Source organism: Candidatus Pelagibacter communis (genome assembly GCF_001179845.1).
Lineage (GTDB): Bacteria > Pseudomonadota > Alphaproteobacteria > Pelagibacterales > Pelagibacteraceae > Pelagibacter > Pelagibacter ubique_Q.
Genome location: NZ_CVSB01000029.1, coordinates 57,672 through 115,342, shown reverse-complemented (window position 1 = coordinate 115,342; position 57,671 = coordinate 57,672). Strand labels below are relative to the sequence as shown.

The window sequence follows — 57,671 nt, the reverse complement described above, 5'->3', positions numbered from 1 at the left end:
AAAAATTAAAAGAGACCTATTATCGATTTTTTTAGATATTTTTTTTTCTTTTTTTAATTCATCATCATAAATTAAAGCAAATCCAGTATTACTATACTTTTGATCACTAATATAAACTAAGTTTTTATTATTTTGATCAAATTGATTACATGCAGATAAAAAAAGTATAGAAATAATTAATATTAGTTTTTTAAAGTTCATTTTTAAATTTATCTTTTAATGTACAAACGGCTAAAGCAAATCGCAATGACCTATTCCATTTTAATATTATCTCATAGTTATCAAATACAATATAAGCTGGATTTAAAGTTTCGGCATCAGGTATGATATCTTTATCTGGAGTTATAATAGCTACCTTTAAAGAGTTGTACTTATTATCTATTTGATCATTATTTTTAATAAATTTTCTAAAATATTTTAACTTTTTTTTATCATGAAGTTTTTTTGCGGAAATATTTAAATATTTACTTGGTATATTATCTGATAAATCAATTCTATAAAAACAAGGATTTTCACTTTTCCAGCCTATTTGATTTAAATAATTAGATGCAGAAGCATAAGCATCATTATTATTTTTTAAATCTATATATCCGTTGCCATCATGGTCAATAGCATAATTTTTCATTGTTGATGGCATAAATTGAAAAAAACCAAAAGCACCTGCCCAAGACCCATATAACGTTTTATAATCTATTTGATCATTTTCTATTAATCGCAAAAGTATTAATAATTCATTTGTAAAAAATTCTGATCTTCTTTTATCAAAACTTAAAGTTGCCAAAGATGATAAAATATCCATTTTACCAACATACGTTCCAAAATTAGTTTCTATTCCCATCAGGGCTAATAGTAACTCTCTCTCTATGTTAAATTCGTTTTCAACAGTATTTATTAATTTTGAATTTTTTTCATAGAATTTTTTTCCTAAAGAGACTTTTTTTAGAGATGTTCTTTTTGAAATATAAGTTTTAGTATCCTCATAAAATTCAGGTTGATACCTATCGTATTTTATCACATCTGATAAAAATTTAGTATCAGACATAACTGTATCAAACGTTTTTTCTGAAATATTGTTTTCTAAAGCTATTTTTTTGAAATTTAATTTCCAATTTTCAAATTCTTTATTGATATCAGCAAATGAGAAATTAATAGAAATAAAAATAAAAAATAAAAAAAAATTAATTAGTTTCATGCAAGTCCTTCAAATATATAATTACAGCAATCCAAATAAAAATAAAACTAACTAATTTTGTTATTGAAAAAGGCTCGTTGTAATAAAAATAACCCAATAAAAACTGAAAAGTAGGAGTTATATAAAATATCATGCCTGTCGGTCCTAAACCACAGAGTTCAACTCCCCTAACATATAAAAATAAAGGTATAACGGTCATAGGTCCAGCAAGATAAATAAATAGCATCATCGAAGGATCAGATAATTGAAAATCATTATAACCTTTGCTTGCTATCAAATAAAAAGCCAACAGTGCAAATGGTAATATAAATAAACTCTCTATAAGAAGACCTACATCAGTATCAACATTAATTTTTTTTCTAACTAAATTGTAAAACCCCCAACTTAAAGCAACAATTAAACCAACCCAAGGCAATGATTTAATACTTACAATAATTAAAAAAAGGATGGATAGAATAACCAACAAGATTGAAAAGACTCTTTTTTTATTTAGTTTCTCTTTAAAAAAAAGATAACCAAGCATTACGCTTAAAATGGGCATAATAAAATATCCAAAACTTGCATCTATAATTCTATTTGTTGCTATAGCATATATCCATACACCCCAATTTATAAAAATTAAAAAACCTGAAATAAATAAATAAAATAATTTTGATTTATTTTTTACAATTTGAAAAAAAATATTCCATTTAGAGAAAAAAAAAGTAGTCAGAATTAAAGTAAACGCTGTCCATAAACATCTATGAACTACTAATTCAATATGCCCAATATAAGCAATATATTTAAAATAAATTACACCAAAAAACCCCCACCAAAAAGATCCAAACCCAGCCAGTAATAAGCCTTTATTAAATTCTTTATTCATAGGAAACCATGATGCTTGTAATTAATAAGTTTATTAGACTATTTTAAGGTTGAATTAAATAATTATAATTATAAAACCTTGCTCACGGAGAGATGGCTGAGCGGTTGAAAGCACCGGTCTTGAAAACCGGCAAAGGGGCAACTCTTTCCTGGGTTCGAATCCCAGTCTCTCCGCCATCATTTTTTTGTATACTCAAAATTTTTATATAAAAAATTAATGTTGTTATTTTCAAATTCAAAATCGGTTTTAAAACCATTGTAAAAATTATACAAATTAGTGTCATCAATATTCAGTAGTTTTTCTAAATCAAGAAGATCATTTTCATTTAAATTATCTATATATTTTTTTGTAAATGCACCCAAAAGATTATCCATTTCTTTTGTGCCTCTATAATTAGATCGGTAAATAATTTTTTTTTTTAATTCATCTATGTTGATCATAATAATTGGAATATATTAGTAGTTAATGAATAATAAAACAAATTATGAATATTTATTGTCAGATTTAAGTTCTTTAAAAGGTGTAGGAACTAAAACAAAAAATTTATTAAAGAAGAAAAATATTAATAATTTATTTGATTTACTATGGAAACTTCCAAAATCTTATACAGACAGAAGTTTGTCATCAAAAATAAAAGAATTAAAAATAGGTGAGATACAAACAGTAACTATAATTCCTCAAAAGTATAACTTTCCACGTATAAGGAAATTACCAAATAGAGTTTTATGTAGTGATGAAACTGGTGAAATAGATTGTATTTTTTTTAATAGTTATGAGGGATACATAAAAAAGATACTTCCATTAGGAAAAGAAATTACTGTTAGTGGTAAAATAGGTCATTTCAGGAATAAATACCAAATTACAAATCCAAAATATGTTTCTGAGGATTCCTCTTTAATCAAGCAAACTCATAATAAATATTCATTAACTGAGGGTATTTCTGAAAAAATATATAATAAAATCTTAAATCAAATAATCAATAATTTACCAGTTTTTAATGAATGGCACTCTAAAAGTATTTTATCTAAATTTAACAATATAAGTTGGAATAGCTCAATTAAAGAACTGCACAAACCTGAAAATATTGGAAATTATAAATCAAATTTCTATCAAAGACTTGCTTTTGATGAAATATTTTCAACATTTCTTGTTAATTCTGAAATAAGAAAAAAAATAAGAAAAATTAAAAAAAAAAATAAAGTTATTAATTTTAATAAACAAAATTCTATAATTGATAAATTAAATTTTTCTCTTACCGATGATCAGCAAAAATCACTTAACGAAATAAACAAAGACTTAAGTTCACCAAATAAAATGTTTAGACTTTTACAAGGAGACGTTGGTAGTGGAAAAACAATAGTGTCTCTTTTAGCAGCAATAAATACAATAAATTCTGGTTTCCAGGTTGCTTTTATGGCTCCTACGGAAATTCTAGCAAGACAACATTTTACTCTAGCAAAAAAATTATTTCCTAAAAATATAAATATAGCTCTTATTTCTGGAAAATCAGAATACAAGGTAAAAAAAGAAATACTTCAAAGATTAGAAAATAATAAAATTGATATTATTTTTGGTACACACGCTATTTTTCAAAAAAAAGTAATTTTCAAAAAATTAGGATTAATAATTATAGATGAACAACATAAGTTTGGAGTGAATCAGAGAAAAAAATTGTCGGACAAAGGTGGATCAAATTGTGATGTATTATTAATGACAGCAACACCTATACCAAGAACTTTAACAATGACAATTTATGGTGATATGGATATTTCAATAATTAGAGAAAAACCTAAAAATAGAAAACCAATTAAAACATATAGTAAATTAGAGGTGAAAATTGAAGATGTTTTAAAATTTATAAAAAAAGAAATTAACTTAGGAAATCAAATTTTTTGGGTTTGTCCTTTAATTGAAGAATCTAAAAAATTGGATCACTCATCAGCTGTAAAAAAGTATGAATATTTAGAAAGCAAGTTTCCAAATCAAGTTTGTTTGCTTCATGGAAAAACTGATGTAGATGAAAAAAATGAAATTCTAAACAATTTTTTAAATAATAAATTTAAGATTTTGGTTTCTACTACGATTATTGAGGTTGGAATAGATTTTCCAAATGCAAATACGATTATAATTGAAAATGCTAACAAATTTGGTTTATCTCAACTTCATCAATTGAGAGGTAGAGTTGGTCGTGGAGATAAAGACTCTACATGCATATTAATGTTTAAATCCAATCTAAGCGAAAACGCAAAAAAAAGAATAAAAATTTTAAAAGATACTAATGATGGTTTTTTAATATCTGAAGAAGATATGAAATTACGAGGGTTTGGGGATATTTTGGGATTTAAACAAAGTGGTGTAAAAAATTTTAAGTTAGCTGATCCAATTCAGAATAGTGATCTTTTCTTATTAGCTGAAAAAGAAATGAGAAGAATAGAAAAATCAAATGAAGATATAAGTAAATTCAAACCTTTGATAAAATTGTACGATAGAGCTGATATAATAAACGATATAGCTTAGTTTTTCTTTTGAGATGTTCCTGCAGACACAATAAACTTAGAAGCCTCTTCAAAAGACATATTTAAATATATTACATCCTCAACTGGAAACATAAGTAAAAAGCCGCTTGTAGGATTTGGCGTTGTTGGTACAAAAACATTAATTAATTTTTTATTTGTTTTTTCTGACATTTCCCCTTTGTTTTCTTTTGTTGCAAAACCTACTGCCCAAACACCTCTTCTAGGATACTCAATTAAAACTACACTTTTTTTACCATCATCTTTTTTTGAAAATGTCTCAGTCATTTGAACCACTGCAGAATAAACAGTTCTCAAAAAAGGAATTCGTTTAAATAAATCATCAATTAGTTTTAAAATTCGTCTACCAAAAAATGATAAAGACAGGCCACCAACGATAGTAATAAGTAAAATTGAAATTACAATTTCAACACCAGGTATATTGAAAGGTAAATAACTATTTGGATTAATATTTTTTGGAATTAAGTTTGAAGATATTCCAATTAAAATTTTAGTTAAATATAAAGTAAAACCTATCGGTATTAAAACAACAACACCAGTAATAAAATAGTTTCTTAATGTTAATGAAATAGATTTTTTTTTTGATTTTTTTGACATAAGATTAACTGTAACTAGCGTAAATTACAAAAACAATACAAACAATAAATAAAACTATTAATATTTTATTATTTAGATTCATCTGATAAAATTAATAGCAATTTTATTTAGAAATGGATAGAAGAAAATTTTTATCATATGTTGGTTGTAGTTGTTGTGGGTTAATACTACCTTCATGTACTACAGCTCCTATCACAGACAGAAAGCAATTAAAAATAATTCCTGAATCAAGATTAAATTCTCAAGCTGCTCAAATATATGAAAAAATTAAAGAAAAAGAAAAAATGAGTGATGATTTTGAAACTTTAGAAAAAATAAAAGAAATTGGTAGTAAAATGGAAAATTCAATAGACAAATATTTTACTAGTATTAACGTAGAAAATCCTACCTCAAATTTTAAATGGGAGTATATTTTAATTGAAAAAAAGACTAGGAATGCATGGTGTATGCCTGGAGGAAAAATTGCGATTTATACTGGAATTTTAGAAGCTACAAAAAATACAGATGGTTTAGCTGCAGTAATGGGTCATGAAATTGCTCACGCAGTAGCAAAACATTCTGTTGAGAGAGCAAGTCGTGGTGCGTTGATTAATACTGGAACCCAATTATTTGATATTTTTAGTGGAGGAAAATTATCTCAAGTCAATAAAGTAACAGGTATGAATACTGTTGGTATGCTATCTCAGATTGGCTTAATGAATCCATTTAGCAGAAAACAAGAAAGTGAAGCTGATTATTTAGGTATGATTTTTTCATCTCTTTCAGGTTATGATATTAGAGAAACAGTTCAGCTATGGGAAAGGATGAAAAAACTTAACAAAGGAAAAGAACCAGCTGAATTTATGAGCACTCATCCATCATCAGAAAATAGAATAAAAAATTTACAAAATTGGATGAATGAAATAATTATAAAGTATCCACCTATTAAAATAACTTAAATAAGTTAATTTAATATGGTGAGCCGTGATGGACTCGAACCATCGACCCATTCCTTAAAAGGGAATTGCTCTACCAACTGAGCTAACGGCCCACAAAATTGATTCATTTTTTCTAAATGAATATTGTGTGTATACAGATAAATTTTTATTTTTCAATTCGTTGTATGTAAAAGTTTTCATTAATTAAGCTTGTTAAATTAAGGAATTTGACTTGATTATATACACAAAATGGCACACTTATTTTAACTACAACTTATCTATGTATTTATTGTGAAATTCATCAAATGTACCAGTATTTATATTTTTTCTTATTTGAAACATCAATTCTTGATAAAAATTAATGTTGTGAAGTGTTAATAACATTGAAGCTAATATTTCATTAGTGTTAAACAGATGATTTAGATAATTTTTAGAATATTTGTTTAAATTAAGATTTTCACAATAAGGATCAAGTGGTGTATTATCATTTTGATACTTATTATTTTTAATATTTACCCTTCCATTCCATGTAAAAGCTAAACCCGTTCGCCCAGATCTAGTAGGTAAAACACAATCAAACATATCAATACCTCTTTTTACAGCTCCCAGAATGTCTGATGGCGTACCAACACCCATTAGATAGTGTGGTTTTTCATTAGGTAAAGATTCTTTGATATCATCTAAGACATTGAACATTTCATTTTGTGTTTCTCCTACTGCTAATCCACCAATAGCATAACCATCAAAACCAATTTTAATTAATTCTTCAAGTGATTTAAGTCTTAAATCTTTAAATAAACCTCCTTGAACAATTCCAAATAAAGCTTTATGTGGATTGTTACCAAATGCTATTTTTGATCTTTCTGCCCAGTAAAGTGATAAATTCATCGATTTTTTTATAACATTATAATCATTAGTTTTCTTTGGGCATTCATCCATAATCATTACAATATCAGAGTTTAAACCTAACTGTATTCTTATACTTTCTTCCGGACTTAGATAAAATTTTTTTCCATCAACATGAGAGTTAAATATAGCCCCCTTCTCTCTATCAATTTTATTTAATTTTGATAAAGACATAACTTGAAAACCACCAGAGTCAGTTAATATAGGTAAATCACAGTTCATAAAATTATGAAGTCCACCTGCAGATTGAATTCTTTCAACACCTGGGCGTATCATTAAGTGGTAAGTATTTGAAAGTATGATTTCGGAGCCTGTTTTTTTTATATCATCTATTGTACAAGCCTTTACTGTGGCTTGAGTTCCAACAGGCATAAAGGCAGGTGTTTGTATATTTCCACGATGTGTCTCAATTAAACCACACCTAGCAAATTTATCTTTTTTTAAAACGTTAAAGGCAAATTTTTTTAATGCCATTAAAAAATTTATTGGGATTTGAAACTAATAATCTTATCTGGATCAGTTACAGCACCGTTATTGTTTTGATCACCTCTTTTTATTTTATCTACAAATTCCATACCCTCGACTACTTTTCCAAATACTGTGTATTGTCGATCTAAAAAAGGAGCTGGCTGAAAGCAAATAAAAAATTGACTATTTGCACTATTTGGATCTTGAGCTCGTGCCATTGATAAAGTTCCTCTATCATGTGGTAGACTATTGAATTCTTGCTCTAAGTCAGGAAAATCTGATCCACCCATTCCAGCTCTTCTAAGATCAAAATCTTTAGATTCTGAATTTCCAAATTTCACATCACCTGTTTGAGCCATAAATCCATCAATAACTCTGTGAAAAACAACATTATCGTATTTACCGCTATTTGCTAATTCCTTAATTCTTTTAACATGATTTGGAGCAACATCATCAAACAATTCAATTTTAACGTCACCATCTTTTAATTTTAATATCATTATATTCTCCTCAGCTATTGATTGGTTGGTAATAAAAAAAAACAAAATAAGTATTCTAATAAAAATTTTATTCATATTTCTCTTTTAAAGACTTGATTGTACTTTTGGTAGTAAATTTTTTAATATCACCTTTTAATTTAACAATCTCTTTTACAAATCTAGATGAAATAATTTGATTTTCTACATCAGACATTAAAAAAATTGTTTCAATATTTTGGTTCAATTTTCTGTTCATACCAGCTAATTGAAATTCATATTCAAAATCAGATACAGCTCTTAATCCTCTTAAAATAATGTTTGATTTATATTTTTTACATAAATCAGTGGTTAAAGAGCCAAATGATACTACTTTTATTTTTTTCCTATTTAACTTTAGATCTTTAAATAAAGCTTTGTTTACTATTTCTATTCTTTCTTCAGAACTAAATAGATAATTTTTGTTACTTTCATCTGAGACACCTACTACTATTTTATCAAATAATTTTAATGATTTTTTTATTACATCAATATGTCCGAAGGTAATTGGATCAAATGTTCCTGGATAAATTGCAATTTTACTCATTAAATTAAATTATCATCAATTTTAATAGCTGAAACAACTTTTTCTTCTCCTGATAACTTAATTATTCTAACTCCCTGTGTATTTCTTCCTGCAGTTCTAATTTCTTTAACAGCTACTCTAATAACCCTTCCTTTATTTGTAGAAATTAAAATTTCGTCACCCTCAAAAACTGGAAATGATGAAGTAATATTTCCATTTCTTGGTGAATTTACTATTCCTATAATTCCTTTACCACCTCTGTTAGTAACTCTGTAATCTGAATGAGAAGTCTTTTTTCCATAACCGTTTTCACTTATTGATAAAACAAATTTCTCTTTTGCTATTAATTCAGATTTTTTGTCTTTTGATTTTTTTTCGTTTTTATTAATTTTATCATTATCGATAACCGACAAAGATACTATTTGATCATTTGGTGCTAACTCTATTCCCTTAATTCCTTTAGAAGATCTACCTTTAAAAACTCTTAACTTTTTGGCTTCAAATCTAATACATTTTCCAAATTTTGTGCTTAAAATTACATCTTGATCATCTTTGCAAATTTTAACACCTACAATTTTATCATTGTTATCTAATTTCATAGCAATTTTTCCAGATGCATTAATTAATGAAAAGTCTTCTAAACTATTTTTTCTCACTTTGCCTTGAGCAGTAGCAAATATAATTTGATAATTTTTTAAATCGGTTTCATCTTCCGGCATTGGCATAATTGAGCTTATTGCTTGGTGACTCTTCAAAGGTAAAATATTAAATAAAGACTTACCTTTAGATGATGATGAACCCTCTGGGATTTTCCATGCTTTGATCTTGTAAACTAAACCCTCAGTAGAAAAGAAGAGTACTGAAGTATGAGTATTTACGGATAATGTTTGAACAACCGAGTCTTGATCTCTAGTTGTTATGCCTGATTTTCCCTTACCACCTCTTTTTTGTTTTTTTACTCCATCTAAAAAACCTCTTTTTATGTATCCTTGTAATGTAACTGTAATTATTACTGATTGTTTTTGGATAGTTTCTTCAATATCATAATTTAAAACAGCATCTATAATTTTAGTTCTTCTTGGAATAGCAAATTTCTCTTTAATATTTTTTAACTCTTCACTGATTACTTTTAAAAGCTCTTTTTTGGATGAAATAATCTTTTTATATTTAGTGATTAGTTCAGCTAGTTTTTTAATTTCAACTTCGATTTCATTTATTCCTAATGCAGTTAATTTTTGAAGTCTTAATTCTAAAATGGCTAAAACTTGTGATTCAGATAAAGAATAAAGATTTTTGCCTTTTTTTCCTTCTACTAAAGAAATTAATTTTTGTGACTTATTTATTTTCCATTTGTTTTTTAAAATTGATACTTTAGCTTCATCTGGTGTTTTAGATGATCGAATAATTTTTATTATTTTATCCAAATTTTCAACTGAAACTGATAATCCTATTAGTATATGAGCGCGTTCCTCTGCTTTTTGAAGATCAAATTTAGTTTTCTTAATAATTACATCTTCTCTAAAAGTTAAAAAATTTGATAAAAAATCTTTTAAAGTACAAGTTTGAGGTTTTCCCTCAACAATAGCCAAAGTATTAAATCCAAAAGAACTTTCGATTTGAGTATTTTTATATAATTGTCTCTTTATAGTCTCTGGCTCTACACCATTTCTTAAATCTATTGCTACCCTAATACCTTCTCTGTTAGATTCGTCTCTAATATCTCTTATTCCTTCAATCTTTTTTTCTCTTACTAATTGAGCAATCCTTTCGTTTAAAACAGATTTGTTAACTTGATAAGGTATAGAAGTTATTACAAGTCTTTCACGTCCATTTTTTTGTTGTTCAATTGAGATTTCACCTCTAATCTTAAATGATCCTCTTCCATTGTTATATCCTTGTTTAATTATATCTTTACCTATAATTACACCACCAGTTGGAAAATCTGGACCAGGTATATGTTTCATTAATTCTTTAATTTTAATATCTTTGTTATCTATTAAGGCCAATGTACCATCTATAATTTCACCTAAATTATGTGGAGGTATACTTGTTGCCATACCAACTGCGATACCACCAGCTCCATTTACTAATAGATTTGGAAACTGTGCTGGTAAAACACTTGGTTCTTTCTCTGTTTCGTCATAATTACTTTTAAAAGTAATTGTATTTTTTTCAATATCGTCAATTAAATATTGAGAAACTTTTGATAAACGAGTTTCGGTATATCTCATTGCTGCTGCTGGATCACCATCTATAGAACCAAAATTTCCTTGACCTTGAATTAACGGTAAGCTCATCGAGAAATCTTGCACCATTCTAACTAAAGCATCATAAACAGACTGATCACCATGAGGGTGATATTTACCAATAACATCTCCAACTATTCTTGCAGATTTTCTAAATTGTTTAGACCAATCGTATCCACCTTTGTACATTGCATATAAAATTCTTCTATGAACAGGTTTTAAACCATCTCTTACATCAGGAAGTGCACGACTTACAATTACACTCATTGCATAAGAAAGATATGATGAGCTCATCTCATCATGCATTGAGATTAATTTTATATTTTTATCTTTAAACTCTTCAGTATTTTTCATAGAAACTAAAATGGAATTTCATCATCCATATCTGACACTTGTGAAGAATCCTCAATATTATTTTGTTGAGTTGTGTCATTTTGAATTCCACCACCAGAATTACTCCCTCCCAACATTGTGAGTGAAGAATTATATCCTTGTATAACTATTTCAGTTGAGTATTTGTCTTGTCCAGATTGTTCATCTTTCCATTTTCTTGTAGCAAGTTGTCCCTCAACATAAACTTGAGCACCTTTTTTTAAGTATTGTTGAACAACATTTACTAAACCCTCATTAAATACAACCACTCGGTGCCATTCAGTTTTTTCTTTTCTTTCGCCTGTATTTTTATCTTTCCAGGATTGACTTGTTGCAAGGCTTAGTCTGGCTACACTTTTGCCATTTACCATTTGCTTAATTTCAGGATCTGCGCCTAAACGACCAATTAATAATACTTTATTTAAACTTCCAGCCATAATATTTAATATTTGTTAAATTAGTTAATTAGATTTATATCACAATTCTTCTGAATATTAATTTTATTAACTCAAAGCAACTAAAATTATGATGAAAAAGATAGTTATTAAGGGCGCTAAAGAACATAATTTGAAGAATGTTACTGTAGAGATTCCAAAAGACAAATTTGTGGTCATAACGGGTCTATCAGGGTCAGGAAAATCATCTTTAGCTTTTGATACTATCTACGCTGAAGGTCAAAGAAGGTATGTAGAGAGTTTATCTGCCTATGCACGTCAATTTTTAGATAAAATGAAAAAACCAAATGTTGATTTAATTGAAGGATTAAGTCCTGCTATTGCAATAGAACAAAAAAATACATCAAAAAACCCAAGATCTACTGTTGCAACTGTAACTGAAATTTATGATTACATGAGAGTATTATATGCTAGAGCAGGTATCCCCTACTCACCATTTACAGGCAAACCAATAACCTCTCAAACAATTACACAAATAGTTGATTTAGTTAAAAAATTACCAAAAAAATCAACAATATATATTTACGCCCCAGTAGTGAGAGGTCGTAAAGGTGAATATAAAAAAGATATTTTAAGCTACAAGAGAAGAGGATTTAGAAAAATTAAAATTGATAATGTTTTATATGATATTGAAAAATCACCTAATCTAGATAAAAAACTTAAACACGATATTTCAGTCTTAGTCGATAGAATAGTTTTAAATTCAAAACTTGGAAATAGATTGGCAGAAAGCATTGAAACAGCTGTAAATTTAGCAAACGGTTTAGTTTTTGTAGAATATGAAGATGAAACGCTTCCTCAAAAATTCAGAAAAATAGAAAAATTAATTTACTCTACTAAATTCGCTTGCCCTGAGAGTGGTTTTACAATTGAGGAAATTGAGCCAAGACTTTTTTCTTTTAACAGCCCCTATGGAGCTTGTGAAGAATGTGAGGGAATTGGAATGAAATTAAATGTTGATCCAAATTTAGTTGTTCCTGATGAAAGAAAAAGTTTAGCAGATGGAGCAATTGAACCGTGGTCAAAATCAACCACATTATATTATGCTCAAACTTTATCATCTTTAGCAAAACATTATGGTTTCTCTTTAGATGAAAAATGGAAAAAATTACCCAAAAAAATTAAAGATATTATCCTTTATGGTTCAGATGAAGATGAAATTAAATTTAATTATGATGATGGTTACGAAAAATATTCTTATAAAAAAACCTTCGAAGGTGTAATTAATAATCTTGAAAGAAGATTTTTAGAGTCTGATAGCGAATGGAAAAGAGAAGCGATAGCTGAATATCAATCTGATACTGCATGTGAAGCATGTAATGGTGATAGATTAAAAGAAGAAGCGTTATGTGTAAAAATTGACGATCTTAATATTAGTGAAGTAACAAAAAAATCTATTTTGGATGCAGCAGAATGGTTTAAAAATTTAGAAAATAATCTCGATAAGAGACAATTTAAAATAGCAGAACATGTTTTAAAAGAAATCAATGAAAGATTAAATTTTCTTCTAAACGTTGGTTTAGATTATTTAACATTATCTAGAGAATCTGGAACTTTATCAGGTGGTGAAGCTCAAAGAATAAGATTAGCTTCACAAATTGGATCTGGTTTAACAGGTGTATTATATGTTTTGGATGAACCTTCAATTGGACTACATCAAAAAGATAATGTTAAGCTTATTAATGCATTAAAAAGATTACGAGATCTTGGCAATACAGTCATTGTTGTTGAGCATGATACCGAGACAATGGAAAATGCAGATCATATTATTGATCTTGGTCCTGAAGCCGGAAGTAATGGTGGTGAGATAACAGCTCAAGGATCATATGAAGAAATTAAAAAAGATAAAAATAGCATTACTGGACAGTATCTTGCTAATAAAAAAACAATTGAAATTCCAAAATCACGACGTTTAGCTAAAAATGGAAGGTTTGTAGAAATCAATGGTGCAAGTGGAAATAATTTAAATAATGTTAATCTTAAAATTCCAACTGGAACATTTACTTGTGTTACTGGTGTCTCAGGTAGTGGTAAATCTACTCTAATATTACAAACCCTATTTCATGCCTTAAATTTAACTTTAAATAATAAAGCAAGAAAAGCACCCAAATCATTTAAAGGTTATAAAGGTGTAGAATTGATAGATAAAATAATTGATATTGACCAGTCTCCTATTGGTAGAACACCAAGATCAAATCCAGCAACATATACAGGAGCCTTCGGGCCTATTAGAGATTGGTTTACAAGCCTGCCAGAGTCTAAAACAAGAGGGTATAAACCAGGAAGATTTTCTTTTAATGTTAAAGGAGGTAGATGTGAAGCTTGTGAGGGTGATGGTGTAATCACATATGAAATGCATTTTTTACCTGATGTTTATATTCAGTGTGATGAATGTAAGGGTACCAGGTACAATAGAGAAACCTTAGAAATTAAATTTAAAGGTAAAAGTATTGCTGATGTTTTGGATATGTCAGTTGATGAAGGATGTGAGTATTTTGAAAATATATCTAATATAAAAACAAAATTATTAACTCTTAAAAAAGTTGGATTAGGCTATATAAAAATTGGTCAGCAAGCAACTACATTATCAGGAGGTGAAGCACAACGAATTAAGCTTGCAAAAGAACTTTCAAAAAGATCTACGGGAAGAACGATGTATATCTTAGATGAACCAACCACAGGTTTACATCAACATGATATTAAAAAACTTTTAGAGATACTTCATACATTTGTAAAACTTGGGAATACAGTAGTTGTCATTGAACATAATCTTGATGTTATTAAAACAGCCGACTACATTGTGGATATGGGGCCTGAAGGTGGTGTAAAGGGTGGTAATATTGTCGCCGAAGGAAAACCTGAAGAAGTATGCAAAGTTAAAGAGAGTTATACTGGTCAATTTTTAAAACCTCTTTTAGCTTAAATTTAACAACTTAAAAATATTCAAAAATTAGTGTATAATTAATGAGAATCATGAGCAGTTTATTGTCTTCATTATCAAAAACAGTCCACGCATCACTTGCGTTAGCAATTATTTTGTTTTTAGGATTATTTTATTTAAACAATGGAATTGCTTTTGATACGCTATTCTGGAGCTGGTTGTTTAGATACATTCATGTAATTGTTGCAATTATGTGGATTGGGTTACTTTGGTATTTCAATTTTGTTCAAATTCCAAATATGGGAAAAATCCCAGATGAACAAAAACCAGCTATTGGTAAGGTAATAGCACCAGCTGCATTATTTTACTTTAGATGGGCTGCTGCATTAACTGTTCTTTCAGGTTTAATTCTCGCTCTTCTTAATGGATATCTTCATGATGCAATGACTTTAAGTATTGGTTCAGGTGTTCCAAAACATACTGCAATTGGAATTGGAATGTGGCTTGGAATTATAATGGCATTTAATGTGTGGTTTGTGATTTGGCCAAATCAAAAAAGAGCTTTAGGTATAGTTGAGAGTGATCCAGAAACAAAAGCTAAGTCAGCCAAAACTGCAATGCTATTTTCAAGAACAAATACTTTATTATCATTGCCTATGCTGCTTTCAATGGTGGCTGCACAAAATATATTTTAATTTATTTTTGATCGTCTTCTCTAAGAACAGTTTTTTGAGAAACACTGAGTCTAACTAAAACAGTATTAGCTATATAAATAGAAGAATAAGTTCCAAAAACTACACCAAGTATCATTGCTAATGAAAAACCTTTTAATATTTCTCCACCAAAAAAATAAATTGCTAATAAAGCAAGTAATGTAGTTGCTGAAGTTATTATAGTTCTTGATAACGTTTCATTAATTGAAATGTTTGTTAATTCAAAAATTTTTATATCTGAATATTTTCTTAAATTTTCACGCACACGGTCAAAAATAACAACTGTATCATTCATCGAATATCCAACTATTGTTAACACTGCTGCTATAATTGATAAGTTTATTTCTAAACTAAATAGTGAAAAAACTCCTAAAGTTACAATAACATCATGAAACAAAGCCAAAATAGCACCCAAACTAAACTGCCATTCAAATCTTATCCAAATATAAATTAACATTAATGCTAAAGACAAAGATATTGCTATAACTCCAGATTTTAGTAATTCAGCACTTACCTTTGGACCAACATTCTCTACCCTTCTAAAATCATAGTTATTTCCAAAAGATTTATCTAAATTAGTCTTAATTTCTTCAATAACATTTTTTTTATTATCTTTATTTTCAAATTTTACTAAAAAATCTGTATCATTACCAAATTTCTTCACTGAGACATCTCCTAAATCCATTTGATTAAATCTATCTCTTAATGAACTTACATTTATTTTAGAATCTGAGGCTCTTAATTCAATTAAAGTACCGCCTTTAAAATCTATACCAAAGTTGAGTCCTTTAAAAATTAACAATAATAATGAAACAATAATTAAAATTGATGAGAGTAAATTAAAGTGATTATAATATTTGTTAAAAGCAATCATTAGATTAATTTTTCCTTATCTTTATTTCTTGATACGTAAATACTAGTGAACAATCTTGCAATGAAATAGACTGAAAATAGTGTTGTAAATATTCCAACTCCTAAAGTTACAGCAAAACCTTTCACTGGACCTGAGCCCATGAAAAATAAAATAATTGCAGCTAATAATGTAGTAATATTAGCATCTAAAATCGCTGTTCTGGATTTAGTATAACCACCATCAAAAGCCAAAATATTATTAGTCTCGTCTTTTAGCTCTTCTTTAATCCTCTCAAAAATTAGAACATTTGCATCAACTGCCATACCAACGGTTAAAATAATTCCTGCTATACCAGGTAATGTTAAAGTAGCTTCAAATAAAGTTAAAATACCTAAAAGAATAAACAAATTAACTATTAGTGTTACATTGGTAATTAATCCAAAAATTTTATATTTTAAGAACATAAAAATTATCACCAACATAAAACCTATTGCCAAAGCAATCATTCCTGCATTAATTGAATCTTGTCCAAGATCTGGTCCAACTGTTCTTTCTTCAATTATTTCTAATGGTGCTGGTAATGCTCCAGATCTTAATAATAAAGCTAGATCGGTTGCTGTTTGAAAAGTGAAACCACCACTTATCTGACCAGATCCGCTTGCAATTGTGTCTCTAACTACAGGTGCGCTAATAATTTTACCATCTAAAACAATTGCTAATTGCTTTCCAATACCGGTTGATGTTGCCTTACCAAACCTTTTTGCACCTACTCTATCTAAAGAGAATGAAACAATTGTTTGGTTAGCTTGAGTGTCCATTCTTGGTTGAGCATCAAGTAAGTTTTCACCGCTTATTATAATTCTTTTACTAACTGTGGCTTCTTCTAGACCATTTTCAAATTTTAACTTTTCAACTCCAAAACGATCATTTTCGTCATTTGTTACAAATCGAAAAGTAAGGTTTGCAGTTTTACCAAGTAATGATTTTATTCTCATTGGATCATCTAATCCAGGAAGCTCTACTAAAATTCGATTGTTTCCTCTTTTAAGTATGTTTGGCTCATTGGTTCCAACCTCATCTACTCTCCTTCTAACTATTTCTATAGCTTGATCTTGAGAAGAAGTTTTAAGTTTAATTAAACCTTGTCTTGAAAAATTAACTTTTAAATTTAACCCTGTATCTTCAATTTCTAACTGATGTGATTTAAATCTTGGGTAATAAGGGTTAAGGTCGCTATCTTCGTCCTGAAAAACATCTAAAACAGATTGCTTATCTTTATCTATTACATTAAAAAAAATATTCTGATTATCTATTTTAATATTGTTGATTTTAATATTTTTTTCTTTGAAGTAATTTCTAATTGTTGTTGTTAGGTTTTGTAATTTTTGTTCAATTACAGGTTCATTATCAATTTCAAGTAATAGATATGATCCACCTTGAAGGTCTAATCCTAGATTAATTTTTTTATCAAAATAATTATCATCAAATTTAAAAAGATTTGATGAAGCAATTAAAATAAATAAAACTGAAAAAAAAGTTATAAATAAAATTCTTAACTTAGAGAAATAAAGCACTTAACTAAAAATAATTATTTTTTAACTTCTTGAGTATTTGTATTAACAAGACTTTGAATACCAGTTGATTTAACTATCTCAACCTTAACGTTTTCAGCAATTTCTACTTCAACTTTATCATTGTCTATAAGTCTCTCCACAGTACCTGTAATTCCACCAGAAGTAACAACCTTGTCACCTCTCTTAAGGCTTTCAACCATTGCTTTGTGCTCTTTAACTTTTTTTTGCTGTGGTCTGATTAAGAAAAAATAAAAAATAACAAAAATTAAAATTAACGGTATAAATTGTCCTATTCCTGAGCCTTCCATAAATCTCCTTATAAATTATGTGAATACTTATACTATCTATCTTATTAAAACAACTTTATTTAGCTGAAATCAATTCCAAATTATTCATATACGGTCGCAGCACCTTAGGAACAACAATTGAACCATCTTTTTGTTGGTAGTTTTCTAAAACAGCAATTAAAGTTCTACCCACAGCTAAACCGCTTCCATTTAGCGTTCCAACAAAAACAGTTTCTTTGTTTTTATTTTTATATCTTGATTTCATTCTTTGTGCCTGGAATGTTGAACAAGAAGAGCATGATGAAATTTCACGATACTTATTTTCTGACGGTAACCAAACTTCAATATCATAAGTTTTTTCTGCACTGAAACCCATATCCCCAGAGCACAAAATTATTTTTCTATAAGGTAACTCTAACTTATCCAGAATATCAGTTGCACAGTTCGTCATTCGCTCTAATTCTTCAAGACAATTTTCTTTTTCTACAATACTAACCATCTCAACTTTATAAAATTGATGTTGTCTAATCATTCCTTTAGTATCTTTTCCATAACTACCAGCTTCTTTTCTAAAACAAGGTGTTGAGGCAACAAATCTCATTGGTAAATCTTTTTGGTCTACAATTTTATCTTTAACAATGTTTGTTAAAATTACTTCAGCGGTTGGAATTAAAAATTTTCTATCAGATCCTTCATCAAATTTTATTTCAAATTGATCGTTTTCAAATTTTGGTAATTGGCCTGTTCCATACATTGTATTATCAGATGCAATCAATGGAGGTGAAATCTCTTGATAACCATTTTGAACAATATGAGTATCTAGCATAAAGTTAGATAATGCTCTTTCCAATAATGCTAAATCTTTTTTAACAAATACAAATCTTGATCCAGTTGTTTTCGTTGCAAGATCAAAATCAAGCATGCCTAAATTTTCACCAAGTTCGTAATGAGATTTGGGTTTAAAATCAAATTCAGGAACTTTCCCTGCTTTTAAAACTTCCACATTGTCATTTTCATCTTTTCCATTTGGAACATCCTGATGAGGTATATTTGGTATACTTGATAAAATATTATCTAATTCAATTTTAGTATTTTTTTGTTGGTCAGCGATCTTTTCTAATTCAGTAGATATTTTTTTAGATTTTTTGAATAAACTTTCATCTTTAGATTTTGAAATATCTTTTTTTTCTTTTTCTAAATTTTCTTTCTTTTGAATTAAATCTCTATTTAATTCATCAAGCTTTTTTAAATTATTAAAATCAATTTTAACTGAACGCTTTTCAAGATCTTTTTCAAATTTTGAATAATCTTTTCTAATTTCTTTTAAATTATGCATCAGTCTTTTCTAAATTTTTGTTTTCTATAAATTTTACTGAAAATATTGATAATTCATATAAAATTAATAATGGAATTGCTAAACCTATTTGAGTAATTGGATCTGGTGGTGTAAGTAATGCAGCTGCAGCAAATATAATTACTACTACGTACTTTCTTCTTTCTTTTAAAAATTGACTGTCAACAACACCTATTCTTGCCAATAAACTTAAGACTATGGGTAGTTGGAAACTTATTCCAAATGCAAAAATTAACTTCATAACAAGTGACAAGTATTCATTTACTTTAGCTTCTAATTGAATTGGTAGACTTGTAGACATCCCTGTACTTTCAAATGATAAAAAGAATTTAATAGCTAGTGGCATTATCAAATAATAAACAAGCATACCTCCTAAAAAGAAAAGGATTGGTGTTAGTACAAGATATGGAAGAATTGCAACTTTTTCATGTTTATATAATCCTGGTGCAATAAATTTCCATATTTGCATCAGAATAAATGGACAGGTCACGAAAAAAGCTGTGAAAAAGGATACCTTAATATACGTTAAAAAAGTTTCTTGTAAGGCTGTAAAAATAAGTCTTCTATCAGATCCATCATCTTTTACAGCTTGAGCAAATGGATCAACTAAAAAGCCGTATATGTGTTCTGAAAAAACGTAACAAATAACAAAAAAGATTATTAGAAATATAAAACTATGTATTAATCTTTTTCTTAGTTCTGTTAGATGGCTAACAAATCCACCTTCATTTTCATCATTGCTCATCTTTTTTTGTTTCTTTTTTTATTTCATTATCAATTTTTTCTTCATCAATTTCTAAATTTGAAACTTCATTTTGAATATTGCTAACATATCTTTTTGCAGTCCCTATCCAAGAACCTGCTTTCTTTAACATAATTGGAAAATCTTTAGGACCAAGAACAACAATTGCAATACCAACTACAATTAATATCTCAAACCAACCAATAGTAGGCATGTGATTTAATCTTTGTTTTCTGAGTCTTTGTTTTCGTCGGATATATTTTTTGGCTCTGTATCGTCAGTAACATCTGACGCCATTCCTTTTTTGAAACTTTTAATCCCCTTAGCTACATCGCCCATTAGACTAGAGATTTTACCTCGTCCAAATAATAAGACTACTAATATAACTACGATTGCTATTTGCCAAATTCCTATACTCATAAAAAAATTATAACCTTTTTATGCTTAATTTAAAAGTTACTTTTTTGTTAATCTTTCTCTTCTGTATCAAGAGTACTGTTTAACATCTCATCAATATTAGAATAAATATCCTCTTTTTTTTCTTCTTGTTTTTCTTTGTAGAATTTTCCAGTTCCAAAAATTGCATTATCGACACTAGAACTGTCAATTAATCCAGCAGCACCTAATTCATCAATTGTTGGTAAATCAGATAATTTTTGAAGATTGAAATGACTTAAAAATTCATCGGTTGTAACATACTGAATTGGTCTGCCTGGTACATCTTTACGACCTCCTGGTTTCACCCAGTTGAGTTCCATCAATATTTCAAGAGTATTCGTTCCAAATGCAACACCTCTAATCTCCTCAATCTCAGCTCTAGTAACAGGTTGGTGATAAACGATTATGGCTAAAGTTTCTACAGCAGCTCTAGAAAGTTTCTTTTCAACTGTTTTTTCTTGTGACATGATATTAGACAAGTTAGGAGAAGTTCTAAAAGACCACTTATCTTTTATACAAACTAAATTAATACCACGTTGAGAGTATTCTTGTTGTAACTTCTCTAAGGATTTTGCAACACTACCCTTTTTAGTAATTTTGCTTTCAATTGTATCAATATCTAATGGTTCTGCAGCAGCAAAAATAACTGCTTCAATTTCTTTTTCTAAGTCAGTTAACTTAGATGGAAATTTAACAATATTATCTTTTGTAATCTTTTCTTTTTTAATCATTATTTTCCTTTACATAAATATCATCAAATAATTTATCTTGTTTCATAGTTAAATTTCCTTCTTTAACTAATTCTAACGATCCAGCAAATATACCTGCTTTACCCGTACGTTTATATTTTGAATTACTTTTAAAATTTTGAGGAATTAAATCGTCTAATTTCTTCCAATCAATTAATTTACCAAAAAATTCTCTTATTGTTTTAATTCCATCTTCTGTAGTAAATACAGGCAATTTAGGAATATTCATTTTTTGAAAGTCCTTAGTCATAATAATTGTTGAATATGACTTAAGAAGCTCAAATAAACTTAAATTATATTCTGTGCTATAAATAGATCTTATATTTCCTTTCATTCCTCTTGATCGAATTTCTCTTCCTAATCTTTTTCTTTTTAACATTTGTTCAGAAAGCAATCTTATCAATTCGAGTTTTTTAAGTTGTAATTTTAATTTTTCAGCAACTTCTTGAACTTTAAATTCTTCGTCTGGTGTTCCTGGAAGTAATAATTTAGATTTTAAATAAGCTAACCAGGTTGCCATTAATAAATATTCTGACGCAATTTCTAAATTTAAATCTTTTTCTTTTGTAATATAATCGTGAAACTGATCTGCTAACTTTGTAATTGATATCTCTTCAAGATCTACCTTTTGAGCTTTGGCTAAATCTAAAAGGACATCTAGAGGGCCATTATAATTATTAATATCAACATTAAATAATGCAGAATCAGAAATAGTCATGCTCAGATATTAACTTAAAATTTTATAAAATAGAGATGTTTTTTTTATAATAAAATTACTTACCTTTGGTGAATTGTCGCCAACCACCTTCATTTCAGACAATTTGCCATTACAATGAAGAGCAAGATTACAACCTGCACTAAACGTTTTAATGGTATTAGTTTTTAAATCATCTTTTAAACTTTTCATTGATAAATCATCTGAAATTAAAATGTTTTTAAAGCCTATTTTTTTTCTAATTAAATTTATAATTTTTTTAGAGTGTGTAGCTGTATTTAACTTATCAATGCTTCGATATATTACATGCGCTGTCATTGCAAAATAGCTTTGTTTTTTCTTGAATGGAAAAAAATCATTTTTATTCAAATAATTTAACTTTTTAATAACTACAGGTGTAAATTTATGACTATCTACCTTAGCTAATCCATGCCCCGGTATGTGTTTCATCACAGTTCCAATGGAATTTTCATGAAAATAATCAATACAAATATCTCCAATTTTAGAGATATTTTTTTTATTTTTTGAAAAAGATCTATTACCAATAATGTTGCTAGATCCTTTAACTCTAAGATCTAAAACAGGAACGGTATTTATGTTAACACCGATTGATTTAAGTAAATACGAAGTTTTATCGATAAATAATTTATAAATAATATTAAATTTTTTCTTATCTTTTGTGAATAAATTACCAAAATATTCAGAAGTCAAATTATCAAATGAAATAATTTTACCTAATCGATTTACTCGTCCTCCTTCTTGATCAATTAATATTGGGTATTTTTTGTCTTTAAATATCTTTTTTATTTTATCAGTTAATTTTTTGGTTTGTTCAATTGAACTTATGTTTCTTGAAAATAAAATTACTCCCCATGGTCTATATTTCTTTAAAAAAGTAATCTCTTTGTTTGATAATTTTGATGATTTTAAACCAACAATAAAAGCTCTTCTATTCTTAATCATTCTCTAAAAGTTTCCAAAAATTAAACTTTTTCTTCTTTTTTTTGTTTGTTTGCTTAACGTATTCTATTACATTTTGTGTGTCGTTTTCCAAAACAGGTAAATTTTTTGAGTATAATTTAATTTTTTCATCGTTATTTTTATAAGATCTGTATGATTTCTTTTTATTTTCATCTGAAAAATAATATCTACCAGTTAAAAAAATAAATAAAGCAATTACAACAATAAAGATTAAATACTTAATTTCTTTTAGCATTACATTTTATCTGGCGTATCTACACCAACTATATCCATTCCTGATTTTACAACGTTAGATATTGCTTTTAAAAAAATTAATTTATCTGGTGAAACAGTTTTTTGATCATTAATAAATCTTTTTTCTGGATTTTGTTTACCAAGATTCCAATACGAATGAAATTCTGAGGCAAGATCATATAAATAAACAGGTATTCTATGTGGTTCTAATTTTGAACTAGCTGCATCAATACATTTGGGCCATTCTGAAATCTTTTTTAAAATTTTGATCTCATCATTTGAGTATTCGAAACTATAATCATCTAATTCAATTTTTGAATTTAAATCTTTATCAATATGTCTAAAGACAGATGAAATTCTAGCATAACAATATTGAACGTAATATAACGGATTATCTTTAGATTTTTCTTTTACAGCATCAAAATCAAAATCTAATTCTACATCACTACTTCTGTTGAGCATGATAAACCTAGTTGCATCTTTTCCAACTTCCTCAATTAAATCATCAACCGTAATGTAGTCGCCTTTTCTTTTAGACATCTTAAATGGTTTGTTATCTTTAATTAATTTTACAAGCTGACTAATTTTACAAATCAATTTATCTTTTTTTCCTGATAAAGCTTCAACTGACGATGAAATTCTTTTGATGTAACCAGCATGATCTGCGCCAAGAATATTTATTAAATAATCAAATTTACGATCTACTTTATTTTTATGATAAGCAACATCACTTGCAAAATAAGTCCATGTTCCATCTGACTTTTGTAATGCTCTATCTTTATCGTCACCAAAATCGGTAGATTTAAAAAGTAACTGTTCTCTTTCTACCCAGTTTTTGTCATCTTCTCCAGCTGGAGCTTTAATTTTTCCTTTGTATACAAATTTATTCTTTTCTAAAAATTTTATTACACTCTCTACTTCGTTATTTGAAACAATACTTTTTTCACTAACAAAATTATCGTGGTTAATTCCTAAACTCTTAAGGTTCTTTTTAATTAAAAGTAGCGCCTGTTCTATAGACAAAGCTGTTAACTTCTCACTTATTTGCTCATAATCATCAAAATTTAGATCTGAATTATCCGAAACTATATTTTTTGCAAAATCAACAAGGTAATCTCCTGGATACAAATCAGGATTATCTTGAGGAAATGTTTTGTTAAATTTTAATTCCCTAATTCTAAAGTATACAGATTTTGTAAAATTTATAATCTGGTTACCATAATCATTTACATAATACTCTTTAGTAACCTTGTGTTTATTAAATATTAATACATTAGATATGACGTCACCTAAAATAGCTCCTCTACAATGACCAACATGCAATGGTCCGGTAGGATTAGCTGATACAAATTCAACTAAATAATTATTTTTTTTCTCTTTTTCATTAATTCCAAATTTTTCAGCGTTATCAATTATTTCTTTAATAAAGTTTGACCAAAAAGATGGCTTAAATTTAATATTTATGAAACCAGGTTTAGCAACAGATATATTTTCTATTTGATCGTCACTATTTTTTATTTCAGGTGAAAGTTTTTCTGCTAATTGTATTGGAGAAATTTTGTTTAGTTTCGATAAAACCATTGCAACATTAGTTGAAATATCACAATCAAATTTTGGGGGTGGTATTTCCGCATTAATACCATTGAAACTTTCTGGAACGATAAGTTGATTTTTTTTACTAAGTTCAACAATAATAGATTTAATTTTATCTAAATATAATTCAAAAATATTCATTTATTATCGTTATAAAGGTTAATTGCGTATCTATCTGTCATACCAGATATAAAATCTGAAATAGCTCTATATTTGTCTTTAGTCAATTGCTCTTTAGAAAGAAATTTTCTTGGATTTGATTTAATTATTTTAAATAATTTCTTAATTATCATTTTACCTCTTTTATTCTTATTAAGCACCGATTTATTGTCATACATTCTACGTCTTAAAAATGATCGGATTTCTTGTTCTGAATTTTCAATTTTATCAGAAAAAGAAACTATTAATTGATTTGATTTTGATACATCTTTTAATGACTTAATTTTAAATTTTTTAATATTTTTTTCAGTATTACTTAGTAAATCTCTAATCATAATATCTATTGAATCTCTGATGATTTGATAAATAGCAATTTTATAATTTTTTTTATTAATTTTATTTTTATATTTTTGATAAATATTTTTGAAAAAATCTAATTCAACTAATTCCTCAAGTTTAAATAGGTTTGCTTTAATTCCATCCTGAATGTCATGATTATTATAGGCAATATCATCTGATATTGCTGATATTTGAGCTTCTAGTGATGGGTAGGTATTAAAATTAATTTTATTTTTGAAAACTTTTAAACCAATTAATTTATTTATCATGCTTAAATCATCTGCTGGTCCATTATGTTTTAAAAGTCCCTCTAAAGTTTCAAGAGTTAAATTTAATCCTGCAAATTTAAAATATTTATTCTCTAAAAACATTACTATTCTTAGTGTCTGAAGATTGTGATCAAAACCTCCATAGTTTTGCATACATTCATCTAAAGCATCCTCTCCTGCATGGCCAAATGGAGTATGACCTAAATCATGAGCAAGACTTAAGGTTTCAGCTAAATCTTCATTTAATTTTAGATACTTTGCAATTGATCTTGCTATTTGAGCAACTTCAATTGAATGAGTAATCCTGGTTCTAAAATGATCCCCTTCTGTGTTAACAAATACTTGGGTTTTATGCTTTAATCTTCTGAATGATGCGCTGTGTATTATACGATCTCTGTCGCGTTGAAAAGGAGATCTGTATTTTGAATTAGCTTCTTTATTAAGTCTGCCTTTACTTTTAAATACGCCTAACAAAGTGTCTTTTTTCATCCTTTAATTTAAATAATTAAGTATTATATTAGTAATATCAGTGTTCAGACATGATTAAAGAAATTAAATTTACGGATAAAGCGTTAAAACAAATAGATAATTTGTTATCAAAAAAAGACAAAGGATCATTCTTCAGAATCGCTATCAAAGGTGGAGGATGTTCTGGTTTTCAATATGAATTTACATTTGATAAATCAAAACAAGATGATGATTTAAATTATCAAAAAATTTTAATTGATAAAACTTCAGCTGATTTGCTTAAAGGATCTGAGGTTGATTATGTGTCTGAACTTATAGGTGAACAATTCAAAATTTCTAATCCACAAACCAAATCTTCATGTGGTTGTGGAGTGTCTTTCTCACTTTAATGCTCATTTCATCTTGGAATGTAAACTCGGTAAGAGCAAGAATCGAAAATATCAAAAGCTATTTATTAAAATATAAACCTGATATTTTAATGATGCAGGAAATCAAAACTGAAGATGTTAATTTTCCATATGATGATTTTTCATCAATGGACTATGAAAGTCATGTATTTGGTCAAAAAAGTTACAATGGTGTAGCAATTATATCTAAAAATAAATTAAAAAATGTCAAAACAGATTTAATTAAGGATAAGTTAAAACAATCAAGAATAATTTCAGCTGAATTTGAACATAAGAAAAAAAATATACAATTAATAAATATTTATACCCCTAATGGTAATCCTGTAGATACTGAAAAATATGATTATAAAAAAGATTGGTTGAATCAATTAATAAAGCAATTAAAAACTTTATCTAAAAAAAATTCAAATATTATTTTAGCTGGTGATTTCAATATTATCCCTTCAGCAGAAGATGTTTATAATGTTAAAAGTTTCGAAGACGATGCTTTATACAGACTTGAAATAAGAAAAAAATTTAGAGAAATGATTAATCTTGGTTTTAATGACGTCTACAGACATTTTTATGAAGATAAAGAAGGATATACATTTTGGGATTATATGAGAGGTGCATGGCAAAAAAATAATGGTATGAGGATAGATCATTTTTTAGTTTCAAATTCCATAATTGATCAAATTAAAGATATTAATATTAATAAAGATCCACGTGGAAGAGAAAAGCCTTCTGATCACACACCAATTGAGATTAATTTAGCTTAAAGATTTAATTTTATTTACTAATTCTTCGTTAATATTTCTTGGGCCAGTATCCATTCTATTCTTGTGACGTCTTTCTCCAGGTAATCTTACTTCACCCATCGATTTCATTTTTTCAAAAAATTCCTCAGCATGTTTTTGCCAATTAGTACTTGAAGTTTTATCTGGATTAATAGCTAGTATGAATTCACCGCCACTTGGAGGACCACCATCATTATTATCTTTAGCTGCTGTTTCAAAACTAAAATTATCCCCAACTAATGCGCCTGCCATTAATTCTACCATCATTGCAATTGCAGACCCTTTGTAACCACCAAAGGGTAATAAAACTCCACCATCGGCAATTTCCCCTGGATCAGTTGTTTCTTTTCCATCTTTAGTTAATCCTGTTCCAAGTGGAACTTTGTGCCCTTCTCTTTTAGCAACTTGAACTTCTCCCATTGCCATTGAGGCTGTTGCCATATCATAAACAACTGGTGTTTTACCAGGACGTGGCCAAGCAAATGAAATTGGGTTTGTTCCAAATAATGGTTTTATGGCACCAGCAGGTGCTACAGCAGGCTTGTAAGATGTACAAGCAAATGCAACTAAACCATCTTCCGCTAACTTTTCTGTTTCAGGCCACATAGCAGCCATATGATGTGAATTATTTATTGCTAATACCGCAACACCATTTTCTTTTGCAGCTTTTGCTAATTCAGGTAATCCTTTATTTAAAACAACAGGTGCTAAACAATTATTTCCTTCAACTTTGATAACGGATGAAGATATTTTTTTTACTTCTGGTTTTCCTTTTCCATTAATCTTTCCACCTTTAAGACCTGTTACATAAGCTGGCAATCTAAACAAACCATGTGAGACAGAACCATCTCTTTCTGCATTTCTAATTAAATCTGAAAGAATTGATGCAGTTTCATCATCACAACCGTTAGCTAAAAGAGTTTTTTTAGCTAGTTCAAATATTTCGTCTAAAGTTAATGATACAGTGCTCATTATTTTGATTTACATTTCTTACATAAACCAAAAAATTCTAAATTATATTTGCTATATTTCATTCCTGAATTGTCTGAAAAATTAGATAAATATTTAGAAAGTTTTGAATTACTTATTTCTGATATGTTTTCACAACTTTCACAAATTGAAAAAGCTGTAGCTTTAGAAATTTGACAACTAGAATTCTGACAAGCTATAAAAGCATTTCTACTTTCGATTTTATGTATTTTTCCGATTTCAACTAACTTATCTAAAGCTCTATATACTTGTAATGGAGCTTTAATTCCTTTTTTTTGGACATTAAAAAGAATTGCATAAGCCTTCATTGGTTCAGCGGATTTATCAATTAGGTCAAAAATTATTTTTTGATTTTTGGAAAGGTTATGTATTTTTTGCATCTTTAAATTCTTATCAATTAGTTATCAGTTTTTCAATTTAATCGATTGTTTAATATTAAGTAAAGAGAGTATAAATAATACTAAAGCGGCCATGATTATTGAAGGTCCAGAAGATGTGTTAAATTCTAATGAAGAAAATAGCCCTAATAAAACTGATAAAAGACCACCAATAACAGAAAATATAACCATCTTTTGAGGACTGTCTGATATGTTTCTAGCCATTGCAGCTGGTATGATTAACATTCCAGTAATTAATAATAACCCAACCATTTTAATTGATATGGCTATTACAGCAGCCATGAGAATTGTAAATATTGCTTTTGCTCTGTCAGGATTCAACCCTTCGGCTTCAGCTAATTCGTAATTAACTGTAGATGCAAACAATGGTTTCCAAATCAATTTAAGAACTATTAAAATTACTGCTCCACCAGTCCATATAATAAATATGTCATTTGTTGTTACAGCTAAGATATCTCCAAATAAAAGACCCATAATATCAAAACGAATAAAAGTTAGAAATCCAATTACTACTAAACCTACTGCTAAAGAAGAGTGTGCTAAAAGACCAAGTAAAGCGTCCCCTGGTAAATTAGTTTTTTTTTGTAGCTGAATTAATATCAGTGCGATTACAGATGAAATTATAAAGACAGATAGCGCAATATTAAGTTCAAACGAATAAGCCATTGTCACACCTAATAAAGCCGAATGTGATAAAGTATCACCAAAATAAGATAATCTTCTCCAAACAACAAAACATCCAAGTGGTCCTGTTACTAAAGCAACACCAATACCAGCAATTAACGCTCTAACAAAAAAATCATCTAACATATTAATTTTTTTTTATTTGACCTTCATCAGAATGAACGTGGTCATGCTTATGTTCATAAACTGTTAAAATTTGAGAAGCTTGTTCACCAAATAATGTTTTATACTCGTTATTTCTTGCAACATCCATTGGTGTTCCAGAACAACATACGTGTCCATTTAAACAAACAACATGATCTGTTGCAGTCATGACTGTATGTAAATCGTGAGAAATTAACAATATTCCACAATTTAAAGTATCTGAAATTTTTTTAATAAGTTCATATAATGCAATCTCTCCAGTGTAATCGACCCCTTGGACAGGTTCATCTAAGACTAATAATTCAGGTTTTTTTGAAATAGCTCTAGCTATTAAAACTCTCTGAAATTCACCTCCTGATAAATTCCCAAGATTTTTATTTTTAAGATGCATAACACCTGTAAGCGTAAGAGCTTCATCAATTGCTTCATCTTTTATGTCTTCTGTTAAAAGCATAAAATCATATACTCTTAATGGTAGTGTCCAATCAATTGAGATTTTTTGAGGAACATATCCAACTTTGTTGGTATATTTTTCTACAGTTCCTTCTATGTTTTTGTAAATTCCTAATGCAATTTTAGCTGTCGTGCTTTTTCCAGAGCCATTAGGTCCAATAAGGGTAACGATTTTTCCTTTTTCAACAGTTAAAGAAACACCTTCTACTAGCCATTTATCATTCTGTTTAAAACCGGCGTTATTTAATCTTACTAATGTACTATTTTCTAAACTCATAAATTGCTTGACTTATAAATGTTATATTATTACATACTGTTATATTATAACAACCAATTAAATTACTTACTTATGAAAAATATTAAAAAAATACCACTTATATTCTCAATATTATCAATTCTAGCATTCTTTACACCAGCAAACGCTGAAATAAAAGTAGTAGCTTCTATTAAACCAATTCATTCATTAGCTAGTTATTTAATGGATGGTATTGCTAAACCTGATCTCATAGTTGATGGATACGCATCTCCACACGGATTTGCAATGAAACCTTCTCATGCAAAAATGCTCCAAAATGCTGATCTAATATTTTGGGTAGGTGAAGATTTAGAAAATTTTTTAGAAAAACCACTAAGCTCAATTGCAAAAAAAGCAGAAAAAATTGAATTAATAGAAATCAAAGGGTTGCAAGTACTAAAATTTAGAGAAAGAAATATTTTTGACGGACATGATCATGACGATCACGGACATGACGATCATGGTAAAAAAGAAGATGATCATGACGATCACGGACATGACGATCATGGTAAAAAAGAAGATGATCATGACGATCACGGACATGATGATCACGGTAAAAAGGAAGATGATCATGACCATGACGATCATGGTAAAAAAGAAGATGATCACGACCACGATCATGACGATCATGGTAAAAAAGAGGATGATCATGACGACCACGGACATGATGATCATGATGGACATGCACATGGAGAATTTGATCCACACATTTGGTTGGACCCAATTAATGCAAAAGCTATGTTAAATGAAATGGCAGAACATTTAATTGAAAATGATCCTAAAAATGAAGCTAAATATAAAAGTAATTTAGCTAAAGCTTTGCAAGAAATCGATAAACTTACAATTGATGTAATGACAGATTTAAGTAGCAGTGTTTCTTCAATTGTATTCCATGATGCTTATCAATATTTTGAGGAAAGATTTAATGTTAAAGTATTAGGTGCGTTTACTGTAAATACTGATGTTATGCCTGGAGCTGAACAACTTGCTGAAATTAGAGAAATTATCGAGCATGATAAAGTAGCATGTGTATTCTCAGAGCCTCAGTTTAATCCTGATATTATCAATGCAGTTGCAAAAGACATGAAGATTAAAACTGGTGTACTTGATCCACTAGGAGCTACATTAAATCCAGGTAAAAATCTATATTTCAATTTAATTAGAAATATGTCTGCATCCTTCAAAGGTTGTTAATTAAAAATTAGGTTTAATCCGGGAATTTTTATAAATTCTCGGATTAACAAATAATTCTTACTGTTATTTAATCTCACAAAAAACATTGTATTTATTTTAAAGAAGATTTATTTTCTTTCATAATCTGACTTTATGAATGATTTAAATTTATTTAAACAAAATGGCTTTCTTGTTAAAGAAAATTTAATTTCTCAAACAAAGATAAATAAAATTAATAAAATTGTTAATGAAGTAATTTCAAAAGAAAAAAAAAGAAAAAAGGGTAATGGTACAAATGGAACTCAGTCCTATGATAATTACCATTTTGTTTACAATTCAAGTTCTTTAAAAAATAAAGAAATTTTAAGACTTAATAATCCTCAGAACAGACATAAAGTTTTCTATGAATTATCTAGAGATAAAAAGATTATATCTATAGCTAAAAAATTATTAGGTGGAACAGTTAGATTTCATCTAGGTAAATTAAATTTTAAACTACCAAACAAGAAAAAAGGTAGTGAAATTGGATGGCACCAAGATTGGGCTTTTTACCCTCATACAAACGATGATTTAATTACAGTTGGTATATATTTAGATGATTGCTACGAAAAAAATGGGCCGCTTAAAATAATAAAGAATTCACACAAAAAAAAATTGTACAGCCACCACAGCAAAGAAAATTATTTTGTTGGAAAAATAGACACTAAGAAAAATAAAATAGGAACTAAGGATAGTGTTTCCATAACTGGAACGGCTGGAACAGTAGTATTTTTTCATTGTAGATCAATTCATGGGTCTGGGCACAATCAAATGAATAACTCAAGACCCTTAATTTTATTTGGATATAGAGCTTGTGATGCATGGCCACTAATTAATGATGGAAACCCTCATCCTGAAGTTAATTTAGAAAATTATGACAAAAATATTATTGTCGGAAATAAATCAATAAAACCAAGATTGACTAAAGTTCCAACCATAATCCCACTCCCTAAGAAGAAACATTATGTTTCTATCTATGAGCTTCAGAAAAATTAAACTATAAAATTAAAATCTTTCTTTTAGTTAACCTCAATATTTTATAAATAGAACAATTATTTAAAAAAATTTAGAGGGGAAATCATGTTTATTAGAAAATATCTTAAGTGGATAAGTACATTTTTGGTACTAACAGGAATACTTTTAACTAATTTAAATATATATCCATTAAATATATATTTTCATGGATTAGGAGTTATTGGATGGACTATTGCTGGTTTTATTAGCAAAGATAAGGCTATCTTAACTAATTTTGGATTACAAATACCTTTATTTTTAATAGGAATTTATAAAATCATAATTTAATGAAAAATATACTGTTTGTATGTACTGGTAATTCTGCGAGAAGCATCATAGCTGAAAGTATTATTAACAATAAATATTCATTTAAGTTTAAAGCTTACAGTGCTGGTAGTAATCCTACAGGAAAAATTAACGAAAATATCAAATTATATTTAACTAAAATAAAAAATTTTAATCTTGAAAATTATTCTTCAAAAAATTTTGAAATATTTTTAGATAAGAAATTTAATATAGATCATGTAATTACAGTGTGTAATAATGCAAATAACGAGATTTGCCCTATATGGCCAAATAATAACAAAATTATTCATTGGGATATTGAGGATCCTGTATCAAAATTTAAAAATTCCGATGAAAATCAGATAAACGAAATAATTAATGTGACTTACGATAAAATAAATGAAAAAATTAATATTTGGTTAAATAATGAAAATTAAAAAAAACATATTAATTGGTGAATTTTTAGGAAGTTGTTTTCTTGTCATGATTATTGTTGGATCTGGGATCATGGCAGAAAATCTAACTAATGATGATGGCATTAGGCTTTTAGCTAATACAATTGCTACTGGAGCTGGATTATTTGTCTTAATTACAGCCTTTGCTGATATTTCAGGTGCTCATTTTAATCCTTTTGTAAGTCTTGCAATGTTTTTCAGAAAAAAAATTAAAGGTAATCTTTTAAAATATTACATTCCTGCACAAATATCTGGTTGTTTATTAGGAGTAATGTTTGCAAATGTCTTTTTTGAACACAGTCTTTTAGAGTTATCAACTAAAAATAGAGATGGGTTACATATATTTGTTTCTGAAATTGTAGCAACTTTTGGTCTAATATTTATAATTTTTGCAACTCTAAAGGACGGAAAAACAATAGTTGCTATTAGCGTAGCAACATATATTTCCGCGGGCTATTGGTTTACTTCATCAACATCTTTTGCAAATCCAGCTGTATCTTTAGCAAGAACATTTACTGATTCTTTTACAGGAATTAATTATCTTAATACGCCAACATATATTTTAGCTGAGTTTATTGGATTAATTTTAGCAGCGTATATTCTTAGAATTATCTATAAATAACACAACTTCTAAATGTAAAATATATATAATTTTATTTACAAAATTTAGAAATAATATATTTAGGGCGAATCCTCTCCTTGCTTTCCAAAATAATTAAATTCATTTGTAGACTTATCTCAAGCTTGTAATAATGATCAATGAATCTTCGCGTTGATTCTCAAATAAATAAATTTAATCGTAGATTATTTTCTCTTTAATGAATATTTACATTCTTAAGTCATTATTGGACAGAACCGAAAACAATAATATATAGGAGAAAAAATGGATATGACTTTAGTATATACAGTTATAGGGTTTGCCCTTGCTGGATATAGCGTAATCGCTAACGACTCAATTCAAACACTTGGTACCTTTATAGCTTCAAAAAAGAAGTGGTTTAAGTGGTACGTACTAGCTGGATCGGCATCAGCAGTTATGATTTTTGCGTTAGCTTGGGGGTGGTATGCGTATGATGGTGATATTTCTTACGGAAGATTAACTAGAATACCTTATCAAGAGATTCAATGGTATCATGCAGTAGCACCTGCAATACTGTTATTATTAACGAGAATTGGGATACCTGTATCAACAACCTTTTTAGTTCTTTCAGCATTTGCTTCAACTGTTGTGCTTGAAAAAATGCTGTTAAAAAGCGTTGTAGGTTATGGATTAGCAGCAATGGTTGCTTATATAGCCTGGATAGCGGTATCAAAGTTCATTAATGAGAAATTTGATGAAGTAGATAACAAATGGAGAGGATTTTGGAGAAATGCAGTATGGGTTTCTTCAGGTTGGTTATGGTGGGTTTGGTTATCTCACGATGTAGCTAATATTGCTGTATATCTGCCTAGGCAATTAGATTTATCATTACTTTTAATTGTAATGGCCTATTTTACTTCATTATTATTTTATATTTTCTACATTCAAGGTGGACCAATTCAAAAAGTTGTTCTTGAAAAAACGGGAACAAGATATGCAAGATCAGCTACAATTATAAACGTAATTTATGCTGCTGTTTTATTCTACTTCAAAGAGCTCAATGATTTGCCTATGTCTACGACGTGGGTGTTTGTAGGATTGTTATGTGGTAGAGAACTTGCGATATCAACAATGAATAAAGAATATAAATTTAAATATGTCTTCCCTTTGATTGGTAAAGACTTTCTTAAAATGATTTTTGGTTTAAGTGTATCAGTAGGTATCGTATTAGCGATCCACTATATAATTATTCCAAATAATTGGTTTTAAAATATCTGTTTGGGCATATTATTTGAATTAATATGCCCAAATTTATAAAATTTTTCGTTTAAAAATTGAATTTTTCCTTAAAATCATTAAAAGTACTTTTTTTATTTATGAAAAAAAATCAAAAAAAATACGGTTTTACACAAAAAGAATGGAACAACATGAGTCCAATTAGAAAATTGGAGAGAAAACTTGATCGAGTTAATCATATAATGGAACTTATAAGAACTGTTGTCCCTATAATGCTGTTGCTTTTGAATACAATAATTATTCTAAAATTATTTGATTATATTTAAAATAGTTTAATCCCAATCACTCCAATAACTATAAGCACAATAGAGATTATTTTTTTAAGATTGATGGTTTCTTTTAAGAAGAAATATCCAATAAAAATTGAGAAAAAAATACTCGTTTCTCTAAGGGCTGCAACTAGAGGAATTGGAGCCTTTGTGAAACCCCAAACAACAATCACATAGATAATAAAAGATATAGATCCCCCTACCCAAAATATCATTTTAGCATCTTTGAAAACCTTATAAAAAATATCCTCATGTTTATTAAGTTTTAAAATGATAGGAAAAACTAAAGCACTAAATAAAAAGGAAAAACTAATATAAGAAATTGCAGATACACTAATCCTTGCTCCATATCCGTCAATCAATGAATAAAGACCTATAAATGATCCAGTAAGTAATGAGTATTTAATGATCTCAATTTGATTTTGGTTTTTTGAACCAAATAATCCAAGAAACATTATTCCTGCGCAGATTAATAATATTGAAATTAATGTTGCTATTTTGAATATAACACCAAGAAATATTATTGAAATTAATGTAGCCAATAAAGGACCAAAACCTCTGAATATTGGATATACATTAGTATAGTCGCCTACATTATAAGAATTCAACATATACCATTGATAACCTTGATGAGCTAGTACACTGGCTATTATATATGGTAGCGTCTCTCTTCCAGGTAAAGGGAAATATAAAATACAAATTAACGCTAAAGGTACGTGGCCTAAAACAATAGCTAGTACTGCTATAGCTTTATCTGGATGGTGTTTTACCATCGCATTCCAAATGGCATGCATAATAGTTGCTAATAGAATTACAAAAAAGACAGTAGTATCCATTATTTATTGATATCTTAACTACTTACTTTTCCAAGATAATTTACCAGTATCACCCATATAATTATTAAAACAATACCTAATGAACCATAAAAATTTGGTAACTGATTATACTTAATAATTCCAAAAAAAGTTACGGCAGTTATAGTTAAACCTCCATACGTGGCATAAGTAAAACCTACAGGAATTAAATTCATTGCTTTAGATAAACAAAATAAACATAAAACTATCGAAGTTACACAAAAGATTGTTGGGAAAATATTAGTAAATCCATTAGTGGTTTTTAAAAAACCATTAGCAGAAATTCCGAGTATTATTGCTAAAGAAAGATAAATATAACCAGATGAGAAATTCATCCTATTATATTATTTTATTTTAGATCGAATAAAAGCTGAAAAATGATCGATTAAAAAAATTGTTACAAAAATGAGTATTATAATTGCTGATACTCTTTCATATTCAAACATTCTAAATGATGATTGGAGTTCATAGCCTATCCCACCAGCGCCAACGATACCCAACATGGTAGCCATTCTTACATTTCGATCTAAAATGTACAAATTGTTAGCAACAAAAGAAGGTAGAATTTGAGGTATAACACCAAATGAAATAATTTGACTTTTAGTTGCTCCAGATGATTTAAGAGCATCTATCGGTCCTTTATTTATATGCTCAATATCTTCTGCATAAAATTTTGCTAAGAAACCCATTGTATGTAAGCCTAAAGCAAGCACACCTGGCATCGCGCCAAAACCAATAGCAATAACTAAAATCATAGCAATAATAAATTCTGGAATAGCTCTAAAGAATATAACTATAGTTTTGCATACAAGATAAATAAAATAATTAGGGGCTAAATTTCTTGCTGAAAATAATCCAAGTGGAATTGATAAAACAATAGCAATAAAAGTACCCAGAAAAGCTATTTCAATAGTTTCAAACATTGCATAAATTAATTCACTTAAATTACTAAAATCAGGGGGCAACATTCTTGATAAAATATCACCAAAATATTTTGAGGAGTCTGATACTAACTTTATAAAATCTATCTCCAGATCTTTTACGACAAATACTAAAGCAGAACTAAATAAAACTATGAAAATTAAGGTTTTCCATGACCATTGGGGTCTTAAATATTTTTCAAAATTTTTATCTTTATTATTTACTTTTAATTCTAAAATATTCTTATTCATAATTTTAACTATATATTTTCTTCAAGTATGCTTCGTTAATATTAATTGATTTTTCATCAAATGTAATTTTTCCATCGATTAGACCAATTACTCTATCTGAATATTTTTTTGCTAAATCTACTTGGTGAAGATTACATAAAATAGTTGTACCAAATTCTTGATTTATTTGTTTTAATAAAGATAAGATTAAATTGGAAGATTTAGGATCTAGACTTGCAACAGGTTCATCAGCTAATAATAGCAATGGTTTTTTGATGATTGCTCTTGCTATCCCCACTCTTTGTCTTTGTCCTCCAGATAATTCATCAGATCTACTGTAAGATTTTTCAAGTAAACCAACCGTCTCCAATGATTTCAAAGCTTCTATTTTTTGTTTTTTTGAAAATAAATAAAAAAGAGATAAAAATTTATTACTTGAATTTAAAAGACCAGTTAAAACATTATTTATTGCAGAAAGATTATTTACCAAGTTAAACTCTTGAAAAATCATTCCAGTTTTTTTTTGAACTTCTGAAATATTACTATTATCTATTTTTTTATTATCAAAGTAAATTTCTCCTCCACTTGAAGTTTCAAGACCATTAATTGTTCTAAGTAAAGTCGTTTTACCAGAACCACTAGGTCCTAAAATACTTACAAATTCCCCTTTGTTAATTTTTAAATCCACACCTTTTAATGCGGGACTACCATTCTCAAAAGTTTTTTTAAGATTTTGTATTTCAAGCATAATAGTCCTTTGATAATTTAACTTTTATTTTTATTTAATAGTTCAATAACTTCTCTTAAAACATTATAATCTGAATCTTTAACTTCCATATAATGAGACATTTTTCCACCATATCCACCTATCTCTCCATGGTTATGAGCGTCTAAAACAGCCTTTTTTATTTTATCTCTGTCTTCTTTTGGTATCATTTTTGAATAAGCCAATGGTGGTGGTGGAACTCTATCTGATTTATGTATAATCCTTACATCTTCTTCTTTAAAAGTTCCATCTGCTAATCTTGCTTCATAATTTCTAGAACTCATTCCGCAGACATCAGATTGATTATTTATTACAGCAAGTAAGCAAGCATCATGACTACCAGCATAAAAAACATTTTCAAAATGATCTTTATTCTTTGTAGAAAGATTAATCTTACTTAATTCTACTTGTGGAATTAAATCACCGCTAGTAGAACCAATAGTATTTAAGGATAAAACTTTTCCTTTAACATCAGTAAATTTTTTTAATTCACTGTCTTGTTTGACAACAAAATATGTATAATAACCTGCATCTTTTTCGCCAGGCCTAACTCCTGCAGCAAATGCTTCAGCTCCAGCTATCTCAGCAGCCTTAACATAAGTTTTGCCTCCATACCAAGCTATATGAGCTCGACCAGCTCTCATAGCTTCAACAGCTGCATTATAATCAGTCACTTTTATTGTTTCTATATTAAAACCAGTAAGACTCTCAGTAATTGAAATTAATGTTTTATAGTCGCTTTCATCACCTTTTTCACTGGCAGGTACAAAAACCATTTTATAAGTTTTTTCATCTGCTTGAATAGAGAAAGTTAATAATGTTATTAAAATTGAAAATATTATTTTTTTTATCATGTTTGATATCCTATATAGTTAATTTTGTTCGCATACAAGTTAATTAAATATACATAAATAAGCGGATTTCAAGAAGATTTTTGTTAAATTTTTATGAAATTATCTTTTAAATTCAATCAAGGCTTTTCTATAATCTTCTACAGTATCGATTTCTTTCCAGCCTCTTTCTATGATTACGCAATGAACTTTAATACCAATATCGACAAGTTCCTGGATCATATCAGTTAAATAAGCCTTTTGAAAAATTTTTGCTCTTTGGAAAGGTTTATTCCAAAAATGTTTTTTAACTCGATGAAAATTTTGTTTAAATATTTCGCATCCTCTATGATTAAGTTTAATCATACCTATAAATTCACCATGGACTTCCTCTTTGTCAGAGGCAATTTTTCCAATTTTGACTACCTCATTATTAGAATTAAAAATTACATTTTCTGCTTCTGATAATGGGTGATCTTTTCTATCTATATAATAATCTCGCCAATCTATATCAACAATTACAGAAATATCATGATCACTCTCTAATGCTCTTTTTACTACAAAAGGTTCAAATAAAATATCAGAGTATGAAATAATTATATTTCCATTAATAACTTCTTCGCCATAAAAAATTGAGTTTAAAATATTGTTATCTTTATAATCATTATTATCAAAATATTTTATACCTTTGTATTTAATCTTATTTTTTTTGTATCCGCGTATCAGTGATATATCTTCAATTCCGTTTTCTTTATATGAAGACAACTGTCTTTGAAGTAATGTTTTACCTCCAAAATCCAACATACACTTGGGATTGTGTTCTGTGTGACCTTTAAGTCTACTACCAAGACCAGCAGCAACTATCAAACATTTTGTTTTCGATTTATTTATTGTCTCTTCAATTTTTTCAAATTCTGAGGATTTTAATTTGTTATTTTTAGCTGATCGAAGCAGTGAAATAATTTCAGGATTTTTTTCAATGTAATCTAAAATATCGGGTGGTAAAGTTTTTTTTGAAATCCCAGCTAAATCATTTAATAAGTCTAAATCTACTTTTAAAATTAAAGATAATTTTTTTATAATATCATTTTTTGGTGCTGCTCTTTTATTTTTTTCAATATCATTTAAATATGATGCTGCTAAACCAATTTTCTTAGCTAATTCTCTTTGACCAATTTCATTTTTAATTCTCAAGCTTCTAATGTAAGAACCAAATGTTTCATTTAATAATTTTTTTTTCATTTATTTTCAATATAAACTGATAATTTACTTCACTCTACCATAAATATCTTGGTATCTAACTATATCTGTTTCTTTTAGTATCGAACCTACCTGTGCTTCTATAATTTTAACTGGTTTTTTTCCAGGATTATAAATTCTATGAATCGCTGATAGTGGTATAAAAATATGATCATTTGTTTTCTTAAAAAAACTTTTTTTATTTAAGGTTATTTTAGGATTACCATGTGTAACTAACCAATGTTCTGCTCGGTGATGATGTTTTTGTAAACTTAGAATACCTTTTGATTTTACACACAACTCTTTAATTAAAAACTCTTTGCCCTTGAATAGATTTGTATATCTGCCCCATGGACGGTAATACACGTTTTTTTTCTTAATATATTTGTTTTTATTTTTGTCATACATCTTCAGAATTTCTTTCCAACTACCAAGATCTGACCAAGGAATATCTAATTTGATAGCGTTAATTTCTTTGGTTTTTTCTAGAATTGCGTAATCAAAAGATTTAGCAGTCGCTTTTATAAATGAAGCTTTGTTTAGATAATAAGTATTAGACTTATATTTTGCTTTTTTTACTGCATTTAAACAACTTCTATATGTATTTGGCTGATATTTTTTAAAGTTACTTATTATAGAATCTTTTCGAAGATAAAACATTCCTGAATTCCAATAACCTTTTTTCTTTACAATTTGTTTAGCTTTTGGTTCATTTGGTTTTTCAATAAATCTGGTTACTTTATTGATATTACCTTTGATTTTTTTAGTTAAAAAATAACCATATTCGCTAGTTGGAGATTTAGGTTTAATTCCAAAAACAAATATATTTTCTTTATTTAGATTTGATTTATTTTTATTTATTGCCTTATTAAAAATGCTCATTTTTTCAATTAAATGGTCTGCTGTAAAAAACATTAAAGGCTGATTGTCTGGAATATCTTTAATTAAAGCTGTGCTTAATATAGCTGGTGCAGTATTTCTTTTAGCTGGTTCTACAACAATTTTATATTTGTTTATTTTGTTTTTTCTTAAATGCTGTTTTACTTTATTTAAGTATTTCTTATTGGTGCTAATAATTGGAGAGTCGTAAATTGATGCTTTTGTTCTCTCAAGTGTTTTTCCAAGCAAGGTCCAATTACCAAAATCAATAAACTGTTTTGCTTGATGATTTTTAGAATTTGGCCAAAGTCGAGTTCCAGCACCTCCACATAAAATAACTGGACGAATTTTCATTAAATCTCTGAATAATCCTTAACTTCTTTTTTCTTACCTGGGTGTGTTGGTGCGCCTAAATATGCTGGTCCTACTGTTTGTGCATATTTCCATAAAGTACCAGACCCAAAATCCGATTTTCTAGCCTTCCATTTTCTTTTTCTTGCAGCCATTTCTTTTTTAGAAAGTCTTACATTGATCGTTCCTTTTTTCGCATCGATATCAATGATGTCTCCTGTACGTAAAAGACCTATAGGACCCCCTAGAGCAGCCTCAGGGCCCACGTGACCAACACAAAAGCCTCTAGTAGCACCAGAGAACCTACCATCAGTTATAAGGGCTACTTTCTCCCCTTTTCCTTGTCCGTAGATTGCACCTGTTGTCGATAACATTTCTCTCATACCTGGACCTCCCACTGGTCCTTCGTATCTAATTATTATTACATCACCATCATTATATTTTCTGCTTTGAACTGCTTTCATTGCACTTTCCTCGTTATCAAAGCATCTTGCTTTTCCAGTAAATTGTAATTTTCTAAGTCCAGCAACTTTAACGATTGCGCCTTCTGGAGCTAAATTTCCTTTTAGTCCAACCACACCTCCTGTTGTTGATAATGGATTTTTATAAGATCTCATTACTTTTTGTTTTGGATTAAATTTTATACCTTTTAAATTTTCCTTCATAGTTTTTCCAGTCACAGTCATGCAATCACCATGAATATATCCACCTTCATATAAAGTTTTTAATAACATTGGAACACCGCCTGCTAACCACATATCTTTTGCAACATATTTTCCACCAGGTTTTAAATCTGCAAGATAAGGTGTTCTTTTAAAAATTTTAGCAACATCCATTAAATCAAATTTAATTCCTGCTTCATTTGCAATAGCAGGTAAATGTAATCCTGCATTTGTTGATCCACCTGTTGCAGCAACAACTGTTGCAGCATTTTCTAAAGCTTTTCTTGTAACAATATCTCTTGGTTTAATTCCTTTTTTTAAAAGGTTCATAACCATTTTACCGCTAGCTTTTGCGTATTTATCTCTTTCTTCATATGGAGCTGGCGTTCCTGCTGAATAAGGTAATGCTAATCCAATTGCCTCAGATACACATGCCATTGTATTTGCAGTAAATTGTCCACCACAAGCACCTGCACTTGGGCAAGCAACTAATTCTAATTTTCTTAATTCTGCCGCAGACATTTTACCAGATGAATGCTTTCCAACTGCTTCAAATACATCTACCACTGTTACGTCTTTACCTTTGTATCTACCTGGAAGAATTGACCCACCATATATAAATACACTCGGTACATTTAATCTAACCATAGACATCATTAGACCTGGTAAAGATTTATCACATCCTGCAATCCCTACTAATGCATCATAACAATGACCTCTTACAGTAAGTTCGGCAGAATCTGCTATTACTTCTCTAGATATTAATGAAGACTTCATTCCTTCATGACCCATTGCGATACCATCTGTAACAGTAATTGTGCAAAATTCTCTTGGAGTTCCACCATTAGCTCTAACTCCTTTTTTAACTGATTGAGCCTGCCTCATAAGTGCTATGTTACATGGAGCTGCTTCATTCCATGTAGAAACTACCCCAACAAAGGGTTTGGCCACATCTTTTTCAGTTTCACCCATAGCATAATAAAATGATCTATGTGGAGCTCTGTCTGCTCCTAATGATGTATGTCTGCTTGGAAGTTTCTTTTTATTAAATTTAGCCATTATATACCCTTTATTGTTACTGATATTTTCTCAATATCATTCTTAAAATTATTATAATTATTTTTTTCTTGTTCAACAATCTCTTTTGGAGCGCGGTCTATAAAATTTTTATTTTCTAGTCTTTGAGATATTTTTTTCATCTCTTGCTCTAATCTAATTTGTTTATTTGTTAAATTTTCCTTAATTAATTTTAAATCAACATCTTTATCAAAATAAATCTTAAACAAATCGCCAGAAAAAACCATTGTAGCAGCTGGTTTATCTAAATCTTTATCTAGTATGTTATTTATTCTGCATAGTTTTTTTAGAATAATTTCATTTGTATTAATAAAATCTTTTTGATTTTTCTTAATATTGCTAATTGATACATCAATAAATGAACCTGGGCTAACATTTAGCTCATTTTTAAATGATCTAATCCCAGAAATAATGTTAATGATATTATCAACCTGTTCGGTACTGCTATCCTTATTTATTTCACCTGATAACCAATTTTTAAACATCAAATAATCACTACCATCATTATCAAATTTGTTTTTAAGCCAAATTTCTTCAGTAACGAAAGGAATAAAAGGATGCAATAGAATCAAAATTTGTTTGAATACAAAAGATGAAACTTTTTTAACCTCTGCTTTAGCTTTTTCATCTTCTGAAAAAAGTATTGTTTTAGATAATTCTAAATACCAATCACAATACGAATGCCATACAAATTGATAAATATTCTTTGCTGCCTCATCAAATCTATAATCTTTAAGATTTTTTTCTATCTTATTTTTAGTTTCAATAAGTTCTGAATAAACCCATTTGTTAATGTTAACATTTAAACTTGGAACTTTATCTATATCTTTAAAATCACATTCATTAGTGATTAAAAAATTATTTGCATTCCATAATTTATTTAAAAAATTTCTATAACCTTTTACTCTGTCCTCAGAAAGCTTGACGTCTGTACCGGGTGAGGCCATCGATAACAAAGTAAATCTAAGTGCATCTGCACTATATTTTTCAATTAAATCTAAAGGATCGATAACGTTTCCTTTTGATTTAGACATTTTTTGTCCTTTCTCATCTCTAACTAATGCATGGACATAGATATCTTTAAATGGTTCTTTGTTTAAAAATTCTGTTCCAAACATTATCATTCTAGCAACCCAGAAAAAAATAATATCAAAACCTGTTACTAGTACAGAAGTAGGATAAAATTTTTCAACATATTCTTTATTGTCTGGCCAACCTAATGTTGCAAATGGCCAAAGACCAGATGAGAACCATGTATCCAATACATCGGGATCACGAATTAAGTTTTCATCTTGACCATAGTATTTTTTGGCTAATTTTTTTGCCTCTTCTTTATTGTTTGCTACAAAGATTTTTTTATCTGGCCCGTACCATGCAGGTATCTGGTGCCCCCACCAAAGTTGTCTTGAAATACACCATGGTTCTATATTATTCATCCATTGAAAATAAGTTTTTGACCAATTTTCAGGAAAAAAATTTGTTTTTTTTGAATTAACAACTTCTTTGGCTTTAATTGACAGTTTTTCTGCGTCAACAAACCATTGCTCTGTTAAAAATGGTTCAATTATAGAATTAGATCTATCTCCATATGGAACTTTGTTTTTAATATTTTCTTCTTTAACAAAAAATTCTTTATTCTTTAATTCTTTTAAAATTTTCTTTCTTGCTTCAAATCTATCTAGACCAATGTATTCTTTTGGTGCATTTTCGTTAATTTTGCCCGACTCAGTAAATATGTTAATAATCTCAAGATTATTTCTTTGACCAACATTATAGTCATTAAAATCATGTGCTGGAGTGATTTTTAGCGCTCCAGTTCCTTGTTCAGGATCAGCATAATCATCTTCTATAATTAGAATCTTTCTTCCAACTATTGGTATTGTAACAGTTTTCCCAACAAATGATTTAAATCTATCATCTTTTGGATTTACTGCAATCGCAGTATCACCAAGCATTGTTTCAGGTCTTGTAGTTGCAATTGTTATAAATTCATCTGCTCCATCAATTGGGTACTTGATATAATAAATTTTTGAGTTTACTTCTCTTTGATCTACTTCAAGATCAGAAATTGCAGTTTTTAAAACAGTATCCCAGTTGACTAGTTTTTTATCTTTGTAAATTAAATTTTTATTATATAAATCCACAAATACTTTTATTACAGATTTTGATAAGTTTTCATCCATTGTGAACGCATTACGAGACCAATCACAAGAACATCCGAGTTTTTTTAATTGATTAATAATAATATCACCATACTGCTCTTTCCATTCCCATACTTTTTCTATAAATTTTTCTCTACCAATTTCATTTTTGTCTATTTTTTCTGCTGCTAGTTTTCTTTCAACTAAAGCTTGTGTTGCAATACCGGCATGATCTGTTCCAGGCTGCCATAAAGTTTCATAATTATTCATTCGGTGATATCGAACTAACAAATCTTGAATTGAATTATTTAAAGCATGCCCCATATGTAAACTTCCAGTAACATTAGGTGGCGGAATAACTATTGAAAATTTTTTCGAATTTGGTTTTGGTTTAAATAAATTATTTTTTTCCCAATAAGAATAAATCTTATTTTCAACATTAGAATGTAAATATTTATCTGTATCCATGATTGTAATATATATAAATTTATATTTAAGTTGATAATTATTTCTTAACTAATTTCCATAATTCATAAATTATTTTTTTAAAAGTATGTATTAAATTTGTTATTATGGATTTTTTCTTATTTTTATACCTTTTTGTATTATATAAATCTTTATCAGTTGATCTTAATGGTACTTTCCAATTTCCGTAGGCAAATTCCAAATATTCTTCTGGGTTTTGAGGGCAATTAAATTGTCGTCCCATAAAATCAATTTTAGAAAATTTGTTTAAAAATTTAGAAGGTATGGAAAGTTCTCGACGCCAGTAGACATCTCTTAATTTGGAATAATTCCAGGACCAAATTGTATAACCTGTAACATCACCAGGATATTCGCCAACAAAATCTATTTTTGAATCATCTTCCTTTTTATTTATTTTCTTTATTTCAAAACCATTTTCTTTCAACTTGTTTGTGATTAAATCTATATTAGGTAATAACTCATCAGAAAAAACACTAATTTCTATATCCCAATCCCATTTTATAAGATCATTATCTCTTATAGCGCCTAAAAGAATACCAGAATTTAAAAAAAAAATTATTTTTAATTGATCTAAAATATTACAAATTTTTAAAAATTCTTTTTTTCTTACCAACAATTCATCGTAAGTTCTGTCTCTGATTTTTGGATCCATAAAATTCAATTATAATTTAAGATAATTATATCTTTATATTAAATTTTAATTAAAGTCATTTTAGAATTTTAATTTAACAACATTTATAGTAGGTTTGCTAGTCAAATAAAAAAACTTAATTAAAATTTAGTGTTGTATAAATACTTTAAATATTAATATTATTAAACCAAGTGAATAATTTTTTTTACAAAATTAAAAATAGATTGTTTAATTTTTCTAATGAAGCAAAAAAACTTAGAAGACCAACTTACAGTGAATTAATTAAATATCAAAATTTTCAGAGAAAAGATAACAATGTTCTAACCTTAAGTTTTGGTTCTGGAAGAAGTGGTCAAAATTGGTTTTCAAAAATATTTAATAGTCATCCAAATTGGGTAGGCACATGTGAACGATTTGCTGATTACGAAGCCTTTTATAGATACATCTGTTACTATAATTTACCAATTTCTAAAAATGGTTTTATTGATCTCATAGAATTATCCTCAAAAAGAGATATGGTAAAATATCAAAACAGTTTTATCTCTTCACCATATTTTTCTTTCGGTATTGAAGAATTAACAAATAGACTTAAACCAAATTCTATTTTTTTTAATATTAGAAATCCTATTAAGACAGTTGAATCTTTATATAATAAGGGATGGTATCAAAATTTTAATAATCAAAAAGAAATTAGTACACCTTTAATTGATATTACTGATAGTCAATACAGATCATTTTCTAGAATTATTCCAAAAGGTGAATATTTAAAAGAGTGGTTATCCTTAAGTAGAATAGGAAAAATAACTTGGTTTTGGTCTACAGTTAATAAAACAATTTATGACAAATTTAATAATATACAAAATATTGATAAATATTATGTAAAGTTAGAAGATGTTAATCAAAATTATGATATTTACGAAAAACTCTCAAAAAAATTTAATTTTAAAAATAAAATGACTGAGAGTCAGTTTTATAAAGTTTTAGACAAAGCGCCAAATAATGATACTAACTTAAATCATATATATAAAAATTGGAATAATGTTGAAAAAAAAGAATTTGAAAACATTATAAATAGCATCTTTCCACATTTTGATAATATTAGTACAAATATTTGATTTTTAAAAATCAATAACTCAATAATTTAGATTAAAGTAAGTAAATTTTTAGTTGTCATTAACAATTATTAAACAACATATAAATATTGATGTATAAGTGAAAAGTAATTTTTCTTTATTATTAAACTTGTATTAAAAAGAAAGGTTGCTATTAGTAGAACACTTTTACTTATTGATTAAAAGGCAATGTGGCGGAATGGTTACGCAGAGGATTGCAAATCCTTGTATCCCGGTTCGATTCCGGGCATTGCCTCCAAAATAATTCTTGTTTTAGTTCTAAAAAAAAGTAAGTTGTGATTTTTATATTCCTCGGTAGCTCAGTTGGTAGAGCAGTTGACTGTTAATCAATTGGTCGCAGGTTCGAGTCCTGCCCGAGGAGCCAAAAATTATTCCAAAGAATAAATTTTCAAGATGTTATTTTGATTATTTTTAATTATCAAATATTAATGTTTTTAATTTTACTCAATCAAACAGCTTTATAAATTTTTGATCCAGATATTTGTAAAGATTTATTAAATTTTAATTTTTGATCAGCATTAAGTTCAGAATAAATTTTTGTTAAAAAATTATAATTAATGTTAATATGACCTTCTTGTGATTTTTCTAGATTGATTGAATATTCAGAAAAATCCTCAAAAAAATAACTAATAGGAACTTTTAAATAATTTGACAATTGAAGTAATCTAATTGAACTTACTCCATTTGTGCCTTTTTCGTATTTTTGAATTTGTTGAAAAGTTACATTGATTGCTTTTGCTACTTTAGTCTGTGTTAAACCTAAAGCTAGTCTTCTTAGCTTAAGCTTGTTACCTAAGTGTTTATTAAAATTATCTTCCATTAAGACCCCTCTTAATTAAGTTTTATAATCACTATTGAACCTATTTATTTATGTTACTGCAATAAAAAAATTTGTTTTTTTTATAAGAAATTTAAAATAATCAAAATACTGTCAAGTATTAGTTAAATGCAAAATAAACAAATTTAGATTGTGTTATTTTAAAATTATGCCTTAAAAAATATATATTTTTATAATATTTGACTTAAAAATAGCTTGGTTCTATCGCTCTTTGGATTAGCAAAAAACTCTTTCGTATCAGCTTTTTCTACTATCATGCCCTCATCCATAAAGATCATTTTATCTGCTACTTCCTTAGCAAATCCCATCTCATGTGTAACAACTATCATAGTCATGCCTTGGTTTGCTAGATTTACCATTACATCTAGAACTTCCTTAATCATTTCAGGATCCAGAGCTGATGTAGGTTCGTCAAACAACATAATTTTTGGCTCCATACAAAGAGCTCTAGCTATGGCAACCCTTTGTTGTTGGCCACCTGATAGTTGACCTGGAAATTTTTGTGCTTGATCAAGAATTTGAACTCTTTCTAAATGTTTTAAAGCTAATTCTTCAGCTTCTTTTTTTGGCATCTTCTTTACCCAAATTGGTGCAAGTGTACAATTATCAACAATTGATAAATGAGGGAATAAATTAAACTGCTGGAATACCATTCCAACTTCTGCTCTAATTTGTTCAATATTTTTTGTATCTTCCGTTAAAGTGTTTCCATCAACAATAATGTCACCTTGTTGATGTTCTTCTAATCTATTGATACATCTAATTAATGTAGATTTACCTGATCCGGATGGGCCACAAACAACGATTTTTTCTTTTGGTTTAACCTCAAGATTAATATCTTTTAAAACTTGAAAATCACCAAACCATTTATTTACATTTTTTATTTGAATAATACTGTCAGACATAATTTATCGCTCTGTTTTATATTTCTGTTCTAGATTATAGCTATACTTACTCATTGCATAACAAATAATCCAGAAAATTATTGCAGCAAATACATAGCCTTCCATTGCAAAGCCTAACCATTTAGGATTAGTTTTTGCTAAATTTAACATTCCTACTATTTCTAATAGACCAACCACAAATATTAGAGGAGTATCTTTTACTAAAGCCAAAAACGTATTAGCTATACCAGGAATAACAAGTTTTAAGGCTTGAGGCAAAATTACAAATATGTGCATTCGCCAATAACCCATTCCAAGTGATTTTGCAGCCTCATATTGGCCACGTGGTAATGCTTGTAAACCACCTCTAATAACTTCAGCAACATAAGCAGCTTCAAATAATGAAATAGCTATTATGCATCTAACTAATTTATCTATAAAAAAATCTGAAGGTAGAAACATAGGAAACATTACGGCTGACATAAACAATACAGTTATTAATGGAACACCTCTCCAAAATTCTATAAATCCAATTGATATGTATCTAATTAAAGGAAAATCAGATCTTCTACCTAGAGCGAATGCCATTCCAATAGGAAAACAGAAAATTAAACAGAAAAAAGAAATTATAAATGTAAGTGATAATCCGCCCCAAGCTCCAGTTTCAACCCAATTTAATCCATCAAGTTTACCTAGTTCAATTAATTCATCATAAAAAATAAAATATTTAAGAGCTATGTAGAGAGTTATTGGAACAAAAATAAAATAATAAAATTTAAACCTGCCTGGAATAAAGAAACCAATTATTATTGAGATTACTGCTGCTATTATTCCGTAAGAAAAGTCAAAAAATACAGGGCCACCTGATATAAAAAAGAAAATAAATAGAAATGCAATAAATGGATAAATTACAACGTAATATAGTGTTAAATATTTTTTAAATTTTTCTGTAGCAAAATACCCAACAGATCCTAAAAGAGCTAACGCTATAAAAGATAAGTTTATTCTCCATTGCTCAGCATTAGGATACATACCATACATAAATCTTCTAAACCAAACTTTAATATAGGTCCAACAAGCTCCTGTACCTGAACAGACATCTTTACTATCCCCTGCAAAACTTGCATCAATTACAAACCAGCTTAAAATTGGTGGTGTTGCTTTAATTATTATAAAAATAATTAATAAGGATAAAATTGCATTAAAATTATTTGTATTAATATTTTTATTTACTTGATCTAAAAACTTATAACCACTGTGTTCAATTCTTATAAAATGTAGACCTATAAATCCTAATATAATTGGAATTAAAAAACTTAATGATGAAGGTAAAAATCCAGTGATATTTAAACTAAAAAATGAATTAAGAAATACATCAATAACACTAATAAGAAATAAAAATGAACCTAAATATAAAAAGGTATTTAAATTTTCCTTATCTGGTTTTAAAAAATTAATTTTTGACATTTATTTTTCCTTAATCGCAATTTTTTTGTTGTACCAATTCATAAGAATTGAAATTGATATACTTAAACTTAAATAAGTAAGCATTGTTATTGAAACTATCTCGATCGCTTTACCAGTTTGCATAAGTGCTGTACCAGCAAAAACTAATACTAAATCAGGATAAGCTATAGCAGCAGCTAAAGATGAATTTTTAGTTAAATTTAAATATTGGTTTGTTGTTGGTGGAATAATAATTCTTAGTGCTTGAGGCATTACAACTAATTTTAAAACTTGATTGGGATTTAATCCAATAGAGGCAGCAGCTTCTTTTTGACCTTTTCCAACACCTTGTATTCCAGCTCTTACACATTCAGCAATGAAAGTTGCTGTATATAAAGCTAATGATAAAGTTAAAGCTATTAATTCAGGAGGTAAACTTAAGCCTCCTTCATAAATAAATGATGTTGTTGCTAATTGCTTTAATTTAGGTATTTCAAAAGATAAACTTACACCACCTATTAAAAAACTTAATAAAGGCAAAATAAAAATTAAACCTACTGATATCCAAAAAACAGGTAACTGTTTACCTTGTGTTTCTTGAACTTTTCTTGCATGAATTCTAATTACTACTATTGCAATTATTGCTGCAATTATTGAGTATAAAAATACATTAAGATTTTCCCAGATGAATGCTGGAACATATAAACCTTTAATTGTTAAGAAAAAAACACCTAACATTGCATCAGCATCTTGTGGCAAAGGCAAAGCTCTTAAAGCAGCAAAATACCAAAAAAATATTTGTAAAAGCAATGGGATGTTTCTAAAAAATTCTACATAGAAAGCAGCAAATTGATTTATTAAATAATTTGGAGAAAGTCTTGCTACTCCAACTATAACTCCTAAAATTGTTGCAAAAATAATTCCAATTACAGAAACTAAAATAGTATTTAGCAAACCAACAAGGTAAGCTCGGAAATAAGAATGAGATCCATCATATTCTATAAGTGAAAACTGTACATCAAATGAAGATTCTTGGGAAAGAAACCCATATCCGAAATCAATACCTCTATTCTCCATATTGATTTGAGCATTGTATGTAAAAAATCCAAAAACTAATACCACAACTAAAACGGTAATTAATTGGGGAATGATTTTTTGTAATTTTAGGTCCATTTGAACGCTTATAAAAAAAAGGGCTAGAAAAATCTAGCCCTTTTTAATTTGTTAAATATGCAATTATCTTGCAGGTGGTACATAAAGAATTCCACCTTTAGTCCATAATTCATTTGGACCTCTGTCAGGTAAAATTCCAGTGTCAGCTATATTTCTTTTGTAGCTTTCACCATAGTTACCAACTTGCTTGATAATTCTTAAGCTCCACTCATTGTCTAGACCAAAAGCAGCACCTAATTCACCTTCAGCACCAACTAATCTTTTTACAGCTGGGTTGTCTGAAGTTTTCATTGAGTCTGCATTTGCAGAAGTAATTCCGTACTCTTCTGCTTCAATCATAGCATTTAAAGACCATCTAACGATATCTTCCCATACAGAGTCACCTTGTCTTACAACTGGTCCTAAAGGCTCTTTAGAAACAGTTTCAGGTAATACAATGTGATCATCTGGGTTAGACATTTTAGTTCTTTGTGCAGCAAGACCTGATTTATCAGTAGTGTAAGTATCACATCTACCAGCATCATAAGCAGCTACGACTTCATCAGCTTTTTCAAAAGCAACTGGCTCATAAGAAATTCCTTTAGAGTTAAAGAAGTCTCTCATGTTTAACTCAGTTGTTGTACCAATGTTTGTACAAGCTGAGATACCATCTTTGAATTGGCTTGTTGAAGTAATACCAGAACTTTTTCTAACCATGAAACCTTGACCATCGTAGAAGTTTACTCCAACGAAAGTAAGTCCGATATCAGCATCTCTAGAAAGAGTCCAAGTTGTGTTTCTTGATAAGATATCAATCTCACCAGAAGTTAAAGCTGTAAATCTTTCTTTAGCACTTAGTGGTGTAAACTTAACTTTGTTTGCATCACCTAGTACTGCAGCAGCTACCGCTCTACATACATCAACATCAATACCAGTCCAATTTCCTGCAGCATCAGCATTAGAAAACCCTGGAAGACCTTGAGATACTCCACATCTTACAAAACCCTTCTTTTGAGTGTTTTTAAGTGTTTTAGATTTTTTAGCAGCCATAGTTTCTGTTGTAAAAGTAAACAACACTGCAACCATAGCAACTAAAGAAGTTAATTGTTTTAAGTATTTAAACATTATTCTTCCTTTATGTTATTTTTATTTGTTAACAAATAATTCAAAATCACTTTTGAATATTCATAATTTAAACATGTAAGAAAATACTGTTCAAGGAAAATTAACAATAAATTTGAATTCTGTATAAACTAACGTCAAGCCTAATTTTTAAATAATTAATAGGTAAAAAGTAAGAAATGGCGCGCCCTGAAGGATTCGAACCTCCGACCCTCGGTTTAGAAAACCGATGCTCTATCCAGCTGAGCTAAGGGCGCAAAATTTATTGATATATATAATACTAAATTAATTTTTAAAAAGGAATTTTTTAGCAATCAACAATAAAGATAACAGTTCAACCCTTCCGATAATCATAAAAAATATTAGAAGATATTTGGTTAAAAAGTGCAAATTTTGAAAATCAAAGTCAGATAGACCGTAAGCAGACGAATTAACCGTGTTCATCAATGTCAGAACAGCTAATTTAAACGAATATTCAAATTGAATATTAGACAAAGACAATATGATTGTTAAAGAAAAAAGTGAAATAACAAAAATTAATATTGTTAAAAAATATTTATTTATGTCTTTTGTGTCAAAATTAATTTTAGAAAAAACCAATTTATTCATAAATACATTTTTCGGCCGGCTAAAAGAAAGAATTTGATTAATTGAATATTTAGTTAAAGAATATATTTTTAAAAACCTTAAACCTGAACTTGTAGAAAAAAAAGATCCACCAATAATTACAAGTAATATATATATAAAATTTAAGTTAGCTTGATCAATTTCGAGAGAAATACCAATATTAGAAATACTACTTACTAAAGATAAAAAACTGAATGTGAAATTAGCATCATAACTAAAGAAAACAAAAAATATACTTACAACAATAAGAAAGTATAAAAATAAATGTATATCTTCATAAAAAAAATTTAAATTTTTATTTCTTAAAAAAATTAAATTGTATGTAAAAAAAATACTAAAAAAAGAAATTAACATTAAAAAAGAAAATATAATTATTTGAAAATCATTTATTAAAATTGATGAAAGTTCATTCACAGGTAAAAATCCTCCTGAAGAAATTATAGTCATTGCTAAATTCAGTGAATTAAATGATCTAATTCCAAGAATGTTTAGAATAATAAAAATTGAGATAGTTAATCCTGAGTATAATAAAAGAATTTTAATTGATTGTTTTAAAACTTCACTAGAATTAAAAGATAAAAAATTAGTTAAAGATTTTTTTAAACTTTCATCGTAAATATCAATTAAAAAAATAATAGAATATAAAAAATATAAACCACCTATCCATTGTATTGATGATCTCCATAAAATTAAACCTGGATCAATATGTTTAATGTTTTCAAAGACAGTAAAACCTGTTGAGGTAAAGCCCGAGACAGTTTCGAATAAAGAATTTATAAAAGATAGATTATATATGCTTAAATAAAAAGGTATCGATAAGATCAAAGGCATTAAAAAATATCCCAATAGAACGGTTAATATTTTTTCAAATATTGAAGGTTTTTTTTGATCGGTTTTAATTTTGTAAAAAATTATTCCAATCATTGCAGAAATAATTAAGCTAAAATAATATGTGTTTAGATTTAGATATAAATTAAAATAATATGAATAAATAATATTAAAAAAAGAAAAGAAAGATATTAATATAAAAAAAAAACTTAAGTATTTAACTCTAAAAAAAGACATTTAATTAAATAGAACTAATTCTAAATATATTCTCTACTACTGAAATTGAGTCTTTCTTAGCTAAGAAAACAACTTTATCCTCTTTTTGAAAAACAAAATTTGATCTTGGTATAATAACTTTATTTTCCCTTAATACAGCGCCTATTCTTATTTCTTCAGGTAAGTTAGAATTTTTTAATTCTTTATTAATAAGCTCAGAAGTTTCTATAATTTCAGCTTCAATTACTTCATACTCACCATCCATAATTGTATAAGCTGTTTCGATTGTACCTTTATGAATATGTTTTAAAATACTTGATACTGTATTCATTCGTGGATCTATAAGATCATCAATTTTTAAAGAATTTTGTAATAAAGAATAATTTGGCTTATTAATTAAAGCCATTGTTCTTTTGTCATCAATATCTTTTTCATCTTTTGCAAATTTTTCAACAAGAACACTCACCATTAAATTATCCTCATCATCATTTGTTAAAGCAAGAACCGTTTCTGCTTCTTGTAAATTAGCCTCTTCAAGAACCTCTTCATCTAAAGCATCTCCATTAATAACAATCGTATTATTTAATTCACTGGCAAGAAATTCAGCTCTTTCTTTATTTTTTTCAATAATTTTAACTCTTGCAGCATCCAAAGTTTCTTCAATATTTTTAGCTAAATTAAAACCTATGTTACCACCACCTACAATTAAGATATTTTTAGATACTTTTTCATCATGTCCAAAAGCTTCTAAAGTATCTGACATTTGTGATGAGTTAATTATCACATAAATTTTATCATTTTTTCTTAAATCATCATTTTTCTTTGGAATTAAAAATTTTTCATATCTTATTATTCCAATAATGTTTGCATCTAAATTAGGATATTTTTTGGTTAAATCGTTAAGTTTGATGTTAATTAATTTACAATTTTCATTGATTAAAATTTCTAATAATCTAATTTTATTATCAGCAAACGGAACACTATCTAGTGCTCCTGGTGCCTCAAGTTTTCTTTGTATCGATTTAGCGATTTCAATCTCTGGTGAAATAATTACATCTATTGGTAAGTTTTCTTTATTGTAAACTCTTGTAAATTTTGGGTTTAGATAATCTTGAGATCTTATTCTTGCTATTTTTTTTGGAATTTTGAAAATTGAAAAAGCTATTTGACAAATAAGCATATTAATTTCGTCATTTCTAGTGACTGCTATAATCATGTCAGTATCTGTTGCGTTAGCTTTTTCCAGTATAGAAGGATAAGTGCCTTTTCCAACAATAGCCTTGACATCTAGAGCATCGTCAATTTTTTGAATATCTTCACTAGATGGGTCAATAACAGTTATGGAATGACCTTGTTCACTTAGCTGTTTGGCTATAGTAAAACCTACTCTTCCTGCACCACAAATGATTATGTTCATCAATTAATATCTTTCACACCCAACATTTTTAATTTTCGATGAAGTGCAGTTCTATCCATGCCAACAAAATTTGCAGTTTTAGATATGTTTCCATTAAATTTTTTTAATTGAATAGTTAAATACTCTTTTTCAAACTTTTCTCTAGCCTCTTTTAATGGCACTGATAGGCTATTTTCAGTTATTTGATTATCAAAACTTGTATTTTTTAGCGATTCTTTAATTATATTTGATATTTTATCTTTTGAATCAGGTTGAAGAATAGCAATTCTCTCAATTAAATTTCTTAATTCTCTTACATTACCATGCCAATTATGATTTAAAATGTAACCATTGTTTTCATCAATTTCAAGCTCTTTAATATTGTAATTTTCTGATACTTTTTTTGAAAAGTATTTAATCAAAAGTGGAATGTCAGAAATTCTTTGATTTAATGGCTCTATATTTATTTCAAAAACATTAATTCTATGAAACAAATCCTCTCTGAAATTTCCAATCTCTATTTCAGTTTTTAAATTCTTACTAGAAGAACAAATTAATCTAACATCAACATTTACATCATTGGTTCCATTAATTCTTTTAAATTTTTGATCTGTTAAAACTCTTAAAATTTTAGATTGAATGTTTAAAGGAATATCAGAAACTTGTTCTATCAATAAAGTTCCCTTATTAGCTTTTTCTAAAGCACCATAGGATATAGAGCCATTATTTTTTTCTTCTCCAAATAATTCCATTTCGTATTTATTTGAATCCAATAAAGCTCCGTTCAAAACTACAAATGGATTTTTATTTCTTTTTGATAATTTATGAATTTTTCTTGCTATCAATTCTTTTCCAGATCCTGACGGACCATTAATAAATACTCTACTTTCTGTAATGGAGATTTTGTTAATTTGATCAGTTATATTTAAAATATTTTTACTATTCCCAATTAATTCGTAAGATGAAAATAATTTTGTTTCATATTCTTTATTTTGCTTTTTTAGATTATAGTTTTCAACTGCTCTTCTAACAAAATTTAGCAACCGTTCTTGATCAAAAGGTTTTTCAATAAATTCAAAAGCACCCTCATGTAGTGATTTTACTGCCATTTCTATATTTGCATGACCAGATATAATTATAACAGGTATGTCTTTATTTTTTGATTTGATATGAGATAGAAGTTCAATCCCATCATTATCGCCTTTATCTAATTTAACGTCAAGTATAGCAACATCAGGAAGTTTCTTATCTATTTCACCAAGAGCTTGATTATAATTAGCTGCCAAACGAGTTTTGTAACCAGCATCTATAATTAATTCATTAATTATATTTCTGATATCAGAGTTATCATCTACTATTAAAATTTCTTCAGCCATTATTGTTTTAAAAATATAATATTAATTTTTGCACCGTTTTGAATTGGTATAAAGTCTATTTTTCCATTGTGATCATTAATTATTTTATTAACTATTGATAATCCTAAACCGGTTCCATTTTTCTTTGTTGTGAAATACGGATTAAGTATATCTTTAATATTATTTTTTAATTCACTAAAACCAACACCATTATCTTGTATAGATACTATTATGTGGCTATCATCTTTAGTAAGTTCAATAGCAATTTTTTTACTGAAATTGTTGTTGTTTTGAGCTTTTTGATTGATGCTTTCTATAGAATTTTTAATCAAATTTAAAAATACTCTACTCATCTGTTCTTTGTCACTATCTAACATGATTTTATTTAAATCTTTTTTGAAATTAAT

The 57,671-nt window shown here is 28.1% G+C and carries 59 protein-coding genes and 5 tRNA genes (2 of these 64 cut by a window edge); 16 read left to right on the top strand and 48 right to left on the bottom strand.

The window, feature by feature from the left end:
• The 3 genes in view from AMN81_RS02700 to rarD are tightly spaced (each overlapping or abutting the next) and all read right to left on the bottom strand, a layout consistent with a single transcriptional unit that may run on beyond the window.
• Window positions 1-201, bottom strand: partial view of an SPOR domain-containing protein gene (locus AMN81_RS02700; RefSeq protein WP_072090588.1) — the beginning only. It extends 561 nt beyond the left edge of the window; 201 of the gene's 762 nt are visible here — the first part of the coding sequence; its start codon is at window positions 199-201; its stop codon lies beyond the left edge, outside the window.
• The gene (locus tag AMN81_RS02695; protein ID WP_072090587.1) at window positions 191-1,192 is read right to left on the bottom strand and encodes a lytic murein transglycosylase; all 1,002 of its coding nucleotides are present in this window, start codon (window positions 1,190-1,192) and stop codon (window positions 191-193) included. The genes AMN81_RS02700 and AMN81_RS02695 overlap by 11 nt, the downstream gene beginning before the upstream one ends.
• Window positions 1,179-2,057: an EamA family transporter RarD gene (rarD, locus tag AMN81_RS02690; RefSeq protein WP_023853812.1), complete on the bottom strand. Its 879-nt coding sequence runs from the start codon at window positions 2,055-2,057 to the stop codon at window positions 1,179-1,181. The genes AMN81_RS02695 and rarD overlap by 14 nt, the downstream gene beginning before the upstream one ends.
• Before the next feature lie 86 nt (window positions 2,058-2,143).
• Here rarD and AMN81_RS02685 point away from each other — a divergent pair.
• Window positions 2,144-2,233 (top strand) — tRNA-Ser (locus AMN81_RS02685).
• On the opposite strand, the gene AMN81_RS02680 is transcribed toward AMN81_RS02685, so the two are convergent.
• Window positions 2,234-2,497 carry a succinate dehydrogenase assembly factor 2 gene (locus AMN81_RS02680; protein ID WP_256998209.1) on the bottom strand — a complete coding sequence of 88 codons (264 nt, stop codon included), beginning with the start codon at window positions 2,495-2,497 and terminating at the stop codon, window positions 2,234-2,236.
• 25 nt (window positions 2,498-2,522) lie between these two features.
• Here AMN81_RS02680 and recG point away from each other — a divergent pair, with 25 nt between their 5' ends.
• Entirely contained in the window at window positions 2,523-4,574 is a 2,052-nt protein-coding gene (recG, locus tag AMN81_RS02675; RefSeq protein WP_072090586.1) for an ATP-dependent DNA helicase RecG, read from the top strand.
• On the opposite strand, the gene AMN81_RS02670 is transcribed toward recG, so the two are convergent.
• Window positions 4,571-5,188 (bottom strand): DUF502 domain-containing protein, encoded by a 618-nt coding sequence (locus AMN81_RS02670; protein ID WP_072090585.1) that lies wholly within the window; start codon window positions 5,186-5,188, stop codon window positions 4,571-4,573. The genes recG and AMN81_RS02670 overlap by 4 nt on opposite strands.
• A gap of 113 nt (window positions 5,189-5,301) precedes the next feature.
• Here AMN81_RS02670 and AMN81_RS02665 point away from each other — a divergent pair, with 113 nt between their 5' ends.
• Window positions 5,302-6,126: a M48 family metallopeptidase gene (locus AMN81_RS02665; protein ID WP_072090584.1), complete on the top strand. Its 825-nt coding sequence runs from the start codon at window positions 5,302-5,304 to the stop codon at window positions 6,124-6,126.
• 16 nt (window positions 6,127-6,142) lie between these two features.
• Here the strand turns inward: AMN81_RS02665 and AMN81_RS02660 are convergent.
• The 6 genes from AMN81_RS02660 to ssb all read right to left on the bottom strand — a co-directional run bounded on the left by AMN81_RS02660 (window position 6,143) and on the right by ssb (window position 11,575).
• Window positions 6,143-6,218: transfer RNA gene (locus AMN81_RS02660), tRNA-Lys, on the bottom strand.
• Between the two features lie 154 nt (window positions 6,219-6,372).
• Window positions 6,373-7,485: a tRNA guanosine(34) transglycosylase Tgt gene (gene tgt / locus AMN81_RS02655; protein ID WP_072090583.1), complete on the bottom strand. Its 1,113-nt coding sequence runs from the start codon at window positions 7,483-7,485 to the stop codon at window positions 6,373-6,375.
• Window positions 7,486-7,493: 8 nt separating this feature from the next.
• Window positions 7,494-7,979: a peptidylprolyl isomerase gene (locus AMN81_RS02650; protein WP_425304112.1), complete on the bottom strand. Its 486-nt coding sequence runs from the start codon at window positions 7,977-7,979 to the stop codon at window positions 7,494-7,496.
• A gap of 67 nt (window positions 7,980-8,046) precedes the next feature.
• Window positions 8,047-8,541, bottom strand: coding sequence for a pantetheine-phosphate adenylyltransferase (coaD, locus tag AMN81_RS02645; RefSeq protein WP_072090582.1), 495 nt, complete (start codon window positions 8,539-8,541; stop codon window positions 8,047-8,049).
• The gene (gyrA, locus tag AMN81_RS02640) at window positions 8,541-11,120 is read right to left on the bottom strand and encodes a DNA gyrase subunit A (RefSeq protein WP_072090581.1); all 2,580 of its coding nucleotides are present in this window, start codon (window positions 11,118-11,120) and stop codon (window positions 8,541-8,543) included. Before gyrA ends, coaD begins: the two co-directional genes overlap by 1 nt.
• Window positions 11,121-11,125: 5 nt before the next feature.
• Window positions 11,126-11,575: a single-stranded DNA-binding protein gene (gene ssb, locus AMN81_RS02635; RefSeq protein ID WP_072090580.1), complete on the bottom strand. Its 450-nt coding sequence runs from the start codon at window positions 11,573-11,575 to the stop codon at window positions 11,126-11,128.
• A gap of 88 nt (window positions 11,576-11,663) precedes the next feature.
• Between ssb and uvrA the strand changes: the two genes are divergently transcribed.
• Both uvrA and AMN81_RS02625 read left to right on the top strand, forming a co-directional pair.
• Window positions 11,664-14,516 carry an excinuclease ABC subunit UvrA gene (uvrA, locus tag AMN81_RS02630; RefSeq protein WP_072090579.1) on the top strand — a complete coding sequence of 951 codons (2,853 nt, stop codon included), beginning with the start codon at window positions 11,664-11,666 and terminating at the stop codon, window positions 14,514-14,516.
• A gap of 50 nt (window positions 14,517-14,566) precedes the next feature.
• Window positions 14,567-15,169: a urate hydroxylase PuuD gene (locus AMN81_RS02625; protein WP_072090578.1), complete on the top strand. Its 603-nt coding sequence runs from the start codon at window positions 14,567-14,569 to the stop codon at window positions 15,167-15,169.
• A 1-nt stretch (window position 15,170) separates the two neighbouring features.
• Here AMN81_RS02625 and secF read toward each other — a convergent pair whose 3' ends face one another.
• From secF to AMN81_RS02560, 13 genes are read right to left on the bottom strand one after another with little or no spacing between them, the layout of a single operon-like run.
• Complete coding sequence (gene secF / locus AMN81_RS02620) at window positions 15,171-16,061, bottom strand: protein translocase subunit SecF (protein ID WP_072090577.1); 891 nt, start codon at window positions 16,059-16,061, stop codon at window positions 15,171-15,173.
• Window positions 16,061-17,614, bottom strand: coding sequence for a protein translocase subunit SecD (gene secD, locus AMN81_RS02615; protein WP_072090576.1), 1,554 nt, complete (start codon window positions 17,612-17,614; stop codon window positions 16,061-16,063). Before secD ends, secF begins: the two co-directional genes overlap by 1 nt.
• Before the next feature lie 14 nt (window positions 17,615-17,628).
• Complete coding sequence (gene yajC / locus AMN81_RS02610; RefSeq protein WP_023853826.1) at window positions 17,629-17,922, bottom strand: preprotein translocase subunit YajC; 294 nt, start codon at window positions 17,920-17,922, stop codon at window positions 17,629-17,631.
• Window positions 17,923-17,977: 55 nt separating this feature from the next.
• Window positions 17,978-19,237: a serine--tRNA ligase gene (gene serS, locus AMN81_RS02605; RefSeq protein WP_072090575.1), complete on the bottom strand. Its 1,260-nt coding sequence runs from the start codon at window positions 19,235-19,237 to the stop codon at window positions 17,978-17,980.
• The gene (gene tatC / locus AMN81_RS02600) at window positions 19,230-20,000 is read right to left on the bottom strand and encodes a twin-arginine translocase subunit TatC (protein WP_072090574.1); all 771 of its coding nucleotides are present in this window, start codon (window positions 19,998-20,000) and stop codon (window positions 19,230-19,232) included. Before tatC ends, serS begins: the two co-directional genes overlap by 8 nt.
• The gene (tatB, locus tag AMN81_RS02595) at window positions 19,990-20,211 is read right to left on the bottom strand and encodes a Sec-independent protein translocase protein TatB (RefSeq protein WP_023853829.1); all 222 of its coding nucleotides are present in this window, start codon (window positions 20,209-20,211) and stop codon (window positions 19,990-19,992) included. Before tatB ends, tatC begins: the two co-directional genes overlap by 11 nt.
• Window positions 20,212-20,216: 5 nt before the next feature.
• Window positions 20,217-20,417: a twin-arginine translocase TatA/TatE family subunit gene (gene tatA / locus AMN81_RS02590; protein WP_023853830.1), complete on the bottom strand. Its 201-nt coding sequence runs from the start codon at window positions 20,415-20,417 to the stop codon at window positions 20,217-20,219.
• A gap of 47 nt (window positions 20,418-20,464) precedes the next feature.
• Window positions 20,465-21,166 (bottom strand): SMC-Scp complex subunit ScpB, encoded by a 702-nt coding sequence (gene scpB, locus AMN81_RS02585; protein ID WP_072090573.1) that lies wholly within the window; start codon window positions 21,164-21,166, stop codon window positions 20,465-20,467.
• Entirely contained in the window at window positions 21,159-21,902 is a 744-nt protein-coding gene (locus AMN81_RS02580) for a segregation and condensation protein A (RefSeq protein WP_072090572.1), read from the bottom strand. Before AMN81_RS02580 ends, scpB begins: the two co-directional genes overlap by 8 nt.
• Before the next feature lie 9 nt (window positions 21,903-21,911).
• Window positions 21,912-22,862: a glycoside hydrolase family 3 N-terminal domain-containing protein gene (locus AMN81_RS02575; RefSeq protein WP_072090571.1), complete on the bottom strand. Its 951-nt coding sequence runs from the start codon at window positions 22,860-22,862 to the stop codon at window positions 21,912-21,914.
• Window positions 22,855-23,115, bottom strand: coding sequence for a hypothetical protein (locus AMN81_RS02570; protein ID WP_072090570.1), 261 nt, complete (start codon window positions 23,113-23,115; stop codon window positions 22,855-22,857). Before AMN81_RS02570 ends, AMN81_RS02575 begins: the two co-directional genes overlap by 8 nt.
• Window positions 23,115-24,848, bottom strand: a complete 1,734-nt coding sequence (argS, locus tag AMN81_RS02565; RefSeq protein WP_072090569.1) for an arginine--tRNA ligase — start codon at window positions 24,846-24,848, stop codon at window positions 23,115-23,117. The genes AMN81_RS02570 and argS overlap by 1 nt, the downstream gene beginning before the upstream one ends.
• On the bottom strand, window positions 24,845-25,963 hold the full coding sequence (locus tag AMN81_RS02560) for a deoxyguanosinetriphosphate triphosphohydrolase (RefSeq protein WP_072090568.1): 1,119 nt from the start codon (window positions 25,961-25,963) through the stop codon (window positions 24,845-24,847). The genes argS and AMN81_RS02560 overlap by 4 nt, the downstream gene beginning before the upstream one ends.
• A 50-nt stretch (window positions 25,964-26,013) precedes the next feature.
• Between AMN81_RS02560 and AMN81_RS02555 the strand changes: the two genes are divergently transcribed.
• Together AMN81_RS02555 and xth are read left to right on the top strand one after the other, a co-directional pair.
• Window positions 26,014-26,331: a HesB/IscA family protein gene (locus AMN81_RS02555; RefSeq protein ID WP_072090567.1), complete on the top strand. Its 318-nt coding sequence runs from the start codon at window positions 26,014-26,016 to the stop codon at window positions 26,329-26,331.
• Window positions 26,331-27,107 carry an exodeoxyribonuclease III gene (gene xth, locus AMN81_RS02550; protein WP_072090566.1) on the top strand — a complete coding sequence of 259 codons (777 nt, stop codon included), beginning with the start codon at window positions 26,331-26,333 and terminating at the stop codon, window positions 27,105-27,107. Before AMN81_RS02555 ends, xth begins: the two co-directional genes overlap by 1 nt.
• On the opposite strand, the gene AMN81_RS02545 is transcribed toward xth, so the two are convergent.
• From AMN81_RS02545 to AMN81_RS02530, 4 genes are read right to left on the bottom strand one after another with little or no spacing between them, the layout of a single operon-like run.
• Window positions 27,099-28,097, bottom strand: coding sequence for an Ldh family oxidoreductase (locus AMN81_RS02545; RefSeq protein WP_072090565.1), 999 nt, complete (start codon window positions 28,095-28,097; stop codon window positions 27,099-27,101). The genes xth and AMN81_RS02545 overlap by 9 nt on opposite strands.
• Complete coding sequence (locus tag AMN81_RS02540; RefSeq protein ID WP_072090564.1) at window positions 28,097-28,495, bottom strand: Fur family transcriptional regulator; 399 nt, start codon at window positions 28,493-28,495, stop codon at window positions 28,097-28,099. The genes AMN81_RS02545 and AMN81_RS02540 overlap by 1 nt, the downstream gene beginning before the upstream one ends.
• A 24-nt stretch (window positions 28,496-28,519) precedes the next feature.
• A complete protein-coding gene (locus tag AMN81_RS02535; RefSeq protein ID WP_072090563.1) occupies window positions 28,520-29,323 on the bottom strand; it encodes a metal ABC transporter permease in 804 nt (267 codons plus the stop codon).
• Between the two features lies 1 nt (window position 29,324).
• Window positions 29,325-30,071: an ATP-binding cassette domain-containing protein gene (locus AMN81_RS02530; protein ID WP_072090562.1), complete on the bottom strand. Its 747-nt coding sequence runs from the start codon at window positions 30,069-30,071 to the stop codon at window positions 29,325-29,327.
• Window positions 30,072-30,143: 72 nt separating this feature from the next.
• On the opposite strand from AMN81_RS02530, the gene AMN81_RS02525 reads away from it, so the two are divergent.
• From AMN81_RS02525 to AMN81_RS02500, 6 genes are all read left to right on the top strand, one after another.
• A complete protein-coding gene (locus tag AMN81_RS02525) occupies window positions 30,144-31,283 on the top strand; it encodes a zinc ABC transporter substrate-binding protein (protein WP_072090561.1) in 1,140 nt (379 codons plus the stop codon).
• Between the two features lie 132 nt (window positions 31,284-31,415).
• Entirely contained in the window at window positions 31,416-32,297 is an 882-nt protein-coding gene (locus tag AMN81_RS02520) for a phytanoyl-CoA dioxygenase family protein (protein WP_072090560.1), read from the top strand.
• An 84-nt stretch (window positions 32,298-32,381) separates the two neighbouring features.
• Window positions 32,382-32,603, top strand: coding sequence for a DUF6552 family protein (locus AMN81_RS02515; RefSeq protein WP_072090559.1), 222 nt, complete (start codon window positions 32,382-32,384; stop codon window positions 32,601-32,603).
• Entirely contained in the window at window positions 32,603-33,037 is a 435-nt protein-coding gene (locus tag AMN81_RS02510; RefSeq protein ID WP_072090558.1) for an arsenate reductase ArsC, read from the top strand. The genes AMN81_RS02515 and AMN81_RS02510 overlap by 1 nt, the downstream gene beginning before the upstream one ends.
• Window positions 33,027-33,677, top strand: coding sequence for an aquaporin (locus AMN81_RS02505; RefSeq protein ID WP_072090557.1), 651 nt, complete (start codon window positions 33,027-33,029; stop codon window positions 33,675-33,677). The genes AMN81_RS02510 and AMN81_RS02505 overlap by 11 nt, the downstream gene beginning before the upstream one ends.
• 267 nt (window positions 33,678-33,944) lie before the next feature.
• Window positions 33,945-34,904 carry a hypothetical protein gene (locus AMN81_RS02500; protein WP_256998208.1) on the top strand — a complete coding sequence of 320 codons (960 nt, stop codon included), beginning with the start codon at window positions 33,945-33,947 and terminating at the stop codon, window positions 34,902-34,904.
• 289 nt (window positions 34,905-35,193) lie between these two features.
• On the opposite strand, the gene AMN81_RS02490 is transcribed toward AMN81_RS02500, so the two are convergent.
• The 10 genes from AMN81_RS02490 to AMN81_RS02445 form a co-directional block, all read right to left on the bottom strand.
• Window positions 35,194-36,036, bottom strand: coding sequence for an EamA family transporter (locus AMN81_RS02490; protein WP_072090554.1), 843 nt, complete (start codon window positions 36,034-36,036; stop codon window positions 35,194-35,196).
• Window positions 36,037-36,050: 14 nt separating this feature from the next.
• Window positions 36,051-36,389, bottom strand: a complete 339-nt coding sequence (locus AMN81_RS02485) for a DMT family transporter (RefSeq protein WP_072090553.1) — start codon at window positions 36,387-36,389, stop codon at window positions 36,051-36,053.
• Window positions 36,390-36,398: 9 nt separating this feature from the next.
• On the bottom strand, window positions 36,399-37,226 hold the full coding sequence (gene phnE, locus AMN81_RS02480; RefSeq protein WP_023853857.1) for a phosphonate ABC transporter, permease protein PhnE: 828 nt from the start codon (window positions 37,224-37,226) through the stop codon (window positions 36,399-36,401).
• 4 nt (window positions 37,227-37,230) lie between these two features.
• The gene (gene phnC, locus AMN81_RS02475) at window positions 37,231-37,953 is read right to left on the bottom strand and encodes a phosphonate ABC transporter ATP-binding protein (RefSeq protein ID WP_072090552.1); all 723 of its coding nucleotides are present in this window, start codon (window positions 37,951-37,953) and stop codon (window positions 37,231-37,233) included.
• Window positions 37,954-37,970: 17 nt separating this feature from the next.
• Window positions 37,971-38,825 (bottom strand): phosphate/phosphite/phosphonate ABC transporter substrate-binding protein, encoded by an 855-nt coding sequence (gene phnD / locus AMN81_RS02470; RefSeq protein WP_072090551.1) that lies wholly within the window; start codon window positions 38,823-38,825, stop codon window positions 37,971-37,973.
• Between the two features lie 99 nt (window positions 38,826-38,924).
• Window positions 38,925-40,043: a helix-turn-helix domain-containing protein gene (locus AMN81_RS02465; protein ID WP_072090550.1), complete on the bottom strand. Its 1,119-nt coding sequence runs from the start codon at window positions 40,041-40,043 to the stop codon at window positions 38,925-38,927.
• 24 nt (window positions 40,044-40,067) lie between these two features.
• On the bottom strand, window positions 40,068-41,273 hold the full coding sequence (locus AMN81_RS02460; RefSeq protein WP_072090549.1) for a sugar phosphate nucleotidyltransferase: 1,206 nt from the start codon (window positions 41,271-41,273) through the stop codon (window positions 40,068-40,070).
• Window positions 41,273-42,991: a dihydroxy-acid dehydratase gene (gene ilvD, locus AMN81_RS02455; protein WP_072090548.1), complete on the bottom strand. Its 1,719-nt coding sequence runs from the start codon at window positions 42,989-42,991 to the stop codon at window positions 41,273-41,275. The genes AMN81_RS02460 and ilvD overlap by 1 nt, the downstream gene beginning before the upstream one ends.
• Complete coding sequence (locus AMN81_RS02450; protein WP_072090547.1) at window positions 42,991-45,618, bottom strand: valine--tRNA ligase; 2,628 nt, start codon at window positions 45,616-45,618, stop codon at window positions 42,991-42,993. Before AMN81_RS02450 ends, ilvD begins: the two co-directional genes overlap by 1 nt.
• A 37-nt stretch (window positions 45,619-45,655) precedes the next feature.
• Window positions 45,656-46,288, bottom strand: coding sequence for a hypothetical protein (locus AMN81_RS02445; RefSeq protein WP_072090546.1), 633 nt, complete (start codon window positions 46,286-46,288; stop codon window positions 45,656-45,658).
• 170 nt (window positions 46,289-46,458) lie between these two features.
• Here AMN81_RS02445 and AMN81_RS02440 point away from each other — a divergent pair, with 170 nt between their 5' ends.
• From AMN81_RS02440 to AMN81_RS02430, 3 genes are all read left to right on the top strand, one after another.
• Window positions 46,459-47,382: a hypothetical protein gene (locus tag AMN81_RS02440; protein ID WP_072090545.1), complete on the top strand. Its 924-nt coding sequence runs from the start codon at window positions 46,459-46,461 to the stop codon at window positions 47,380-47,382.
• A 182-nt stretch (window positions 47,383-47,564) separates the two neighbouring features.
• Window positions 47,565-47,638, top strand: a tRNA-Cys gene (locus AMN81_RS02435).
• 50 nt (window positions 47,639-47,688) lie between these two features.
• Window positions 47,689-47,764 (top strand) — tRNA-Asn (locus tag AMN81_RS02430).
• A gap of 84 nt (window positions 47,765-47,848) precedes the next feature.
• Here the strand turns inward: AMN81_RS02430 and AMN81_RS02425 are convergent.
• From AMN81_RS02425 to AMN81_RS02380, 10 genes are all read right to left on the bottom strand, one after another.
• Window positions 47,849-48,220, bottom strand: a complete 372-nt coding sequence (locus AMN81_RS02425; RefSeq protein WP_072090544.1) for a helix-turn-helix domain-containing protein — start codon at window positions 48,218-48,220, stop codon at window positions 47,849-47,851.
• A 188-nt stretch (window positions 48,221-48,408) separates the two neighbouring features.
• Window positions 48,409-49,143 carry an amino acid ABC transporter ATP-binding protein gene (locus AMN81_RS02420; protein WP_023853867.1) on the bottom strand — a complete coding sequence of 245 codons (735 nt, stop codon included), beginning with the start codon at window positions 49,141-49,143 and terminating at the stop codon, window positions 48,409-48,411.
• A 3-nt stretch (window positions 49,144-49,146) separates the two neighbouring features.
• On the bottom strand, window positions 49,147-50,589 hold the full coding sequence (locus AMN81_RS02415) for an amino acid ABC transporter permease (protein ID WP_072090543.1): 1,443 nt from the start codon (window positions 50,587-50,589) through the stop codon (window positions 49,147-49,149).
• Window positions 50,590-51,741, bottom strand: a complete 1,152-nt coding sequence (locus tag AMN81_RS02410) for an amino acid ABC transporter permease (RefSeq protein ID WP_023853869.1) — start codon at window positions 51,739-51,741, stop codon at window positions 50,590-50,592.
• A 63-nt stretch (window positions 51,742-51,804) separates the two neighbouring features.
• Entirely contained in the window at window positions 51,805-52,845 is a 1,041-nt protein-coding gene (locus AMN81_RS02405) for an amino acid ABC transporter substrate-binding protein (RefSeq protein WP_023853870.1), read from the bottom strand.
• Between the two features lie 177 nt (window positions 52,846-53,022).
• Window positions 53,023-53,099: transfer RNA gene (locus AMN81_RS02400), tRNA-Arg, on the bottom strand.
• Window positions 53,100-53,127: 28 nt separating this feature from the next.
• Entirely contained in the window at window positions 53,128-54,393 is a 1,266-nt protein-coding gene (locus AMN81_RS02395; RefSeq protein ID WP_256998207.1) for a TrkH family potassium uptake protein, read from the bottom strand.
• A gap of 145 nt (window positions 54,394-54,538) precedes the next feature.
• A complete protein-coding gene (gene trkA, locus AMN81_RS02390; protein ID WP_072090541.1) occupies window positions 54,539-55,930 on the bottom strand; it encodes a Trk system potassium transporter TrkA in 1,392 nt (463 codons plus the stop codon).
• Window positions 55,930-57,285, bottom strand: coding sequence for a sigma-54-dependent transcriptional regulator (locus AMN81_RS02385; RefSeq protein WP_072090540.1), 1,356 nt, complete (start codon window positions 57,283-57,285; stop codon window positions 55,930-55,932). The genes trkA and AMN81_RS02385 overlap by 1 nt, the downstream gene beginning before the upstream one ends.
• Window positions 57,285-57,671, bottom strand: the end of a protein-coding gene (locus AMN81_RS02380) for a sensor histidine kinase NtrY-like (RefSeq protein ID WP_072090539.1). It continues 1,398 nt past the right edge of the window; 387 of the gene's 1,785 nt are visible here — the last part of the coding sequence; the start codon falls outside the window, past its right edge; it ends in the stop codon at window positions 57,285-57,287. The genes AMN81_RS02385 and AMN81_RS02380 overlap by 1 nt, the downstream gene beginning before the upstream one ends.

What these genes read in the sequence shown, in the direction of transcription:
- AMN81_RS02650 (WP_425304112.1), bottom strand. Translation starts at nt 7,979, where the DNA reads ATGATATTAAAATTAAAAGATGGTGACGTTAAAATTGAATTGTTTGAT.
- AMN81_RS02425 (WP_072090544.1), bottom strand. Translation starts at nt 48,220, where the DNA reads ATGGAAGATAATTTTAATAAACACTTAGGTAACAAGCTTAAGCTAAGA.
- coaD (WP_072090582.1), bottom strand. Translation starts at nt 8,541, where the DNA reads ATGAGTAAAATTGCAATTTATCCAGGAACATTTGATCCAATTACCTTC.
- uvrA (WP_072090579.1), top strand. Translation starts at nt 11,664, where the DNA reads ATGATGAAAAAGATAGTTATTAAGGGCGCTAAAGAACATAATTTGAAG.
- AMN81_RS02540 (WP_072090564.1), bottom strand. Translation starts at nt 28,495, where the DNA reads ATGCAAAAAATACATAACCTTTCCAAAAATCAAAAAATAATTTTTGAC.
- AMN81_RS02555 (WP_072090567.1), top strand. Translation starts at nt 26,014, where the DNA reads ATGATTAAAGAAATTAAATTTACGGATAAAGCGTTAAAACAAATAGAT.
- rarD (WP_023853812.1), bottom strand. Translation starts at nt 2,057, where the DNA reads ATGAATAAAGAATTTAATAAAGGCTTATTACTGGCTGGGTTTGGATCT.
- serS (WP_072090575.1), bottom strand. Translation starts at nt 19,237, where the DNA reads ATGCATAATTTAAAAGAAATTAGAAAAGATTATTCAAAATTTGAAAAA.
- xth (WP_072090566.1), top strand. Translation starts at nt 26,331, where the DNA reads ATGCTCATTTCATCTTGGAATGTAAACTCGGTAAGAGCAAGAATCGAA.
- AMN81_RS02450 (WP_072090547.1), bottom strand. Translation starts at nt 45,618, where the DNA reads ATGGATACAGATAAATATTTACATTCTAATGTTGAAAATAAGATTTAT.
- AMN81_RS02665 (WP_072090584.1), top strand. Translation starts at nt 5,302, where the DNA reads ATGGATAGAAGAAAATTTTTATCATATGTTGGTTGTAGTTGTTGTGGG.
- trkA (WP_072090541.1), bottom strand. Translation starts at nt 55,930, where the DNA reads ATGAACATAATCATTTGTGGTGCAGGAAGAGTAGGTTTTACTATAGCC.
- AMN81_RS02460 (WP_072090549.1), bottom strand. Translation starts at nt 41,273, where the DNA reads ATGAAAATTCGTCCAGTTATTTTATGTGGAGGTGCTGGAACTCGACTT.
- yajC (WP_023853826.1), bottom strand. Translation starts at nt 17,922, where the DNA reads ATGGAAGGCTCAGGAATAGGACAATTTATACCGTTAATTTTAATTTTT.
- gyrA (WP_072090581.1), bottom strand. Translation starts at nt 11,120, where the DNA reads ATGAAAAATACTGAAGAGTTTAAAGATAAAAATATAAAATTAATCTCA.
- secF (WP_072090577.1), bottom strand. Translation starts at nt 16,061, where the DNA reads ATGATTGCTTTTAACAAATATTATAATCACTTTAATTTACTCTCATCA.
- phnE (WP_023853857.1), bottom strand. Translation starts at nt 37,226, where the DNA reads ATGAATAAGAATATTTTAGAATTAAAAGTAAATAATAAAGATAAAAAT.
- AMN81_RS02535 (WP_072090563.1), bottom strand. Translation starts at nt 29,323, where the DNA reads ATGTTAGATGATTTTTTTGTTAGAGCGTTAATTGCTGGTATTGGTGTT.
- AMN81_RS02570 (WP_072090570.1), bottom strand. Translation starts at nt 23,115, where the DNA reads ATGCTAAAAGAAATTAAGTATTTAATCTTTATTGTTGTAATTGCTTTA.
- AMN81_RS02575 (WP_072090571.1), bottom strand. Translation starts at nt 22,862, where the DNA reads ATGATTAAGAATAGAAGAGCTTTTATTGTTGGTTTAAAATCATCAAAA.
- AMN81_RS02410 (WP_023853869.1), bottom strand. Translation starts at nt 51,741, where the DNA reads ATGGACCTAAAATTACAAAAAATCATTCCCCAATTAATTACCGTTTTA.
- AMN81_RS02625 (WP_072090578.1), top strand. Translation starts at nt 14,567, where the DNA reads ATGAGCAGTTTATTGTCTTCATTATCAAAAACAGTCCACGCATCACTT.
- phnC (WP_072090552.1), bottom strand. Translation starts at nt 37,953, where the DNA reads ATGCTTGAAATACAAAATCTTAAAAAAACTTTTGAGAATGGTAGTCCC.
- AMN81_RS02500 (WP_256998208.1), top strand. Translation starts at nt 33,945, where the DNA reads ATGACTTTAGTATATACAGTTATAGGGTTTGCCCTTGCTGGATATAGC.
- AMN81_RS02670 (WP_072090585.1), bottom strand. Translation starts at nt 5,188, where the DNA reads ATGTCAAAAAAATCAAAAAAAAAATCTATTTCATTAACATTAAGAAAC.
- AMN81_RS02405 (WP_023853870.1), bottom strand. Translation starts at nt 52,845, where the DNA reads ATGTTTAAATACTTAAAACAATTAACTTCTTTAGTTGCTATGGTTGCA.
- AMN81_RS02415 (WP_072090543.1), bottom strand. Translation starts at nt 50,589, where the DNA reads ATGTCAAAAATTAATTTTTTAAAACCAGATAAGGAAAATTTAAATACC.
- AMN81_RS02465 (WP_072090550.1), bottom strand. Translation starts at nt 40,043, where the DNA reads ATGAAAAAAAAATTATTAAATGAAACATTTGGTTCTTACATTAGAAGC.
- AMN81_RS02385 (WP_072090540.1), bottom strand. Translation starts at nt 57,285, where the DNA reads ATGGCTGAAGAAATTTTAATAGTAGATGATAACTCTGATATCAGAAAT.
- AMN81_RS02520 (WP_072090560.1), top strand. Translation starts at nt 31,416, where the DNA reads ATGAATGATTTAAATTTATTTAAACAAAATGGCTTTCTTGTTAAAGAA.
- AMN81_RS02505 (WP_072090557.1), top strand. Translation starts at nt 33,027, where the DNA reads ATGAAAATTAAAAAAAACATATTAATTGGTGAATTTTTAGGAAGTTGT.
- recG (WP_072090586.1), top strand. Translation starts at nt 2,523, where the DNA reads ATGAATAATAAAACAAATTATGAATATTTATTGTCAGATTTAAGTTCT.
- AMN81_RS02515 (WP_072090559.1), top strand. Translation starts at nt 32,382, where the DNA reads ATGTTTATTAGAAAATATCTTAAGTGGATAAGTACATTTTTGGTACTA.
- argS (WP_072090569.1), bottom strand. Translation starts at nt 24,848, where the DNA reads ATGAATATTTTTGAATTATATTTAGATAAAATTAAATCTATTATTGTT.
- AMN81_RS02490 (WP_072090554.1), bottom strand. Translation starts at nt 36,036, where the DNA reads ATGGATACTACTGTCTTTTTTGTAATTCTATTAGCAACTATTATGCAT.
- AMN81_RS02580 (WP_072090572.1), bottom strand. Translation starts at nt 21,902, where the DNA reads ATGACTATTTCTGATTCTGCATTATTTAATGTTGATATTAATAATTAT.
- AMN81_RS02530 (WP_072090562.1), bottom strand. Translation starts at nt 30,071, where the DNA reads ATGAGTTTAGAAAATAGTACATTAGTAAGATTAAATAACGCCGGTTTT.
- AMN81_RS02525 (WP_072090561.1), top strand. Translation starts at nt 30,144, where the DNA reads ATGAAAAATATTAAAAAAATACCACTTATATTCTCAATATTATCAATT.
- AMN81_RS02485 (WP_072090553.1), bottom strand. Translation starts at nt 36,389, where the DNA reads ATGAATTTCTCATCTGGTTATATTTATCTTTCTTTAGCAATAATACTC.
- AMN81_RS02545 (WP_072090565.1), bottom strand. Translation starts at nt 28,097, where the DNA reads ATGAGCACTGTATCATTAACTTTAGACGAAATATTTGAACTAGCTAAA.
- AMN81_RS02560 (WP_072090568.1), bottom strand. Translation starts at nt 25,963, where the DNA reads ATGAAAAAAGACACTTTGTTAGGCGTATTTAAAAGTAAAGGCAGACTT.
- AMN81_RS02445 (WP_072090546.1), bottom strand. Translation starts at nt 46,288, where the DNA reads ATGGATCCAAAAATCAGAGACAGAACTTACGATGAATTGTTGGTAAGA.
- scpB (WP_072090573.1), bottom strand. Translation starts at nt 21,166, where the DNA reads ATGATTAAAAAAGAAAAGATTACAAAAGATAATATTGTTAAATTTCCA.
- tgt (WP_072090583.1), bottom strand. Translation starts at nt 7,485, where the DNA reads ATGGCATTAAAAAAATTTGCCTTTAACGTTTTAAAAAAAGATAAATTT.
- tatC (WP_072090574.1), bottom strand. Translation starts at nt 20,000, where the DNA reads ATGAGCAATGATGAAAATGAAGGTGGATTTGTTAGCCATCTAACAGAA.
- phnD (WP_072090551.1), bottom strand. Translation starts at nt 38,825, where the DNA reads ATGATAAAAAAAATAATATTTTCAATTTTAATAACATTATTAACTTTC.
- AMN81_RS02695 (WP_072090587.1), bottom strand. Translation starts at nt 1,192, where the DNA reads ATGAAACTAATTAATTTTTTTTTATTTTTTATTTTTATTTCTATTAAT.
- AMN81_RS02420 (WP_023853867.1), bottom strand. Translation starts at nt 49,143, where the DNA reads ATGTCTGACAGTATTATTCAAATAAAAAATGTAAATAAATGGTTTGGT.
- ssb (WP_072090580.1), bottom strand. Translation starts at nt 11,575, where the DNA reads ATGGCTGGAAGTTTAAATAAAGTATTATTAATTGGTCGTTTAGGCGCA.
- ilvD (WP_072090548.1), bottom strand. Translation starts at nt 42,991, where the DNA reads ATGGCTAAATTTAATAAAAAGAAACTTCCAAGCAGACATACATCATTA.
- tatB (WP_023853829.1), bottom strand. Translation starts at nt 20,211, where the DNA reads ATGCCTACTATTGGTTGGTTTGAGATATTAATTGTAGTTGGTATTGCA.
- AMN81_RS02510 (WP_072090558.1), top strand. Translation starts at nt 32,603, where the DNA reads ATGAAAAATATACTGTTTGTATGTACTGGTAATTCTGCGAGAAGCATC.
- AMN81_RS02680 (WP_256998209.1), bottom strand. Translation starts at nt 2,497, where the DNA reads ATGATCAACATAGATGAATTAAAAAAAAAAATTATTTACCGATCTAAT.
- AMN81_RS02395 (WP_256998207.1), bottom strand. Translation starts at nt 54,393, where the DNA reads ATGATTGGAATAATTTTTTACAAAATTAAAACCGATCAAAAAAAACCT.
- tatA (WP_023853830.1), bottom strand. Translation starts at nt 20,417, where the DNA reads ATGAGTATAGGAATTTGGCAAATAGCAATCGTAGTTATATTAGTAGTC.